We start from the raw sequence: 55,892 nt of genomic DNA, 5'->3' as shown, positions 1-55,892 counted from the left end.
CTGCTCCGACCTGCCGCGGCTCGCCGGGCGCGTCGCGGCCGGCGCCTACGCGATGCTGCTCAATGACGATGGCGACCTGCTGCGCGGCCCCGCCCTGCTCGCTCTTGCACAGCGCCACGGGCTACCGGCGGTGTCGGTCAGCGCGCTGATCCACCACCGGCTGCTGACCGAAGGCGCGCTGCGCCGCACCCACTCGACGGCACTGGATACGCCGTTCGGGCGCTTCACCGTGCACGCCTACCACGACGCGCCGGCCGATGCGCTGCATCTGGCGCTGGTCATGGGCGCGCCCGATCCGCACCAGCCCGTGCTGACGCGCGTGCAGGCCGTGGAGATGCAGCGCGACGTGCTGGCGTTCGGCACGCCGGCCCAGCCCGCCTGGAACCTGGAACGCTCGCTCGCCCGCATCGGCGCCGAAGGCTGCGGCGTGCTGGTGCTGCTGGACGAGCGCGAATCGCCGCAGCAGCGGCTGGAACGGCTGGCGGCGCCGGCTTGCGCTGCGCCGGCGCCGGCCTTTGCGCAACGCGCGCTGGGGGTGGGGGCGCAGATCCTGCGCGATGTCGGCGCGCACAAGCTGCGCCTGCTGAGCCATCCGGTGCCGTATCGCGCCGTCACCGGATTCGACCTGGAGGTTACGGAGTTTGTCGCGCCGGGCTGACCCGCGCGCCGAAGCAGTCGGCAAAGCTGCGCGTGAAGCGATCGACCTCGGCATCGGGCAGGTGGTTGATGCCACCGGCCAGGCGCCGGCCACCGCCGGTCTCAAAGCCGCGGCAGAAGTCGGCCGCGCCGGTGGCGCTGTGGGCGGGCACCCGCACGCTGACGGCAAAGCCGCCGCCGGACTTTGGCGACAGCAGCCCGATGGCGTCGCCGGGACGTCCGCGCACCAGCTCGTTGGCCAGCACGCCGATCGCCCGGCGCGCCCACGGCGCGTCGGGCAGCAGCAGCAACGCGGCGCCGGGGACTTCGTGCACGGGTGCCAGCCGGCGCGCCTGCGCCATGTCGTCCTCATAGCCGTCGCACAGCCTCGCGAAGGCCTTGCATTGCGCCGCGAAATCCAGCGGGTCGGCGAACGGCAGCATATGCCGCGCCAGCGCGGCGGGATCGAAATGCAGGTCCGCCACGCACTCGCCATAGGCGTTGTAGTTCAGGCAGGTGCCCAGCCGTTCCAGCATCGCGGTCTCGCGCGTGTCCAGCCCCACCTGTGCCGCCATCGCGCGCGCCACGCCGGCCAGGTTGTCGCCGAACGCAGCGGTGATCGCCCAGCGCCGGTGCCGCCCGTCCAGGTGCCGGTCGACCAGGATGCTGGTGCAGACCTCGGCGCCCTCGTCGATATGCGCGCGCAGGCCGGCATGCGCGGGCAGCTCGCCGGCATGGTGGTGGTCGAAGTATTCAACCAGCGCACCGGCGGCGAGCAGCCGCAACAGGCCATCGCGGTTCTGCTCGAGCGAGATGTCCAGCGCGGTCACCGTGTCGCCGGGGCTGGCGTCGATCCGCGCTAGCAGCCGGATATCGCGCTTGACGCCGGTGACCAGGGTCGCGTCGCCGGGCTGCGCCAGGCGCAGTTGCTGCAGCGCGCACAGGCCGTCGGCGTCGCCGTTGAAGGCAAAGTAGCGGGTCATGGCAATAGCTCAGGATCAGGGCATGAAGTCGCCGCCGTTGGCGTCCAGCGACGCCCCGGTGATCGCCCGGGCGTGGTCCGACACCAGGAACAGCGCCGCGCGCGCGCAGTCATCGTCGGTCGGCATGCGGCCCAGCGCAATCTGGGAAGTCACCGGAGCGATGATAGCGTCCTCGCTGACCCCCTGCCCGGCCGCGGCGTGGCGCACATAGCCCTGCACCGGCGCGCCCCACATCCAGCCCATGAAGATGCTGTTGGCACGGATGCCGTGCGGCCCCAGCTCGCGCGCCAGATACTTGACCGCCACCGCCAGCGCGCCCTTGGACGCGGCGTAGCCCGACTCGCCGGACATCGGCTTGCGTGTGGCCTGGGTGTTGATCATGACGATGGCGCCGCCGCCCTGCGGCTTCATCAGCGCCGCCACTTCCTGCGTCAGCGTCATGGTGCCGAAGACATTGGTGTCGAACACCTGGCGCCAGACCTCCAGGTCGGCGGCTTCCACCGGCTCGGGGAAATTGCCGTGCTGGAAGGCGCTGTTGACCAGCGCGTCGATACGGCCGAAGCGGCGCATGGTCTCGCCGGCCAGGTGGCGGGACTGGGCGCGGTCGGTGATGTCGGTCACCACCTTGAGCACTTCGCAGTCGGCGCCCAGTTCGTCGATGCGGGCCTGGGCTTCATCCAGCTTTGCCGCGGTGCGCGCGGCGATGGCAACGCCGCGGGCGCCTTCGCGCGCGGCCTCTACCGCGAGCTTGATGCCCAGCCCGGGGCCGATGCCGGACACGATGACGATCTTGTCTTTCAGCAGCATGGTGTGGTTCTCCTCGATGTTCCGTTTTTAGTGCCGGTTCAGCACGTGGCGCGCGCGGTAGCCGGCAAAATCTCGTTCCAGCTGCGCCTGGCTCAGGCCGAACTGCTCCGGCGTATAGGCGTGCGCCGCGCGCTGGTTGCGCGGGTTGCCCTCCATCCACGCCCACATGCCGGCGCGCGCGGCCTCGGTCAGCGGCATGCCGGCAAAGCGGTACACCGCCTGCGCCACGCCGAAGGGATCGCTTACCGTGTCCTCGAAGCGCACGTCGAGGAAGCGATCGGCCGGCAGGGTGTCGCGCACTGCCATGGCATGTTCGGTGGCGCGCCGCATCTGCTCGCTCCACTGGCCTCCCACGGTGGCAGGGTCCGGTGCCTCGGCGTACATCTTCCACAAGGTATGCGCCATGCTGGCCATCGACGGAATCGTTTGCGCCGGATCGCGATGGGTGAGCACCACCTGCGCGCCCGGGAAGACCCGGAACAGGATTTCCAGCGTATGCAGGTGCTGCGGCGTCTTCAGCACCCACCGCTGCGCCGGCGGCTCGCCGCGCTGCCGCTTCTGCCACTGCAGGAACTGCAGCATGATCTTCAGGTAGGCATAGACCTGGGTGTGGTCCTGCCGCGCCAGCCAGGCGGTATAAGACGGCACGTTGGCGTAGGAATCCATCGCGCACAGGAAGGAATGCTCCATCAGCATGAATTCCTCGTCGGCCGCCATCGCGTCGAGCGGATGGATGGCGAGGATGGCCGGGATGAACCGGATCATCTGCGCGACTTCCTCGCGCGCCAGCGCGAGGCGCCGGCCGGCGTCGCGCACGTCCTCGCCGGGCAACGGCGCCGGGTAGCGCGTTTCCCACCACGCCGCAGAGTAGAAGCGCGCGTCCGTGGCAAGCATGCGCTGCAGCAGCGTGGTGCCGGTGCGCGGCAGGCCGACGATCACCAGCGGGTCGTCGACGCGCTCTTCCAGGATTTCGGGATGGCGCCGGCAGTAGTCTTGGATCACCAGCCGGTTCACCAGTTGCGCCTGCAGCTTGCCTTGCAGCATCTGCGCGCCCTGCGGCGACAGCACGGCTTCGCGCGCAAGCGAGTCGGACAGCACCTCCAGCGCCTCGCGGTAGTCGCCCGGGCCAAAGTCAGTCAGTCCGCCGGCCTGTGCGCTGGCCTGAGCCAGCAGGCGCTCCACGTCAAGCACTGCGGTGTCGTCGGATGCGATGGTGTTCATGCGTTCTCCCTGCATTCATTCCTGAGCGATTCAAGCCTGACCACGCGCGTGCGCGGATGCACCGGCTGCGCCGCCCCCACCCAGCGCCAGCACATGGTGCCGTTGTGGTGGCCGGCGGTCTCCAGCCAGTTGGGCAGGCCCGGATCGCGCGCGCTGAGGATGACGGTGACGCCGCCGCGGGCATTGGGCCGGGCGCTGTGCTTGTTCACGCAGATGTCGTGGTAGCGGTAGTCGAGCGACTCCATCCAGTAGTTGTTGATCTGGAAGTTCCAGAACTCGCACGCCGGCAGCTGGTCAACCTCGACCACCAGCGCCTCGTCGTCCGCGAGTTGCCAGCTGGAGTGGTAGTAGAAGATATTGGGATCGCCCCCGGCCGCCTGGCACAGCGCCTGGTCCGCGGGCGGCAATGCGTTGACATGGGCGCCGTAGCCCTGGGCCCAGTCGGCGAAGATGCGCGCGGTGCCCTCGACAAAGCCCGCGGCGCGCAGCAGGCCGCCGTGCAGGCGTTCGGCATCGAGCACGGGCGGCTTGTCGCTGCCATTGAGGCGCTCGATGTGCAGTTCGGCCGGGGTCTCGGCCTTGCGGTCGAGAAAGGTCTGCCGCACCACCAGCGCATTGGTGCCCGGCTCCATGCGCACCCAGTTGCCTTCGTGCTGGCGCGCGCTGAGGACGATGTCGAAACTGCCATCCGCCGCCACTGCCAGCTTGTTGCTGTCGAGAAAGCCGGTCTGGACCATGCGCCCGTCGGTTTCGTAGCCACCCTTCTGCGTGCCGAAACTCAGGTAGGCCACGGTGCCGCGCCGGCCGCGGATGCGGTACTCGGCACTGCCGTCCAGGCGTGCGTAGCGATAGAGATTGTCCGGATTGTCCGCGCCGATCTTGGCGGTTTCGTGCGACGGCGAGAAGAAGCCGGGAAACGCCGGATCGGCGAATTCCACGTGCATCTCCAGCGCAATGCGCAGCAGGCGGCTCAGGTAGCGGAAGCCCTCGGCGCGCGTCAGCGCGTCCGAGGGTGCTTCCGGGCGCAGGATCTGCTGCCCGCTGCGCTTGAGCACTTCGCAAAACTCGGCCCAGGTCTGGCCGCTCAGCAATTGGTCTTCGGCGGAGGTCGCCATCTGCCTGCTCCCGTGGTTCGTCGGCGAAGCAACGATACCCAGTGCAGGGCGTGCGCCTCCTCGTCCGAGCGGACTAGGAAATGCAGGCAGCGGCCCGCCATTTCTTAGTCCGCCCGGACGAAGTGGCGCAAGGCCCCGGCTCGCTACCTTGTGTCCATGCCAGGCCCCCGCGAGATCCCCTGAACGGGGCCGGCAAAACCAAGAGGAGATCCCGATGTTGACCCACCTGGAGCAACTGGAGGCGGAGAGCATCCACATCATGCGGGAGGTGGTGGCGGAATGCGAAAACCCCGTCATGCTCTATTCCATCGGCAAGGACAGCGCCGTGATGCTGCACCTTGCGATGAAGGCCTTCCACCCCGCGCGGCCGCCGTTTCCGCTGCTGCATGTCGATACCACGTGGAAGTTCCGCGAGATGATCGCGTTCCGCGACCAGACCGTCGAACGGCTGGGCCTGGACCTGCGCGTGCATATCAATCCCGAAGGGCTGGCGCGCAATATCAGCCCGCACGAGCACGGCTCGGCCATCCATACCGACGTGTGGAAGACCCAGGGGCTGAAGCAGGCGCTGGACCACTACGGCTTTGACGCCGCCTTCGGCGGCGCGCGCCGCGACGAGGAGAAGTCGCGCGCCAAGGAGCGCGTGTTCTCGGTCCGCACCGCGCAGCACCGCTGGGACCCGAAGATGCAGCGCCCCGAACTCTGGCGCCAGTACAACACCCGCAAGCGCAAGGGCGAAAGCCTGCGCGTGTTCCCGCTGTCCAACTGGACCGAGCTGGACATCTGGCAATACATCTACCTGAACGACATCCCCATCGTGCCGCTCTACTACGCCAAGGAGCGCCCGGTGGTGGAGCGCGACGGCACGCTGATCATGGTCGACGACGAGCGCCTGCCGCTGCGCCCCGGAGAAACGCCGCAGCTGCGCAAGGTGCGCTTCCGCACGCTGGGCTGCTACCCGCTCACCGGCGCGATCGAGAGCGAGGCCGACACGCTCGGCGGCATCATCCAGGAAATGCTGCTGGCGACCACGTCGGAGCGCCAGGGACGGCTGATCGACAGCGACTCGGCCGGTTCGATGGAGAAGAAGAAGCAGGAGGGCTACTTCTGATGAAAACCCTGATCGACAACGCGCCGGCCATGGCGCAATCCGCCGGCACGCCGGGCGATATCGCCCACTACCTGCATGCCCAGCAAAGCAAGAGCCTGCTGCGCTTTATCACTTGCGGCAGCGTCGACGACGGCAAGAGCACGCTGATCGGCCGGCTGCTGTATGAGTCGAAGATGCTGTTCGAAGACCAGCTCGCGCAGCTCGAGGCCGACTCGAAGAAGATGGGCACGCAGGGCGACAACCTCGACTTCGCGCTGCTGGTGGACGGGCTGGCCGCGGAGCGCGAACAAGGCATCACCATCGACGTGGCCTACCGCTTCTTCGCCACCGACAAGCGCAAGTTCATCGTGGCCGACACGCCGGGGCATGAACAGTACACGCGCAACATGGTCACCGGCGCCTCCACCGCGGACCTGGCCATCCTGCTGGTGGATGCGCGTCGCGGCGTGCAGACGCAGACGCGCCGCCACAGCTACCTGGTGGCGACACTCGGCATCCGGCGCGTGGTGCTGGCCGTCAACAAGCTGGACATGGTCGACTACTCGCGCGAGGCCCATACGCGCATCGAGAACGAGTACCGCGAGTTTGCCCGCCAGATCGGCCTGACCGACATCACCTGCATTCCGATGTCGGCGCTGCGCGGCGACAACATCACCGAGCCCAGCGCCAACACGCTGTGGTACCACGGCCCGACGCTGATGCAACACCTGGAGACAGTGCCGATCGACAGCGCGCCCGTGCAGGGCGAACCGTTCCGGCTGCCGGTGCAGTGGGTCAACCGGCCCAACCTGGACTTCCGCGGCTTTGCCGGCACCGTCAGCGCCGGCGAGATCCGCCGCGGCGACCGCGTGCGCGCGCTGCCTTCGGGCCGCGAGAGCCGCGTCGCCGCCATCATCGGCGCCGGTGGCAAATGCGCGCACGCCGTGCGCGGCCAGGCGGTGACGCTGACGCTGGAGGACGAGATCGACGTGAGCCGCGGCGACGTGCTGGCGTGCGCGGAAGACCCGCCGGCGGTGGCCGACCAGTTCGAAGCCACGCTGGTGTGGATGAACGAGGACGCCATGCTGCCCGGACGCCCCTATCTGCTCAAGCTCGGCACGCGCACCGTGGGCGTGACCGTGGCGCAGCCCAAGTACAAGGTCAATGTCAACACGCTCGAGCACCTGGCTGCGCGCACGCTGGCGCTGAACGAGATCGGCGTGTGCAACCTGCACCTGGACCAGCCGGTGGCCTTCGACCCCTATGCGCGCAACCGCGAACTGGGCGGCTTCATCATCATCGACCGGCTCAGCAACAACACGGTGGGCGCCGGCATGCTGCACTTTGCGCTGCGCCGGGCCCAGAACGTGCACTGGCAGGCGATCGACGTGGGCCGCCGCGCCCATGCCGCGCTCAAGCACCAGTCGCCGCGCATCGTCTGGTTTACCGGGCTCTCCGGCGCGGGCAAGTCGACCATCGCCAACCTGGTGGAAAAGCGCCTGCATGCGCTAGGCCACCACACCTACCTGCTTGACGGCGACAACGTGCGCCACGGCCTGAACAAGGACCTGGGCTTCGCCGAAGCCGACCGCGTCGAGAACATCCGGCGCTTGGCAGAGGTGGCAAGGCTGATGCTCGATGCGGGGCTGATCGTGCTGGTGTCGTTTATCTCGCCCTTCCGCTCGGAGCGCGAGATGGCCCGGGCGCTGGCCGGCGACGGGGAGTTCGTTGAAGTCTTCATCGACACGCCGCTGGACGTGGCCGAGCAGCGCGATCCCAAGGGGCTGTACCGCAAGGCGCGGCGCGGCGAGCTGAAGAACTTTACCGGCATCGATTCGCCGTACGAGCCGCCCGAGCGGCCTGAACTGCGCATCGACACCACGGCCGATACCGCGGAGCAGGCGGCGGAGCGGATCGTGGCGTGGCTGCGGGAAAGGGCCTAGGCCGAACGGACGATGAGATGGCGGCGTGGGTCGGTACGATGGCAGCGGAGGGATTTGCGCTCCGACTGCTGACAAGCCTGCCAAGGGCCACTGCCTTTGCATAACCATTTGGGTACTCCCTCTCCCGCTTGCGGGAGAGGGTTGGGGAGAGGGCAAGCAGGCGTTGTCAGCAATCTGGGGCGGATCTCCCATATTCCCTGCCGCTTCATATCTGCTTCCATCATGCCGCCAGACCCCATGCCGGCCGCCGAACTCAGCGCCCTGCTCGCCAGGCTCTACCAGGGCCCGACCGAAGCCGTGCCCTGGTCCGCCTTCCTGGAAAGCGCGCGCCAGCGGCTTGACGCCGTCTTCGTCACGCTGGTGCTGCGCCACCCGGCCACCGACCGCCCGGGCCTGATCGTCAACGCTTCTACCTATGGACCGCACCTGCCGGGCGAGCCGTCATACAGCGAGCAGTACTACGCGCTGTGCCCCTTCCTCGACCTGCATCCCGACCACCTCTTCAGCGCTGACGAACTGTTCGGCGAAGCCGGCTGGCTCGCGCACCCGTTCTATACCCAGTACCTCGCACCGCTGGGCCTGCGCTATATCCTGGCGGCCAACCTGGTCACGCCGGACGGCGTCGAATGCGCGCTGTTCATCAGCCGCGGCCACGCGGGACAGGACTTCAGCGAAGCCGAGAAGGCGCTGCTGCACGGCCTGCTGCCGCACCTGAAGCGCGCAGTGGACCTGCATGCCGCGCTCGACGTGCTGCAATCCGAACGCGCGCTGTATGCGGAAGCCGTGGACCGGCTGCTGGTCGGCACCATCCTCCTCGACGAGCACGGCAAGGCGATCCGGACCAACGCCGTCGCCGGCCGCCTGCTGCAGGCGCGTGACGGCCTTTACCTCGCGGACAACACGCTGCACGCGCATTGCGCGATGGAGAACCGCAGGTTCCGCAAGATCCTTGAGGACGCCGCCCAGGCCCACGCGCTGGCATCGTCGCGCAGCGAAGTCACCACGCTGAGCCGGCCTGCCTCACCCACGCCGCTGAGCGTGCTGGTGCGGCCGATCCCGCTCAGCTACCGCACCGAGGACAAGACGCGCCGGCCCGCGGTGGCCGTGTTCATCCGCGACCCGGCGGGTTCGCCGCGCAACCCGCACGCCAGCCTGCGCAAGCTGTTCCACCTGACGCCGACCGAAATCGAACTGGCCTTGCTGATGGTCGACGGGCTGACGCTGGATGAGGCGGCGGCGCGCCTTGGCGTCAAGAAGAACACGGCACGCGCGCACCTGCGCGGCATCTTTGCCAAGACCGGCGCGACGCGGCAGGCGGTGCTGGTGAAGATGCTGCTGTCCAGTGTGGTGGGGATGGGGTGAGGACCGGCGTGAAGACCGGAATGAGAAGGAGTCCTCCACCTACTCCAAACAGACGAGTCCGGCCAGACGAGGCCCCCGCTGCCGTGTTGGTGCAAATTGAAACCACGCTGCGGGCGCGGTGAGCGACGGCAGCGTGCATCACAACCATCGAGGAGACAGACGTGCAAGCCCGACCACTGAAAATCCTGCAGCACACCGGCATGCTGGCAGCCGGCATGCTGGCCGTGACCCTGGCCACGGCCAAGATCGGCCCGGAAGACATCAAGCAGCTGGACAGCAATCTCACGCCGCTGGGCGCGGAGCGCGCCGCGAACAAGGACGGCACCATTCCGGCATGGAGCGGCAAGTGGCTCGGCGTGCCGGCGGGCCTCTCCTACAAGCCGGGGGAGCGCTACCCCGACCCGTATGCCGACGAGAAGCCCCTCTTTGTCATCACCGCGCAGAACATGGCGCAGTATGACAAGCACCTGACCGAAGGCCTGAAGGCGCTGTTCCGCAAATACCCGGACACCTTCAAGATGCCGGTCTACCCGACCCATCGCGATTTCCGTTACGACGACGGCACCTACAAGGCCATCCGCACCTACGCTCCGCAGATCGAAATGCTTGGCGAAGGCAACGGTATCAAGAACAGCCCGCCCACGCTGCCTTACCCGATTCCCAAGACCGGCCTGGAGCTGCTGTGGAACCTGCGCTTCTCGTCCGCCATCGAGAGCGAGCGCGCGGTCTATGACCAGGCCGTGGTCTACGCCGATGGCAAGATCGCCTGGGGCAAGGTCAAGTACGAGATCTGGTCGCCCAAGGACAGCCAGAACTTCGATGCCAGGGCGCCGCTCAATTCCCGCACCTTCTACCGGATGTACACGGAGCTGCCGCTGCGCGACCGCGGCTCGATCATCACCGGGTTCTCGCTGTACGACAGCGCGGAGCCCGATACCAACCGGACCTGGTCCTACAACCCGGGCACGCGCCGCGTGCGCCAGGCACCGGAGTTCGGCTATGACCAGCCGTTCGGCCCGGGCGGCTTCCGTACCGTGGACGATGACCACTTCTTCAACGGCTCCCCGGAGCGCTATGACTGGAAGATCGTCGGCAAGCGCGAACTCTACGTTCCCTACAACAACTATCGCATCAGTTCGCCGTCGATCAAGTACAAGGACCTGCTGACCAAGGGCCATGCCGATCCGACCCAGATGCGCTACGAGCTGCATCGCGTCTGGGTGCTGGAAGCCACGCTCAAGTCAGGGTTCCGCCACCAGTACGCCAGGCGCGTGATCTATATCGACGAGGATTCCTGGTACGGCGTGCTGGCCGACAACTACGACAGCCGCGGCCAGTTGTGGCGCACCAACATCCAGGCCAACGTGTATGCCTACGATGCGCGCCGCTTCTATCCGACGGCAGTGTTCTTCCACGACCTGAACTCCGGCGCCTACCTGGCCGACCGGCTGACCAACGAAGGCCAGCCGCCGCGGCTGAACAGCGAGCCCAGGTTCGTGGAAGCGTATTTCGCGCCGGATGCGCTGCGCGGCGCAGGCAACTGAGGCGTCGCGAATACCGCGAGGGACCTCCGGTAAGCCAGGCGACTGATCCAGGCCTCAGCGACACGGCACCCCGCAACGCGCCGGGGGCGACTGCCCTTCTTCCTCCCTTCTTCCTCCCTTCTTCCTCCCTTCTTCCTCCTGCTGCTGCGGACGCCTCGCCAGCGTCCGCAGCAAGCCCCGATTTGCACAACCCCGACAACACCGCCCCTCGTCCACCCGGACTCGTCTGTTCGGGGTATGGCAAGTCCACGCGACGGCTCTAGTGTTTCCCTTCCCAATGACTTTCATGAAGGAGGAGCCAATGGCCAAGGCCGAGAATCTTGTGACGTCGATCCAGGTGGAGATCGATGCGCCGGTATCGCTGGTGTGGGAAGTGCTGACCGACTTTGCGCGCTACGCGGAATGGAATACGTTCTGCCCGGGGCTGGAAACCACCGGCCGGCTCGGCGACATGGTGTACATGCAGGTGCGCATTCCCGGCACCGACCAGGTGATCCCGGTCAACGAGTACCTGGTGGCGTGGGAGCCGGAGCGCCTGCTCTCGTGGGAGCAGCGTCCGACCGACGAGAACAAGGATGCCGCCCGGCGCGACCAGTACCTGGAAGCCATCGGCCCGGGGCGCACACGCTACTTCACCACTGACCTGTTCCTGGGGCTCAATGCGCAGACCATCATGCGCGAGCACGGCGCCTGGGTGAAGCAGGGATTCGACCAGGTGGCACGCGACGTCAAGGCGCGCGCCGAAGCGCTCCATGGGCAACGGCAGGCTGGCCGGGGCTGACAACAGGCAGTGGCTGGTCGATCGGCCTGTGCATGCAGGCCGATCGACCGCTCACTGCGGCGGACGCTGGCTCAGCACCAGCAGCGCCGCGGCACCACGGCTGCGCACGCAGGCGTCGTCGCAGCGCTGCAGCGCCGGGTCGGCGGAGAGCATGCTGACAGCGGGCATGTGGTCCTGGCCGCCATGCGCGGCGCCAGAACTGTCGTTGACGGCCAGCGCCCAGGCCACGCCCATTGCGGCGCCGGCCCCGGCCAGGCCCACCGCCCAACGAAATCCGAACCGCTTCATCGCTGTCTCCTCCGCCTGCCATATTGGTATCCAGGCTTTTGAAGCATCGTAGTCAGCGGCGGCTTGAATCTCGTCGTCCGAGCGGACTAAGGGGTATCCCGCACCAGCGGCGGATCGAAAGTGGCGTCAGGCCGACAGGAAAGGGAGACGGACAGCGCGGCATCGGGCGCCACGCCATGCCCTTGATAGAGATGCGCCAGCGCCGCGGCACAGCCTGACAGGCCGGACGGCGCCAGGTGCATGGCGTGCGCGCTCAGCAGGCCCCACAGGTGCGCCACCAGCAGTCCGGCCAGGCTGGGCGCCGGCAGCAGCTCAGTGAAGGTTGCGCGCAGCGTCCCGACGGCCCGCAGCACGCGCGTGCGCAGCGGGCACAGCTCGCAGGCATCGCCGCACTTGTGCTGCAGCAGCGCCGCCAGCAGGCTGACATGGCGCGCCAGATCGTCGCCCTGGAGCAAGGCGGCCAGCGCCCGCTCCAGCGCGCCTGGGCCGCTGCCGCTGCGCGCCAGCGGCGCGAGCCGGGTGGCGAAGTCGGCCTCCGCGCATGACAGCAGCGCGCCCAGCAGCTCGGCGCGGGAACGGAAGTGCCCGTAGACCGCCCCGCGCGTCATGCCGATGGCGCGCGCCACATCGTCCACGGTCACGCAATGCAGGCCGCGGTGCCGGATCAGCTGCTGCGCGCTGGTCAGGATGCGCGCGCGCGTGGCGGCGGCATTTTCGCGGTTGCTGCGGGCCATCGGCGCTGCGGGCTTACAGGAAATGCACGTCGTCCGGCCCCCAGTGGGCGCGCATGCTGCGGATGCGCCCGTCTGCGCCGAACGTCATGACGTCGGTCACGTCGATGCGCGCCGCCCTCCCTTCCAGGCGGGCCTGCACGGCGAAGGTCAGCGCCGCGGCGTCGCCGTGCGAACCGCGCGGCGGCGCCACCACCTCCAGGCGCGCGCCCAGCCCGATGGCGTGCTGGTAGAAGGCCAGGATGGCCGGCTTGCCGGTGACCGGCTGCGCCCCGACCGGGTCTTCCACGGTGGCATCGTCGGCGTAGAGCGCGGCAACGCCCTGCGCGTCTGCGGCATTGAAGCGCTCGACATAGGCGAGCAGCGTGGCTTTCATCGCGGCGCTATCGGGGCACTGGGCCATGATGTCCTTCCTTGTGCTGTGCTTCAGCGCGCGGTGTAGCCGCCGTCGATCACCAGTTCGGCGCCGGTGACATAACGCCCCGCGTCGGATACCAGGTACAGGATGCCCGCCGCGATGTCGCGCGGCTGCCCGATCTTGCCCGCGGGCGTCTGCCCGCCCAGATAGTCGAACAGCGCCTCGCCCTGGCCCGAGGCCTGCGCCACGTGTTCCAGCATCGGCGTGCGGATATAGCCGGGATGGATCGAGTTGGCGCGAATCCCCTTGCCGGCGTACAGCAGCGCATCGGTCTTGGCCATCATCCGCACCGCGGCCTTGGACGCATGGTAGGGCGGCACGTCCGGCCCGCCCGCGATGCCGTACATCGACGACACATTGACAATGGCGCCGCCGCCGGCGCGCTCCATGTGCGGGATGGCGTGCTTGGTGCACAGGAAGGTGCCGGTGACGTTGACCGCCATCACCTGCTGCCATTGCTCCAGCGCCAGCTCGTGCGTCGGCGCGTTGGGCCCTTCGATGCCGGCGTTGTTGACCAGGATGCCAAGGGTGCCGAAACGCGCGGCGACCTCAGCGAACACGCGCGCCACATCGCTCTCGCTGGTGACGTCGAGTTTCCAGAATGCGGCCTCCCCGCCTTCGGCGCAGATGGCTTCGGCCGTGGCCTTGCCGTCGGCTTCCAGCACGTCGAGCACGGCGACCTTGGCGCCGGCGGCTGCCATCACACGCGCGGTTTCCGCGCCGATGCCGCGCGCGGCGCCGGTGATGGCGGCCACCTTGCCGCGCAGGTCGAACAGGCTATACGGGTATTCCATGATGTCTCCTTGATGTTGTGGTGCAGGCCCGGGCGCCGATTATGCCGCGCCGTCCCCGGCGGTATCCGCCAGGAAGCCGAGACATTCGCGGTTGAAATAGGCCGCGTGCTCAACCATCACCCAGTGGCCGCAGCGGTTGATCATGACAAAGCGCGCGTCGGCGCAGCCGCTCAGGAACCTGGCGGCGCCGGACGCGGGATTGAACTGGTCGCCGGTGCCCCAGAAGCCCAGCACCGGGCAACGGATCTCGTGCAGCCGCCCGGTCAGGTTGGGCACCTTCATGGTGGCCAGCACCTCGCGCGGCTGCGCGCGGCACACCGCCATGCGCTCGTCGACGAGTGCGTCGGTGACCAGGCTGGCGTCGTGCACCAGCCATTGCAGCAACTGCCGCATGGTGTCCGGGTTCATCTGCCCGCCGGTAAACAGCGACACCATGCGCTGGATGCCCGCCATCTGGAAATAGGTCTCGCGCTCTTCCACGCCGCCGGGGGCCATCATCACCAGCCGGCTGACATGCTCGGGGAAGTCCAGCGCGTATTGCAGCGCGATGGCGCCGCCAAGCGAATTGCCTACCAGCACGCAGCGCGGCAGTTCAAGCGCCAGCAACTGCTCGCGCAGCGCGGCGACGAAGAAGTCCAGCGTGTATTCGACATCGTCCGGCTTGGACGACAGCCCGTACCCGGGCAGGTCTACCACCACGGTACGGAAGCCCGCCGCGGCAAATGCCGGCACGTTGTGGCGGAAGTTGCTGTGCCCGCTCGCGCCCGGCCCGCTGCCGTGGATAAAGACCACCGGCTCGCCGCTGCCGGTGTCCAGGCAATGCAGGCGCAGGCCGGTGGACGTGGTGACGAAGCGCCCGACCGGGAGGTTCGGGTGCAGCGAGGCAGGCGCGGCAGTCGTGGAGGGCGTGTGCTGCGGGGTAGCGGACATGAGGGCGTCTCCGGTGGTTTGCCCAGCATATTGCGCAGCGCCGCGGCGCCGGGCATCGTTCATTCGGACTACGAGCCGGACGGCCACTTCTCCTACGATGGGCGCTCCATGCATCCAGGGAAAGCTCATGACAGGATTCGACTACACCGGCCAGACCGTGCTGGTGACCGGCGGCATGCGCGGCATCGGCCGCGCCATCAGCGAAGCCTTCCTGCGCGCCGGCGCGCAGGTGTTCGTGTGCGGACGCACCGCGCCCGCTGACGACAGCGAACTGCCGGCCGCGGACGGCCGCAGCGCCCGCTTCCTTCCCGCGGACATCCGCGACATCGAACAGGTCGATGCCATGCTTGCGCAGATCGCGCAGGCCACTTCCACCCTCGACGTGGTGGTCCACAACGCCGGCGGCTCTCCGTTCGCGCTGGTTGCGCAAGCTTCGCCGCGGCTGCTGGAATCGGTGATCCGGCTCAACCTCGTCGCCCCCCTGCAGCTCGCGCAGCGCGCCAACGCGCGCATGCAGCAGCAGCCGGGCGGCGGCACCCAGCTGTTCGTGGGCAGCGTCAGCGCGCTGCGCCCTTCGCCCGGCACGGCGGCCTACGGTGCCGCGAAGGCCGGCATCCTCAATGCAGTGCGCACGCTCGCGGTGGAATGGGCACCCAGGGTGCGCGTTGCCGCGGTCAGCCCGGGCATGGTGCTGACCGAAACCTCGCAGCAGCAGCATTACGGCGATCCCGCGGCGCTGCGCAGCATGGCGGCGACGGTGCCGCTGGGCCGGCTCGCGCACCCAGACGACATCGCCGGCGCGTGCCTGTTCCTGGCATCGCCGCAGGCGTCGTACGTGTCGGGCGCCAATCTCGTGATCGATGGCGGCGGCGAGCGCCCGGCCTTCCTCGAGGCGGCCTCGGTCAATCTCGGCTGAAGCGCTGCCCCGTAGGGAAAGCGCCTAGTCCGTTCTGCCGATTTGTGCATGGCTGCCCCTCTCTACGCTTGCGACCAGGCGAGCGCCAATCGAAGTGCCAGGCAATGAACCAACACCGACACCACGGGGAGACCACCATGCACCATCCACGACTCGGCCCACTGCAGCGCCGCAACCGGCTGCGGCCAATTGCTGCCGCGGCGGCACTGGCCGCGCTGCTCGCGCCGCCCGCCCGGGCCGGCGACACCATCGACCTTGGCCGCGACACTACGCTCGACTACAGCGTCACGGCCTCCTACGGGGCGGCGGTACGCACCGGCCGCCAGAGCAACACGCTGCTGAGCCCGGCCAATATCAACGGCGACGACGGCGACCGCAACTTCAGGCGCGGCGACATGATCGCCAACCGTGTCTCGCTGCTGGGCGAAGCGCATCTGAGGCACGATGCCTTCGGCGCGCTGGTGCGCGGCAGCGTGTTCTATGACTGGGCCTACAGCGGTACCAATGCCAACAATGCGCCGTTCACGGTCAACCACAGCGGCCCGTTCAACCAGTTCACCGGTTCCGCGCGCGACTATCACGAGCACCGCGCGCAACTGCTCGATGCCTATGTCTATGGCACGACCCCGATCGGCGGCACGCAGCTGAGCTTCAAGCTGGGCAACCAGGTGGTCGCCTGGGGCGAGAGCCTTTACTTCGCCAACATCGCCGGCGCGCAAGGCCCTGCCGATGCGACCAAGGCCTTTGTGCCGGGCGCCGAGGTCAAGGACATCCTGCTGCCGGTGCCGCAGGCGTCGCTGCAGCTGCAGGTCACGCCGGCCTTCAGCGTGATGGGCTATTACCAGTTCACCTACAAGCCGAACCAGCTGTTCGCCCCGGGCAGCTATTTCAGCACCACCGACGTGGTGGGCCCCGGTGCGGAGTTCATCATCGGGCCGGGGTTCAATATCCCGCGCGGCCCCGATATCCGCCCGTCCAACTGGGGGCAGTGGGGCGTTGGCGCGCGTTGGCGCGTGTTCGAAGGCACCGAGATCGGGCTCTACCAGCTGCGCTACCACGACAAGAACCCGAGCGTGGTCACTTCGCTCTTCCCCACGCTGCAGTACCAGCAGAAGTACTTCGGCGGCATCAACCTGACCGGTGCCAGCTTCTCCACGCAGGTGCTGGGCGCCAACGTCGCCGGTGAAGTCAGCTACAAGGACGGCGTGCCGATGCTGGTGGACGTGGCCGGCGCGCCCACCGCGACGCGCGGCAAGGCGCTGCAGGGCCAGCTCTCCGCCATCTATTCGCTGGGCCCGACCTTCCTGGCCGACTCGCAGTCGCTGCTGGGCGAAGTCGCCTACCTGCACGTCCTGGACGTCGACCCGGTAATGGGCTTCAGCAAGCTGGCGAACACCCGCAACTCGGCGGCGTTCCAGGTGGGCTGGTCGCTGACCTACAACAATGTGTTCGATGGCTGGGACCTGACGGTGCCGCTCACCTACGCGCAGCAATTCAGCGGCCAGTCGGCGGTGGCCGGCGCCTTCGGCACGCTGATGGGCTATGGCGACAAGCGCGCCAGCGTGGGGCTGACCTTCAAGTACCTGAACAACCTGGAGCTCAACCTGACCTATGCCGCGTTTATCGGCGGGGCGAACATCACCAACCGTCCGCTGGCTGACCGCGACTACGTGGCCTTTAACGCGAAATACTCGTTCTGACCTTCGTCCTGACCTTCGTCCTGACCTTCGTCCGAACCGCTCTGCCGCGGCGCGCTGCCGCCGCGGCAATGCGGCCCGACCTTCCCCTGCCATGAACGCCGACCTGCTCACCACGCTCAGCAACGAACTTCACCATGCGCTTGTCACGCGCACGCCGGTGCCGCCGCTCAGCGGCCGCGGACTGGGACTCGATGTCCGCGCTGCCTACCGCATCCAGCAAGGCTTCATTGCCCACCGGCTGGCCGCAGGCGACCGCGTCACGGGCAAGAAGATCGGCGTGACCAGCCAAGCCGTGCAGCAGATGCTGGACGTGCACCAGCCGGACTTCGGCATCCTGCTGCAGAGCATGCAATACGCCGCCGGGCAACCCATTCCCGCGGCGTCGCTGATCCAGCCGCGCGCCGAGGGCGAGATTGCCTTCTTCCTGCGGCGCGACCTGCGCGGCCCGAACGTGACCCGCGACGATGTGCTCGACGCCACCGAAGCGGTGGCGGCGTGCTTCGAGATCGTGGATTCGCGTATCCGGGACTGGCGCATCCGCATCGAGGACACCGTGGCCGACAACGCCTCGTGCGGCGTCTATGTGCTTGGCCACGAACGCGTCAGCCCGCACGCGCTGGACCTGGGCGCGTGCGCGATGACGCTCGAGAAGAACGGCGCATGCGTGGCCACGGGCCTGGGCAGCGCCGCGCTGGGGCATCCCGCCGATGCGGTGGCATGGCTGGCCAACACGCTGGGCAGCTTCGGCATCCCCCTGCTGGCCGGCGAGACCATCCTGTCGGGTTCGCTGGCGGCGCTGATTCCCGTGCAGGCCGGCGACCGGCTGTCCATGCACATCACCGGCATCGGCGGCTGCAGCGCCGTGTTCTGCTGACTTCACGACTTTCCTGACTCCCTGACCTTGCCACGCGAGACACCATGAACAAGATCCGATGTGCCCTGATCGGGCCCGGCAATATCGGCACCGACCTGCTCTACAAGCTGCGCCGCAGCGACATCCTGGAACCGGTCTGGATGGTCGGCGTGGAGCCGTCCTCAGAAGGGCTGGCGCGTGCGCGCGAGCTGGGGCTGAAGACCACCAGCGACGGCATCGACGGCCTGCTGCCGCACCTGGAAGCCGACGATATCCGCATCGCCTTCGATGCCACCTCTGCCTACGTCCATGCCGAGCACTCCGCCAGGCTGACCGCGCGCGGCGTGCGCGTGATCGACCTCACGCCCGCGGCGATCGGGCCGTTCTGCGTGCCGCCGGTCAACCTGGAGGCCCACATCGGCAGCAACGAGAGGAACGTCAACATGGTCACGTGCGGCGGGCAGGCCACCATCCCCATGGTGTATGCCGTGTCGCGCGTGCAGCCGGTGGCCTATGGCGAGATCGTGGCGACAGTGTCGTCGCGCTCGGTGGGGCCCGGCACGCGCCGCAATATCGACGAGTTCACCCGCACCACCGCGGGCGCGATCGAGGCCGTGGGCGGCGCGCGCCAGGGCAAGGCCATCATCGTGATCAACCCCGCCGAGCCGCCGCTGATCATGCGCGACACCATCCATTGCCTGACCGAGGATGCGCCCGACGTTGCCGCGATCACCGCGTCGGTGCACGACATGATCGCCGAGGTGCGCAAGTACGTGCCCGGCTACACGCTCAAGAACGGGCCGGTGTTCGACGGCAAGCGCGTCTCGATCTTCCTGGAGGTGGAGGGCCTGGGCGACTACCTGCCGAAGTATGCCGGCAACCTGGACATCATGACCGCCGCCGCTGCCCGCACCGCCGAGTGCATCGCCGCGGCCATGCGCGCCGGCAGCGGCCACCCGGCCGCCAACACCGCCAACACCAGCGCCACCGCCTGAGGAGCCCGCCATGGTCCAACGCATCACCCTGCACGACATGACCCTGCGCGACGGCATGCACCCGAAGCGCCACCAGATCTCGCTGGAACAGATGAAGGGCATCGCCCGCGGACTGGACGCCGCCGGCGTGCCGCTGATCGAAGTCACGCACGGCGACGGCCTCGGCGGCGCCTCGGTCAACTATGGCTTTCCCGCGCACAGCGACGAGGAATACCTGCGCGCGGTGCTGGGCGAACTGAAGCAGGCGCGCGTCTCCGCGCTGCTGCTGCCCGGCATCGGCACCGTCGATCACCTGCGCATGGCGCATGACATCGGCGTGCATACCATCCGCGTGGCCACGCACTGCACCGAGGCCGATGTCTCGGAACAGCATATCGGCATGGCGCGCAAGCTCGGCATGGATACCGTGGGCTTCCTGATGATGGCGCACATGGCGCCGGTGCAGACGCTGGTGGAACAGGCGCTGCTGATGGAAAGCTATGGTGCCAACTGCCTGTACATCACCGACTCCGCCGGCCACATGCTGCCGCACGATGTCACCGCGAAGCTGACCGCGGTGCGGCAGGCGCTGCGCCCGGAGACTGAACTGGGCTTCCATGGGCACCATAACCTCGCCATGGGCGTGGCCAATTCGCTCGCCGCGATCGCCTGCGGCGCCAGCCGCATCGATGCCGCCGCCGCGGGACTGGGCGCCGGTGCCGGCAATACGCCGATGGAAGTGCTGGTGGCCGTGTGCGAGCGCATGGGCATCGAGACCGGCGTGGACGTATTCCGCATCGCCGACGTGGCCGAGGACCTGGTGGTGCCGATCATGGACCAGCCTATCCGCATCGACCGCGACGCGCTGACGCTTGGCTATGCCGGCGTGTATTCGTCGTTCCTGCTGTTCGCCAAGCGCGCCGAGGCCAAGTACCGCATTCCCGCGCGCGAGATCCTGGTCGAGCTCGGCCGGCAGCGGCTGGTGGGCGGGCAGGAGGACATGATCGAGGATACGGCGATCACGCTGGCGCGCGAACGGGGCCTGCCGGTGCCGTAAGCACGGCCGCCGCCGCTTCCACCATGGCTTTCCACAGCTTTCATCACGTAAAAAAGAAAGGAGACAGGTTCCCATGCTCAGATTTCGTGCCCGTCCGCGGCTCGCCAGCCTGGCCATCGCTGCCACGGCACTGGCGGCGGCCAGCCCTGCCCATGCGCTCAGTATCCTGCTGACCAATGACGACGGCTGCGCCGCGCCGGGCATCACCGCGGTCCGCAAGGCGCTGCAGGACGCAGGACATCGTGTGATCACGGTCGGCCCGGCCACCAACCAGAGCGGATCGGGCGCTGCCTATGCCGTGCCCGATGGCCGCACCCGGCTGGTGGTCGAGCCGCTCGCCGGCAACGCCGACACGTTCTGCGTGCACCGGGTCAAGACCACCTTTGCCACGGGCAGCGCGCTCAACGCCACCAACCCGGACTACCTCGGCAGCGGCTCGCCGGTCGATGCCACCGCCGTGGGCCTGAAGATCGTCGGACCCGAAAGCGGCTTCACGCCGGACCTGGTTGTCTCCGGAGCCAATTTCGGCGAGAACCTGTCGGATTCGATCCCGCACTCCGGCACGGTGATGAACGTGCTGTTCGCCGCGCGCCGCGGCGTACCCGGCATCGCGCTGAGCGTCGGTGTGGACTTTGCCGAAGCACGCACCGGCTTTGCCAGCACGCTGGCAGCGTTCCCCAAGGCCGGGGCCTTCCTCACCCGCGTGATCGCCAGCCTGGAAGCCACGCGCCCCGCCGGCCAGCCGCTGCTGCCGGTGGCCCATCCGCTGAGCATCAACTACCCCGTCGGTGGCGGCGGCACCCCGGCCGGGGTGCGCCTGACCACCCCTGGCACCGTGGACTCCTTTACCACGGCTTACAAGCGCAATGCCGACAGCACGGTATCGATCGACGTGGGCGCGCCGGAGACCGAACAGGCAGCGCTGGCGCGCATTGCCGAGACCCCCGCGTTCCTGGCCAGGTTCATCACGATCTCGCCGCTTGAGGTCGATTTCCGCCCGACGCCGCTGGCGCGCGGCCTGTTCAACCGCTCGCGCCGCGAGCTGGCCACGCTGGCCCCTTGAGCACCGATACCATGGGCAAGCACCTTCGAACCTGGCGCCACCTCGTGCTCGCATGCGGGGCCGCAGCAGTCGCGGCATGCGGGGATGACCACGCACAGGAAGTGAGCGGCACCGCGGCAGTCGGCGCCGCGCTGGCAGGCGCCACCGTGCAGTTGCGCGACACGCAGGGCCAAATGCGGCAGCCAACGGCCGATGCCAAAGGCGCATTCCGCCTTGCCGGGGTACCAGGCGGCGCGCTGATGGTCCGCTGCGAGGGCGGTCTCGCGCACGGCGAACCGAACCGCCAGCGGCTGCATGGGCTTGTGCTGGGCGGGCGCATCGTGAACTGCTCGCCGCTGACCGAGCTGGCGCTGTGGAAGCTGCTGGGCGGGCCGCCGGGCCAGGTATTCGACAGTTTCGGCCAGGGGACCGCCAGGGACCTGTCCGCCGCCGCCATGGCCGCGGCGGAAGCCGCGGTGCTGGCAACGCTGGCCACGGGTGCGGGCGTCGATATCGACCCCGCCGCCGTACCGCGGCGCTGGCATGACACCCCGCTGGCGGCCGGCGATGCCAGCGATGCCCACGATGCCGCGCTGGAAGCGCTGCGCGAAGCGATCGCGGACCAGGCATCCATGGACTTCATGGGCGAGATGGTGGTGCACGGCGTCTGTGTGGCGGACGGGAGCTGCGGGTGAGGCAGATGCCGCGGCGCAAGGGATAGGCGACGCCGCGCATCGAACCTTCAGGCGCCTGGCCACCTGACAACAAAATGCCGCCTCCCGCAAGGGGGCGGCGTTTGCGCTTTTCCAATCGAGCCTCGGGTGCTTTTACGTCGCTTTTACGTCTACACTGGTTCGAATTTCACATCGATTGGCAGAGCTGACATGCGGCACACGCTGACGGGCCTGACCCGATGGCTGGCGGCGGCTGCGCTGGCCGGCGCGGCGCTGGCGGTGGCCGCTGCGCCGGCCCCGGCCAGCGCCGGCACCTGCAAGTGGCCCGATTGGGACGCCTTCAAGCAAGACCTGCTCAGCGCCGACGGCCGCGTGATCGACCGCCACGCAGAAAAGCAGATCACGGTCTCCGAAGGCCAGGCCTACGCCCTGTTCTTCGCGCTCGCGGCCAACGATCGCGCCACCTTCGACATGCTGCTCGCCTGGACCGAGAGCCACCTGGCACAGGGCAACCTGGGCGGCCATCTGCCGGCGTGGATCTGGGGCAAGCTGACGGCGGAGCAGACCGCGCAGGCGGCACAGGCCGGCAAGCCCGGCAGCGATGGCTGGGGCGTGATCGATGCCAAACCAGCCGCGGATGCCGACCTGTGGATCGCCTACACCCTGCTCGAAGCCGGCCGTCTCTGGCACGAGCCGCGCTTCACCACGCTCGGCACGCAGCTTGCGCGGCGCATCCTGCGCGAGGAAACGGCTGTGCTGCCCGGGCTCGGCCGCACCGTGCTGCCCGCGCCGCAGGGCTTCAGGCTGGCCGCGCAGCGCTGGCGCCTCAACCCCGGCTACGTGCCGCTGCAGGTCATGCGGCGTCTGGCCGCGTTGATGCCCGATGAACCGGCGTGGCAACAGCTGGTGGAGACCTCCGCACGGCTGATGCTGGAGACGGCGCCACGCGGGTTCTCGCCGGACTGGGTCGAGTACGAGACCGGCCGCGGCTTCCTGCCTGATGCGCCAACACGTGCCGAGAGCGCGTACAACGCGATCCGCGTCTACCTGTGGGCCGGCATGCTTGACCGCGACGAGCCCAGGCGCGCAGCGCTGTTGCGCACCTTCACGCCGCTGGCCGATTTCGTCGCGGCGCGGGGCTATCCGCCCGAGCGTGTCGATACGCAGACCGGCCAGCCAGGACCCAATGCCGGCAACGGCGGCTTCTCCGCCGCGGTCGCGCCCTACCTGGCCGCGCTTGGCCGCACCAGTCTCGCCAACGCGCAGGTATGGCGCACACGCGAACTGGCGCAGCGCGAGCCCAATGGCCAGCCGGGCTACTACACACAGGTGCTGACGCTGTTCGGGCTGGGCTACCTCGACGGCCAGTTCCGCTTCGCTCGGGACGGCGCGCTGCTTCCCGCATGGAAGGCGGGATGCCCCGCACGCTGACCCCGACGCGATCCGGATGCACAGGCACCACAGACGACAGCCGGCGAGTGCGGCGGCGGTCACGCCGCGATGCCGCGGCCCGGCTTGCAGCGGGGGCGAATCGACCTATCCTAGATAGCTCCGCGCCACCGTCCAGGAGTCACCATGCAAAAGATCAGCCCGTTCCTGTGGTTCAACGACCAGGCCGAAGAGGCCATGGAGTTCTACACCGGCATCTTCCGCCATTCGCGCCCCGGCACGGTGATGCGCTACGGCGACGCCGGGCCCGGCGCCAAGGGCTCGGTGATGAGCGTGTCGTTCGAGCTGGAAGGCCAGGAATTCATGGCGATCAACGGCGGGCCGCATTTCGCCTTCACGCCGGCGATCTCGTTCTTTATCAAGTGCGCGACGCAGGAGGAAGTGGACGATTACTGGGACAAGCTCAGCGCCGGCGGCACCATCCAGCAATGCGGCTGGCTGCAGGATCGCTTCGGCGTGTCGTGGCAGGTGGTGCCCGTGGTGCTGGGCGAGCTGCTGCAGGACCCGGACCCGGTCAGGTCCGCGCGGGTGATGCAGGCGATGATGAATATGGTCAAGCTGGATATTGACGGGCTGCAGCGCGCGTACGCAGGTTAGCGGTCTGCACGCATCCCGCGCGGGATAAAACAACGCGGCGGCGGGGATGGTCCCCGCCGCCGCGTTGTTTTTGCAGCCCTGTGGTTACAGCGTGGCCGCGGTACCCAGGATCGCAGTCGCCTGGCTCGACAGCGTGCCGCCGTTGCCATGCACGACCGCCACCTCGGCATCCTTGACCTGGCGTTCGCCGCATTCGCCGCGCAACTGGCGCACCGCCTCGATGGTGATGAACATGCCGTACATGCCAGGATGCACGCAGGACAGCCCGCCGCCGTTGGTATTCACCGGCAGGCGCCCGCCCGGCGCGATGCCGCCGCCGCTGACGAAGTGGCCGCCCTCGCCCTTGGCGCAGAAGCCCAGGTCTTCCAGGAACAGCAGCGTGTTGATGGTGAAGGCATCGTAGAGCTCGGCCACATCCACATCAGACGGCTTCAGGCCAGCCATGGCGAAGGCGCGCTCGCCGGACTCCCTGGCGGCGGTGACGGTCAGGTCGGGCATGCAGGAAATCTGGCGGTGCCACGTGGCGGTGGCGTTGCCCAGCACATACACCGGCGGCTTCGCCAGGTCCTTGGCGCGATCGGCGCGCACCATCACATAGGCGCCGGCGCCGTCGGTGACCAGGCAGCAGTCGCGCACGGACAGCGGGTCGGACACCATGCGGGCGCCCAGCACGTCGTCGATGCTGAGCGGGTCGCGCATCATCGCTTCGGGGTTCAGCTGCGCCCACTTGCGCGCGGCCACGGCGACTTCGGCCAGATGTTCGCGCGTGGTGCCGTACTGGTGCATATGGCGCGCCGCGGCGAGTGCGTACGAGGTGATCGGCGACAGCGGATTGTACGGATGCTCGTACGGCTGCGGATCGAGCACCGCGCGCACCTTCGAGATGCCGGCGCGGCCGACCGTCGAGGTGCGCTGGTTGCTGCCATAGCAGACCAGCACGGCGTCGCACTGGCCGGACTCCAGCGCCATCATCGCGGGCAGCATGTGCGAGACGAAGCTGGAACCGCCGATCATGGTGCTGTCGACAAACCTGGGCTTGATGCCGAGGTACTCGGCCACCGGCATCACCCACATGGTGGCGCCGACACTGGCGGTGGCGATGCCGTCGATGTCGCGCATCGACATGCCCGCATCCTTGACCGCGGCCTTGGCGGCCTCCACCAGGATTTCCATTTCGGTCTTGCCGTGGGCTTCGCCCAGGCCCGCCTGGCCGACACCGACGATGGCGACGCTGCCGCGCAAATTAGTCAGACTCATGCCTCAGCCCTCCACCGGATCGAACACGACGAGAGCGGCCTCGCCTTCCTGGTCCTGCGCCACGCGTGCCTTCACGCGCATACCGATGCGCACGCTGGCGGGCGCAATGCCTTCCACGCGGCTCATCATGCGCACGCCTTCATCCAGGTCGACCAGCACGACGTTGTAGTCGCCGCCGGCGTCCGGCTTGCGGCGGATCACGCTGGTGGAATAGACCGTGCCGGTGCCCTTGGGCGCGACCCAGGCAAGCGTGTCGCCGCCGCAGTGCGGGCAGATATTGCGCGGGAAAAATACATGGCGCTGGCAGTCCTGGCAATGCTGGATGCGGAACTGGCCCTCGGCGAGCATTTCCGCATAGACCTTGTCCGGACCCGCCGCCGCTTGCTGGTGGGGCATGGTGTCTCCTTCACTTTGAATGGTGCCGCCATGGCTTGCCATGGCACAGCATGAGCTTGACGCAGTCTGTGCGTCGCAGCAATTCGCTTCTGCGGAAGGGTGGATTTTTGAATGCGGAAAGGGGATGCGCAGCGTTTTCGAGCACCCGCTGTTTTCTCCCCTCTCCCGCAGGCGGGAGAGGGGACCGGCCGGTGGTCGACGAGGCGTCGTCGCCTCACTCCGGCTCGCAGGCCCTCAAATCACCAACTCAATCAAAAACGGCCCCTTGCGCCCATTGGCCATCCGGAACAAGTCGGCAAACGTCTCCATATCCTGCGCCCGGGCGCCCTCGACCCCCATGCCATTGGCCAGCTTGACCCAATCGAGATCAGGATTGCCGAGGTCCAGCATATCCATTGCCGTCTTGCCCGGATTCGCCCCCACGCCCGCCAGCTCGCTCAGCAGGATCGCGTACTTGCGGTTGGCCAGCAGCACCACGGTCACATCGAGCTGTTCGCGCGCCATGGTCCACAGCGACTGCAGCGTGTACATCGCCGAGCCGTCGGCCTGCAACGACACCACGCGCCGGCCGGGTGCGGCCACGGCCGCGCCCACGGCCAGCGGCAGGCCGTCGCCGATGGCGCCGCCGGTCAGTTGCAGCCAGTCGTGCGGCGCCGCGTGGACCGTGCCGGGATAGAACGCACGGCCGAAGCTGACGCTCTCTTCGACCACGATGGCCTGGTCGGGCAGCAGCGCGCTCAGCGTGCGCGCGACGTTCTCGGAGGTGACCGCGCCGCGCGCGGGCTCGGTGATTACGGATGCATCCGTCGCGGGCAGCGGCGCGTTGCGCGCGCCCAGTTCATCGGCCAGCCGCGCCAGCGCCTCGGCGAGATCTTCCTCGGGGCGTGCCAGCACATGCACGGCCGCCTCTTCCGGATACGGGCGCGGCGACTTGCCCGGGTAGGCGAAGAACGTCACCGGCGCCGGCGCGCCCACCAGGATCACGTTGCGGATGCCGGCCAGCTTGTCGCGCGCGACATCGCCCGAGTACGGCACGCGATCCACCGCCAGGCGTCCGCGTCCGCGCGACACGCGTGCATTGGACATCGGCGTGATCAGCCGCGCGCCGGTGGCGGCGGCGATGCGGTGCGCGTCGGCCAGCGGCGCCTCGCGCAGCGCGCTGCCCGCCAGCACGATCAGCGTGGGCTGGCCCGCGCGCAGCACGCGCGCGGCCTGCTGTACGGCGTCGGGCGAAACCCTGGGCACCGGCAGCGGCGGCAGCGGATCCGCCACCACGCCGCCCGCGTCCCAGCACACATCGGACGGCAGGATCAGGCTGGCGACGCCGCCCGGTGCCGCGCAGGCGGCCTGCACCGCCGCGGCGGCATCGGCACCGACCGACGCCGCGCGCGTGGCGGTGCGCGTCCACACCGAGACCGGGCGGGCCCAGCCCTCGGTATCCGCGGTCAGCGGCGCATCCAGCGGCCGGTGATAGGTGGCCTGGTCGCCGATGATATTGACCACCGGCGTCTGCGCGCGGCGGGCGTTGTGCAGGTTGGCAAGGCCGTTGGCCAGGCCCGGGCCGCAATGCAGCAGCGTGGCGGCGGGCTTATCCGCCATGCGCGCATAGCCATCGGCCGCGCCGGTGACCACGCCTTCGAACAGGCCCAGCACGCAGCGCATGCCGGGGATGCGGTCGAGCGCCGCGACGAAGTGCATCTCGCTGGTGCCGGGGTTGGCAAAGCAGGTATCCACGCCGTTGGCGAGCAGGGTCTTGACCAGGCTCTCGGCGCCGTTCATCGATGGGGCGTTATCCATGTCTCGGGTTGGCTAGGGTTGGCTTTGGGAATTGGGCAAAGGAACTCAGGCGCGGCGCGGCCGCGGTGCCAGCAGGTCGAAATCCAGGCAGACGTATTCGGTCGGGAATTCGATGCGGGCGTAGTAGACGATCAGCTCGCCGCGGGCGCGCGGCACGCAGGCATAGCGGCGCAGCTCGGCCACCGGCGCGCCCACGGCCAGCGCCAGCGCGCCGGCCGACTCGGCGCCGGCGGCGACGATCGACAGCCGCTGGCGCGCGGTGCTGACCGACAAGCCCGGGAAGCGGTCCAGCACCGGCACCGACGCGCCCTGGCGGAACGCTTCGGGTTCGCGCGCGAACAGGCCCGCCTCGATATAGACCTCGCCCACCGCGAAGGGCCGGCCGTCGAGCCGGTGCAGGCGCCGCAGGAAGTGGTAGTCGGTTGCGCGCGCCGCGCTGCATGGCATGCCGAGGTCGGCGGGCAGCGGCACGTTGCCGGCTGACTCGACCATGGCCTCGGTATCGAGCTGCCCGCCCACGGCCACCGCCTCGTCCCAGCTCGTCGACAGCGACACCTGGCGGCGCGCGCGGCACGGTGCCTTGACGAAAGTGCCGCGCCCGCGCGACCGCTCGACCAGCCCTTCTTCATCGAGCATCGACAAGGCATGGTGCATGGTCATGCGCGCCACGCCGTACTGCCGGCAGAGCTGGTCGAGCGAGGGAATGCGTTCGCCCTGGCGCCAGGCGCCGCTCTCGATCTGGCGGCGGAAGATGGTGGCGAGCTGCAGGTAGACCGGCTGGCGGCTGCGCGACAGCAGGTCGCTGGAGGGGGTGGCTGCCATTCGGCGTTGGAGTCGTGGGGGCGGATAGAAGTGCGAAGCCGCCCGTCACGGGCGGCATGGATCACCTGACTTTATAAAAGTCTACAAATCTAGACCACTAGGGTTAACGCGACGACATGCGCTTCTTCCGCCACGTCATCCGCTTGATAAGCGCCGATGAATCCGGCGTTTTTTGCCGTTTTTCCCTTTCCGGCACCACGCGTTTCCGTAGCCCGGAACCCCACTTCGGCGCCCTCCTCGCCCACAACCAAGCGGACAGAATGCCACCATGCCCCGACCTTTCCCCCGGGGCACCGCGTGGCTGCCGCTTGCAGCCATCTCAAGGAGTCAACCCATGTTGATGCGAGACGTGATCCCCCATGTCCTGAACCGCGGTACGGCCTTCGCTGAGCCGGGCGCGCCAGAGACGGGCACGCACAAGACCTTCCACCATGCGATCGATATCTACCTGAAGGATTCCAATGCCTTTATGAATACTTATTTCGCCCGCTACTTCGAGTGGCAGGGCATCTGCCGGGAGCGCTGGTTCCATGAATGCATTCACGACAACCTGCTGGCCGCCGGCGGCGTCTTCGTGACCAAGCGCGCGCACCAGGAGTATGTCGAGGAAACCTTCCCGTTCCAGCGCGTGGATTGCTACCTGAACACGTTCCAGGTCAGGCAATGCTCGGCGTACCTGTTGTTCCGCTTCTGCGTGGGCGGCAAGCCGGTTTCGCTGGGCTACCAGCAGATCGTCTTTGCCGACCGCCAGAAGCGCATCTCGCGCTTTCCGGCGGGCATCATCGAGCGGGTCAGGGAATATGAACTGGCGCTGCCGCAATTTGCGAGCTGAAATCGCGGGCTTCGAACTGGACCTGCGTCCGGCTGAAACCGGACGGACCTGAATTCAGTACCGCCGGCCGCGGGTCAGCCGGCGGTGCTGGTGCGCAGGCGGGTGTCGGCCATCGCGGTGAAGCGCGGCAGCCGCAGCGTGAAGGTAGTGTGCACGGCCGGCACCGACTCGCAGTCGATGCGCCCGCCGAAGGTCTCGAGCACGCGCCGGCAGAACGCCAGCCCGAGGCCCGAGCCGCTGCCATGCGCCTTGGTGGAGAAGAACGGATCGAAGATGCGCGGCATCACGTCGGCGGGGATGCCGGGGCCGGTGTCGCGAAAGCGGATCACGTGGTACTGGCCCTCGGTGGCGCCGGTGATATCGATGCGCCCGCCGCCGTGCGCGCGAAGGGCATGCAGCGCGTTCTTGAGCAGATTGAACAGCACGTAGACCAGCAGCGTGTCGGAGCCGACGAAACGCCAGCCCGCATCGATGCCGCGCACCTGCACGCAGCCGCGCTCCTCGCCCTGGAACGGAAAGCGCTCCAGCGCGGCCTGCACGCAGTCGGCAATGCCGTGCGGCGCAAAGGTGCTGCGGTCCAGACGCTCCAGCGTGACGGAGGCCAGCGCCATGTCGATCACGGTGCTGGTGCCGTCCACCTCGCGCGTGATGGCACCGACCAGGCTCGATACGCGCTCGAGCTGCCCGGGCCGCAGGCGGTCCTCGCACAGCCCGTGTTCGACCGCCAGCCGGTAGCCCTGCAGCAGCTGCGGCCACGCACGCGCCAGTTCCTGCGCCTGCATGCGGATGGTCGCCAGCGGCGTGCGCACTTCATGCGCGACGGTGGCCGCCAGCGAATACGGGTGCATCAGGTCGTAACGCACCACGCTGACCGCCAGGATGCCGAGGCTGCCTGCCACGAACACCACGCCGGGCGGATAGAACGTGATGCCGTAATTGACCGCATAGTCGACCCCCGCCAGCGAGTAGAGCAGCACCGCGACCAGGCACAGGTTGTAGCGCTTGCGCCGTTCGGCCGCGGCATTCTGGCGCTCTTCCGCCAGGATCCACGCGCTGCGCAGTGCTACCAGCAAGGTCTGCACCAGGTGCAGCGGATGCAGGGGCCCGGCCTTGGGATACTCGCCGAAGAAATAGGTGTAGTAGCCCGACACCACCTGGTCCGTGCTCAGCAGCAGCACCGCCAGCACCAGGCTCATGCCGTACGAGGCCAGCAGCAGCGGCCGCTCCTGGCGGCGCTCGGTGACTTCCGCGATGAAGTGGTAGAACGTGGTCGGCAGGAACAGGATGAACAGGTAGCCGAGGCGGGCCAGCAATTGCGCCACGTCCGGGTGCGCGGCCTGAAACAGGAACACCCAGGTGCCCTGCCAGGCAAACGTGGTCACGCACAGCAGGAAGAACGAAGCCGAGACGCGCGTCACGCCCTTGGTCACCAGCACGTAGAGGCCGTAACCAAGGAAAGTCGACGAGACGAAGGCGGGCAAGGCAGCGTACATGCAGTGGGGGAACAGGGCGAGACTGGCAAGGCGGCATGGCATGCCGGACCGATGGCCGGCGTGCCCGACCGCGACGCGACATGGTATGCCGTACGCGAGCGGCGTGTGCATCATTCGGTTGCATTCTGAGCTAACGCGCGCTTAATCCACAGCAACTGCCCTCTTCAGGGGGGTAGCGGAGCGTGCGCACAACAAAACGGCGGGGCGCCCGCTGGCGCCCCGCCGTCCTGCTGCTGTCACGAAGCGCCGCTTACCAGCGGACGTCGCGCTCCCATTCCTTCATTTCTTCCTCGGCGCGCTCCTTGGTGTAGCCATAGCGCTCCTGGATGCGGCCGGCGAGCTGGTCGCGCTTGCCATTGATCTGCGCGATGTCGTCGTCGGTAAGCTTGCCCCACTTTTCCTTGACCTTGCCCTTGGCCTGTTCCCACTTGCCTTCGATCTGGTCCCAGTTCATGATCTGCTCCTACATGCGGTGGCGGTGTGGGCCGCCGTTAGCAGCGGCCCGTCCGCGAGTGAGTCGGTCGATGATCCGCCAACGGCCGGCGGGATGGCATGCGAAGGTTTTGCCTGGCGCTTACTTGCCGTACTTGGCCTTGACGTCAGCCTGGCACTTGTCCTTGGCGTCGCCCGACAGCGCGTCGCAGCGTTCCTTGTCAGCCTTGTAGGCGGCGTCGGTGGCGTCCTTCTTGGCATCGGCGCGGGCTTCCGCCACGTCCGTGCGCGAACCGGTAGCCGCGGCCTTGTCTACCTTGGCAGCCGTCAGTGCCTTTTCATGTGCGGCCTTGGCGTCCTTCTTGCAGACGTCCTTTTCGTTGCCCTTCTTGTCGTCGCACATTTCCTTGGCGACGTCGTAGTCACGGTCAGCCTTGACCTTTTCGGCCTTCGCTGTCGCCTTCTGCGTGCCGTCGCGGCGGGCTTCCGCCTGCGCCTTGGCTACGTCGCGGTCGCGCTTGGCTTCGGCCTTGCACACGTCCTTGGCGTTGTTCTTCATGCCGTCACACTTGGCGGTGGCAGCCTTGTAGTCCGCGTCAGCCTGCTTGACCGCGGCGTCATAATCGGCCCGTGCGCCGGTCGCCGGCGTCCCTGGGGCGGTCGGAGCTGCGGGGCTTTGTGCCAGCGCAAAACCAGCCGGGGCGGCAAACATCATCGAACACACTGCTGCTGATAGCCATTTCTTCATCATGTCGAGCTCCTTTTCCGGGTGAATGCGTATGCGTACGCATAAAGGGCCGGCGGCATGCTGCTGCTGGCCTAGCCGTATGTACAGCGTAGGCTCCAGCGGATAGGGGAATCAGGCGAGGGGCTCCGAAAGGCGCGTCAGACTATTCCGACATCACGATTCGGCGAAGGCACACGGGAGGGGATGCACCGGGTTGCGGTGCGGCGGGCGGGCGAGGACGTCATGTCTGGGTCGGCAGACAGGCGTACAGCTGCGGCGCGACAGACGCTTGCAGCAGGCTCCCCTCTCCCCTGGGACCCCCTGGGACCCCCTGGGAGAGGGAGAACACCTTGCCTGGGCTAGTTCGGGCGGCTTTGGAGCACCCAAAACCGCTCTCCTCTTCGGACTCGTCAGTGTTCGTCAGGCCGAAATCGACGGCGTCAACACATTCTCATCCCCCTTCTCGCCCTCCTCGTCCGGCCAGTTGCGTCCCACCATCCATTCATACAACGTCGGCAACACGATCAGCGTCAGCAGCGTCGCGGTAATCAGCCCGCCGATGATCACGATCGCCAGCGGGCGCTGCGTCTCAGAGCCGATGGCGCGCGAGATCGCCATCGGGAACAGCCCCAGCATCGCCAGCAGCGCGGTCATCAGCACCGTGCGCAGCCGGTCCATCGAGCCGGTCAGCACCGCCTGGCGCACCGGCATGCCCTCTTCGCGCAGCTGGTTGAAGTACGTCACCATCACCACGCCGTTGAGCACCGCCTGGCCGAACAGCGCGATAAAGCCGATCGCCGCCGACACCGACAGCGGGATGCCGGTCAGGAACAGCGCGAACACCCCGCCGATCAGCGCGAAGGGGATGTTCGAGATGATCAGCGTGGCGCTCTTGAACGACTTGAACGCGTTGAACAGCAGCAGGAAGATCACCAGCACCGACAGCGGCACCACGATCGCCAGCCGCGCCATGGCGCGCTCCTGGTTCTCGAACTCGCCCGACCAGCTGATCTTGACGTCGTCGGCCTTGACGTTCTTCGCCACCAGCGCCTGCATGTCCTTGACCACGCTGCCCATGTCGCGGTCATGGATGAAGATGCCGATCGAAGTGGTGCGCTGGCCGTTCTCGCGGCTGATGTTCATCGCGCCCGACGCGGCACGGAAGCTCACCAGTTGCGACAGCGGCACCTGCGCGCCATCGGCGGTCTGCATGAAGATATTGGGCAGGTTGGGCAACGCGCGCTCGGACGGTTTCAGCCGCACCGCCACGCTGAAGTGCTTCTCGCCTTCCCACAGCTCGGTGGCGGCCTTGCCGGCGAGCGCGGTTTCCATCAGGTCCTGCACGTCGGCCACGTTGATGCCGTAGCGCGCGGCCTGGGCGCGGTCGAACTCCAGCACGTACTGCGGCAGCTCGCCGTCGCGGTCGATAAAGGCGCGCATCACGCCCTTGACCGACTGCACGTTGGCCAGGATCTGGTCAGCCACCCGCTTGTTTTGCTCCAGGCTGTCGCTCTGCACCTTGATCACGATCTGGCCCTTGATCTGCGAGATGCTCTCGAGGATGTTGTCGCGCACCGGCTGCGAGAAATTGGGCTCGATGCCGGGCAACTGGCGCAGGTTGGCGTTGATCTCGTTGATGATGCGGCGCTTGTCGTAACCGTCGCGCCATTGTTTCTCCGGCTTCAGGTCGACCAGGATTTCGACCGTGTTGATCAGCTTGGGATCGGTGCCGTCGTCGGGGCGGCCCACCTTGGAGATGGTGGTGTTGACCTCCGGGGTCTTGCGGATCACGCCACGCAGCATGCGGGCCTGGTCGCGCGCTTCGTCGATCGATACCGACGCCGGCAAATCGAAGCTGACCCACATCGAGCCCTCGTCGAGCTCGGGCAGGAATTCGCTGCCAAGGAACTTGCCCACGCCCACGGTCGCCACCAGCAAACCCAGCGCCACGCCCACCACCAGCTTCTTGTGGTCCAGCGCCCAGGCCAGCATCGGCTCGTACAGCCGCTTGCAGTGGCGCACCATGAAGTTGTCGTCGTGCGCGATGTTCTTCTTCAGCAGCAGGTGGCACAACAGCGGCACCACCGTCAGCGAGACGATCAGCGAGCCGATCAGCGCGCCGGTCACGGTATAGGCCATCGGCGCGAAGATCTTGCCCTCGTGCCGCTGCAGCGTGAAGATCGGGATGTGCGCGGCGATGATGATGACCATCGAGAACACGGTCGGGCGCCCCACCTCGGTGGTGGCCTGCAGGATTGCATGCAGCCGCGCCCGGCTGTCCTGGATCTGCAGCGCTTTCAGCTCGCCCAGCCGCTTGAAGATGTTCTCGACCACGATCACCGCGCCGTCGACGATGATACCGAAGTCCATCGCGCCCAGAGACAGCAGGTTGGCCGGGATGCCCACCCACGTCAGGCCGATAAAGGTCGACAGCAGCGCCAGCGGGATCACCAGCGCCACGATCGCCGCGGCGCGCACGTTGGCCAGGAACAGGTACAGCACCGCCATCACCAGCAGCGCGCCCTCCACCAGGTTGCCGAACACCGTATGCAGGGTCTTGTCGATCAGCGTGGAGCGGTCGTAGTACGGCACGATCTTCACGCCCTTGGGCAGGATCTGGTCATCCAGCAAATCGATCTTCTTCTTCAGCGCCTCCAGCACCAGCGACGGGTTCTCGCCCTTGCGCATCACCACGATGCCCGAGACGATATCGTCCTCGTCGTCCTGCCCCATCAGGCCTTGCGGCGGCGCGCTGCCGACCTTCACGTCGGCAATGTCCTTCACCAGGATCGGCGTACCGTTGTTCTCCGCCACCACCACGTTGGCGATATCGGCCGAGGTGCGGAAGCTGCCGAGCGAACGCAGCAGGAACTGCTGGCGCCCGTGCGCGACCGCCCCGCCGCCGGCGTTGGCGTTGGCGCGCTGCAGCGCAGTGAAGAGCTGCGACAGCGAGATCCTGGCGTCGCGCATGCGCGCGAGATTGGGGTTGACCTCGTACTGCTTGATGGTGCCGCCGATGGTGACCAGGTCGGCAATGCCCGGCACCTGGCGCAGGTTCTTCTCGACCACCCAGTCCTGCAGCGTGCGCAGCGCCTGCGGCGAATAGCCCTTGCCCGTCAGGCGGAAGCGGAAGATCTCGCCGATCGCGGTGGACAGTGGCGCCAGGTCGGGATGCACGCCGTCGGGCAGGTCCACGCTGCGCAGGCGCTCCAGGATCTGCTGGCGCGCGGTCACGTCGGTTGCGCGGTCGTTGAAGGTCACCATCATGAACGACAGGCCGAACTGCGTATGCGAGAACACGCGCACCGCGTTGGGCGTGCCCGCCAGCGCGGTTTCGATCGGGATGGTGACCTGGCGCTCCACCTCTTCGGCGGCGCGCCCCGGGTACAGCGTGATGACGTTGACCTGGATGTCAGAGACATCGGGGAAGGCCTCGATCGGCAGGCTCTTGAACGCGGCCAGGCCGCCGCCGACGAAGATAAGCAGGCCCAGCCAGACAAAGAGCTTCTGGTGCAGGGCAAAGCTGACGATGCGCGAGATCATAAGGCGGGCGTCCTCACTTCTTCTCGGCGGCACGCGCCGCGTTGACGGCGGTGGCATCGCGCAGGATGTCCTGCAGGTAGAGGTTGCCTTCGGTCACCACGGTCTCGCCATCCTTCACGCCTTCCAGCAGTTCGGTGGTGCCGGGCAGCGTGACGCCCACGCGCACCTGCCGGCGCTCGAAGCTGTTGGCGGCGGTGCGCACGAACACATAGTTGCGGTTGTCGGCCAGGAACACGGCCTTGGACGGCACCGCGATGCCCTGGAACGACGCCGCCGGCAGTTTTGCGGTGACGAACATCTCGGCCTTCAGGCGGCGGTCGGGATTGGGCACCGCCAGGCGCACCTTGATGCTGCGCGCGGTGGGATCGACATAGTCGGCGATCTTGACCACGGTGCCGGCAAACATTTCGCCGGGATAAGCGGTGGTGCTCAGCTGCACGCTGACGCCGGGCTTGAACAGGCTCAGGTCGGCCTCGCTGGCATCGACCTGGGCCCACAGCGTGGTGGGATCGGTCACCAGGAACAGCGGCGCGTTTGGCTGCTGGTCAGGGCGCAGTTCCATGCCGGGATTGATATTGCGCTCCACCACCAGGCCGTCGATCGGGCTGCGCAGCGCGAAGCGCTGGTTGACGCCGTCGCTGCCGCCTGCAGCCGCGCCGTACTGGCGCAGCGCCGCCTGCGTGCGCTGCAGGTCGGCAGCGGCGCGGGCGGCGTCGGCCTGGGCCTGCTCCAGTTCCTTCTGCGCGATGATGCCGGCGCCGTACAGCTCGCGCTGCCGTGCCAGCGCCTTGGCGGCCACCGCGCTGTCGGCGGCGGCCTTGCGCGCATCGGCCTGGGCCACGCCGAAGTCGGGCGAGGTCAGGTTCGCCAGCGGCTGGCCGGCCTTTACTGTGCTGCCGGGCTGCACCAGGATCTCGGTCACGCGCCCCGCAAATGGCGTCGAGACACGCACGGTCTTGTCCTCGTTCCACACCAGCCGGCCGGGCAGGCTCAGCATGCGTTCGCCACCGGTCCTGGCCGCTTCGCCGGCGATGCCGGGCAGCGTCTTCACGCTGGCGGGGAACTGGATGGTGTTGCCGCTGACCCTGGGATCGTCATCGGCCTTGGGCGCTTCAGGCTTGCCGCATGCGGCCAGCGCCAGCGCGCACAGGGACATGGCACAAAGGGTGGATCGGCGTGCGGACAAGGCGGCGAAGAACGGCTTGCAGGACATGCGGCGGAACATGCTTGACAGGAGGGACATGAAGAAAGCGCTGGAACTGCGGGTTCAGGGACGTGCCTGCGACACCGGGGCGGCGGCGGTGGTGGAGGTCTGCAGCGCGGCGCGGTAGGCCGACAGCGCCCTGGCGTACTCGCCCTGCGCATTGACGGCGTCGAGCCGGGTCTGGCGCAGCGCGCGGCGCGCATCGAGCAGGTCGAGCACGCCGGTGGCGCCCTTGCTGTAGGCAAACTCGGCGCTGGCGGCCACGCTCTCGGCGGCGGGCAGCACGTCGTCGCGCATCTGCCGCAGCGACTGGCGCGCGGCCTCGAGCTGGCTGCGCAGCCGGTCGATCTCGTTGCCGGCCTCGAGCAGCACGCGGTTGCGGTCGTCGAGCGCGGCGTAGTAGTCGACCTCGGCGCGGCGGGCCTCGCCACCGTTACTGTGGCGCACCGGCAGCGGGATCGACAGGAACACGCCGTAGCTGTTGCCGCTGCCGTTGGGGTTGGTGGCGGAGACGGGATAGTGCTCGGCCTGCGCGCCCACGGTCACGTCGGGGACGCGGCCGGCGCGGGCGAGGTCGCGTGCGGCGGCGGCCGCAGCCAGGCGGGCCTCGGCGGCGGTGACGTCGGGACGATGCTGCAACGTATCGGGATCGGGGGGCGGCGCTGGCGTGTCGAGCGGCGGCCAGTCGGGAACCAGGCGATTGTCGGCGAGCGTGCCCGGCACGCCCATTGCCTGCGCAAGCTGCGCCTTGTCGCGGTAGTGGTCGGTCATGGCCTGGCGCATGTCATTCTGCGCGCGCAGCGCGTCGAGCTGCAGCTTGGTCACATCGGCGCGCGCCACGTCGCCTGCCTTGAGCCGCGTCTCGCTGGCCTGGCGGGTGCGGTCGTACAGCGCCAGCGTCTCCTTAAGCACGGCCACGCGCTCCTGGCTGACCACGGCATCGTAGAACGCCTGCTCGGCCGCCGCGGTCTGCTGCGCCACCACGGCCTGCACCAGCTCGCCGGCAGCGGCGCTGGCCTTGCGCGCGGCATCCACGCGCAGGCCGCCCTTGTTGGCGGTCTCGATCAGCTGGTCCACGCGCACGGTGGAGTCCACCGTCTTGCTGCGCAGGTTGCCCGAGCCCACGCCCGCATGCGGGTTGATATTGGCCACGCCCAGGCTCAGCACAGGGTTGGGCCGCTGCGACGCGATCTGCACGTCGGCCTGGCTCGCCTCCACGCCGCGGCGCGCGGCGATGATGTCGCGGTTGCAGCGCAGCGCGTCCAGGCGCACCTGCGCCAGCGTCAGCGTGGCGCCGGCAGGCGGCGGCACGCAGGGCGAGGCGACATCGGCGGAGTCAGCGGCCGCGGGAAGCGAAGCGGCGGTACGGTCGGCGGCAAGGCCCGCCGCGGGTTGGGCCAGGACCCCCGACACAAGCAGGGCCCCCACGGCGGCACGGGCAAAGACAAAAGGCACGGTCAGTCAGGCTCGGTTCGACTACGGTCTGCGGTAAACGACCGTGTCCGCCAAACGGTGCACCTGACCAGTAAAAAATCCTCCAGTCCTGCCACCCGCCACTGCGGTCGCGCGCGGCGTGGCTGTCTTGGTGCGCCCTCGCCCGCTGTCCTGATGCGTCAGACGCTACCCGGACACGATCTCCCGCACGCATTCAAACCGAAGCGCATTACAAACGGCTTTCATATGGCTGACAAAAGCTTTCAAAGGCGGAAAACCCGATAAAACAGCGAAAAACCGGAAAACGACTACATGAAGTCAGGCGATCTCTCACCGTACGTTCAGGAATGTCCTACGCCTGCGCAGCCCTGCGCCTTTCAGGCCTTGCTGCGGTCGTCCAGCCCCAGGCTGCGCCCGATGATCTCCTTCATGATTTCGCTGCTGCCGGCATAGATGCGCGAGATGCGCGCGTCGGTGTACATGCGGCAGATGCGGTACTCCTCCATATAACCGGCACCGCCGTGCAACTGCACGCCCTCGTCCACCACGCGCCCTTGCAGCTCGGAGGTCAGCAGCTTGGCCGAGGCCGCCGTCTCCACCGTCAGCGTGCCCGCGTTGTGTTGCAGCACGCACTGGTCGACGAAGGTCTGCAACGCGTCAAGCTGCGCGCGCAACTCGGCCAGCTTGAAGCGCGAGTTCTGGAATGTGCCGATCGCGCGGCCGAAGGCTTTGCGCTCCTTGACGTAGTCCAGCGTGATATCGAACGCCACCTGCGCCGACGCGATATAGCCGCAGGCGCCGATCAGCCGCTCCTCGGCCAGATGACGCGTCAGGTAGCGGAAGCCCTGCCCCGGCTCGCCCAGGACGTTGGCCTTGGGCACCTTGACGTTATCGAAGAACAGCTCCGAAGTGTCCTGCGAATGCAGGCCCATCTTGCGCAGCTTGCGCCCACGCTCGAAGCCCGGCATGCCGCGCTCGACGATAAAGAGGCCCAGCCCGTGGCTGCGCTCGGGATCGGTACGCGCGACCACCACCACGTAATCGGCAAGCTGGCCGTTGGAGATATAGGTCTTGGCGCCGTTCAGCAGCCAGTGGTCGCCCTTGTCGTCGGCCCGCGTGCGGATGCCGGCCAGGTCCGAGCCGGTCTGCGGCTCGGTCATGGCGATGGCAAAGATCGCCTCGCCACGCGCGGCCGGCGGCAGCAAACGCAAGCGCTGCTCCTCGTTGCCGATGCGCCCGACATACGGCGCCACCAGCCGCGAGTGCAGCGTGCCGAAAAAGCCCGAGTCGCCATGGCGCGCATTCTCTTCGATCAGGATCTGCTCGTAGCGGAAGTCCTCGACGCCGGCGCCGCCGTATTGCTCGTCGGCCCACATCAGCAGGTAGCCCTGCTCGCCCGCCTTGCGGAACACCTCGCGGTCCACGCAGCCCTGCTCGCGCCAGCGCTCGCCGTGCGGCCCGACCTCGCGCTGGTAGAAGCGGCGCGCGGATGCGCGGAAGGCGTCGTGTTCGGCGTCGAAGATCAGGCGTTGCATGGCGGGGTCTCCTTGTGCTGTTGTGATCGGATCGATGCAGTGTCTGCCGCCCCGCGCCCATCAGATTCGTCGGAAACGATGATTTTTCTACAACACCCGGAATGGGCGGGGTGCGCTGCGCCGGGGGGGTGGATAGCGGCGGATGGCCTCGCTATCCGCCCTGAGCCCTGGGGACGATCAGGAACAGGCCGAGCGGGTCAGCGTGCCGGTCCCTGCCGAACCACCCGCACCGCCGCCGGCATGATCGCAGGCACCGGTGCCTCAGCCGGGCTCCGCGCCTCACGCGGCAGCCGCAGCGGCGCAATGCCTTCCGGCTCAAGCATCGCCACGCCATTGTCATAGCCGGTGGCGACCGCCTCCAGGTATCCGGGAGCAAACTTCTGTTCAGGTGCCACGGCTTGCACGGCAGGCGCAGCGGCCGGCGGCGCCTCGCCCTGGGCGCAGGCGACGCTGTTCACACATAAGCCCAGCACGCGCAGCAGCACCAGGGCGCGGCGCGTGCGGTTGAGGATGGCGGGGCGCGGCGCGGCCTGCCGGGTCTGGCATGGGGATTGGGTCGACATCGGGGTTCTCCGGGAAGCCATGGCTGGCTGGTGGAACAACGCGCTGCGGCGCCGCGCTCGGTGTCCATTTCGCAATGACCATGCCACGGCCACAGCGGGGGCTGCGGCCTGGATTGCGGCACTTTCCGGAGGTTGGGTGGTGGGATCGGGCCGACGCGAGTAACGGGTATGTCGGGCGCGGCCCAACACCCCGCCCTGCGTGGCCCTGTGCGTCAGCGCAGACAGCCGGGCAAGCTCAGGGCTTCACCGCGGATGCCAGCACCGCAGGCATCGGCACTTCGAAGCCGCTGCCATGCATATAGGCCGCCACCGTGCCGCGCAGCACGGCGCGGATCTCGTCGCGGGCCTTGGGCGTCTGCGCGCGCAGCGTGGCCGCGGCGCGCACGGTGCCTTGCGCCAGCGCATCGAACAGCTGGTCGGGCGCGGAGAAGCGCCACACCTGGTGCACTTGCCGGCAGGTGGGCGCGATGAAGCCGGCCTTCTGCAGCGCGCTGCGGCACTCTCCCGGATCGCTGAACAGGAAGAAGTTCGGGCCGGCCGGGATATCGACCTCCATCGAGCCATAGGCGCGGATCGCGGCATAGACGGCGCCAAAGCCGACCGCGCGCTCGGGCGCGTCCCAGACCGTGAAGGCGATGCGCCCGCCGGGGCGCAGCACGCGGAAGGCCTCGTTCAGCGCGGCGTCGGGATCGGACAGGTGGCACATGCCGAAGCCGTTGACCACCACGTCGAAGCTGGCGTCGTCGAACGGCAGCGCCTGCGCGTCGGCCTGCTCGTAGCGGACATCGGGGTAGAGCTTGCGGGCCAGCTCTACCTGCGCCAGCGAGAAGTCGATGCCGATCGCCTCGGCGCCACGCCGCACCGCCGCCGCGGCGATATGGCCGGAGCCGCTGGCCACGTCCAGCACGCGCTGGCCACTGGCGGTGCGGGCCTCGTCGAGCAGGGCCTCCACCGACTGTTTGGTCACGTGCGACAGGTGTTCCTGGTACTGGCTGACGACTTCCGGGTCTTCCCAGCCAGCCAGCTCAAAGGCACGAAACGAATCTGTGGTGTGATCCATGACCCCCTCCTCGGCATCGGTGTCCGGGCTGCCGGTGTGCCCGGCGACGCGGCCCGGGCACGGCAAAAGCCGCGCCGCGCGCGCCCGTCACGCGAAGTATAGACATCACGGCGAGCCCGCAGGCCCGCCGTGCTATGGCCACCGCCGAGGAGGGTCGCCAGGATGCCCTGCGCCGCCGTTTCGCGGCGTTATTTCGCCCCGCTTACCCGCCATACGGTATTGCCGACGTCATCGGCCACCAGCAGCCCGCCGCGCTTGTCGATGGCCACGCCCACCGGGCGCCCGCGGGCCTTGCCGTTCTCGTCGAGAAAGCCGGTGAGCACGTCGAACGGCGCGCCTTCGGGCCGCCCCTTGCTGAACGGGACGAAGATGACCTTGTAGCCGGCCAGCGGCCGTCGGTTCCACGAGCCGTGCAGGCCAACGAACATGCCTTCCTGGAAGCGCGCCGGCAGGCTGTTGCCGGTGGCGGCGGCGAGCCCCAGCGCCGCGGTATGCGCGCCCACCGCATAGTCCGGCACGATGGCCCTGGCCACCAGTTCCGGCGCCGGCGGCTTGACGCGATCGTCCACATGCTGGCCGTAGTAGCTGTAGGGCCAGCCGTAGAAGCCGCCGTCGCGCACCGAGGTGATGTAGTCGGGCACCAGGTCGCTGCCGATCTCGTCGCGCTCGTTGACGGCGGTCCACAGCATGCCGGTGGCCGGCTCCCACGCCATGCCGTTGGGGTTGCGCAGCCCGCTGGCATAGATGCGGTGCCCGCCGGTCCTGCGATCGACTTCCCAGATCGCCGCGCGCCCGACTTCCTTGTCCATGCCGTTTTCGGCGACGTTGCTGTTGGACCCCACCGTCACGTAGAGCTTGCTGCCGTCGCGGCTGGCGATGAGGTTCTTGGTCCAGTGGTGGTTGAGCGGGCCGCCTGGCAGGTCCACCACCTTCTGCGGCGCCGCGGTAATCTGGGTCTGGCCGGGCTGGTACGGGAAGCGCAGCACGGCGTCGGTGGCGGCGACGTAGAAATCGTTGCCCACCAGCGCCATGCCGAACGGCGAGCTGACGTCCTTCAGGAAGACCGAACGCTGGTCGGCCACGCCATCGCCGTTAATGTCGCGCAAGAGCGTGATGCGGTTGGCGCTGGGCGTGCCGGCGCCGGCGCGCTTCATCACCTTCTTCATGATCCATCCGCGGATGCCCTTGTCGTCGTCCGGCTTGGGCGGGGCGTTGCTTTCCGCCACCAGCACGTCGCCGTTGGGCAGCACGTAGACCCAGCGCGGATGGTCGAGCTTGTCGGCAAAGGCCGTCACCGACATGCCGTCGGCGGGCACCGGGCGCTGGCCCTCGGCCCAGCCGATGGCGGGTGCGATCTTGACGGTGGGGATGGAGGTCTTGTGCGGCGGCGGAAGCTGCGGCGTGGGGCCGAAGCCGGCTTCGGACGGCAGCTTGGCGGACTCGCCGCAGGCTGCCAGCGCGGCGGCTGCGACCACCGGCATGGCAAGGCGTAGCGCGCGCGGGAGAGATCGGCAGGGCGTGGAGGGGATGGGCATGGTCCGGGCTCCTCAGGCATGGCAGGGCCGCGCCGGCCGCTGCTGGCCCGGCGCGCCTGCCCTTGGACTATAGGATGCGTGCCCGCCGGGCCTCTGTAGGGCAGCGACGACGCCGTCGTGTAGGACAAACCCGCACAGCGGCGCCGCGAACGCCGCTCCGATGCCCTCGCTGCCCCGCCGCTGCTCGGATCTCAGCCGCGGTGCGGCGTATCGAGCCCCTTGATCACCGCCGGTCGCTTGACGAAAGCTTCCAGCACGCGCGTGACGTGCGGGAAGTCCTGGATGCCGACCAGCTCGCCCGCCTCATAGAAGCCCAGCAGGTTGCGCACCCACGGGAAGGTGGCGATATCGGCGATGGTGTACTCGTCGCCCATGATCCAGGCGCGGCCGTCCAGGCGCTGGTTCAGCACGTTCAGCAGGCGCCGGCTTTCGGCCACGTAGCGGTCGCGCGGGCGCTTGTCTTCGTAGTCCTTGCCGCCGAACTTGTTGAAGAAGCCGAGCTGCCCGAACATCGGCCCGATGCCGCCCATCTGGAACATCACCCACTGGATGGTCTCGTAGCGGCGCGCCGGGTCGGCCGGGATCAGCTTGCCAGACTTGTCGGCCAGATACAGCAGGATCGCGCCCGATTCGAACAGCGGCAGCGGCTTGCCGCCCGGCCCGTTGGGATCGAGGATGGCCGGGATCTTGTTGTTGGGGTTGAGCGACAGGAATTCCGGCGACATCTGGTCGTTGGCGTCGAAGCGCACCAGGTGCGGCTCGTACGGCAGCCCCGTCTCTTCCAGCATGATCGACACCTTGACGCCGTTGGGCGTCGGCAACGAGTAGAGCTGGATCCGGTCGGGATGCTGCGCCGGCCATTTGCGGGTAATCGGAAAGGCGGAAAGATCTGACACGTGGCCTCCAGTTGCGTCCATGGCGCGATGGCCGCCGCGGGGCGCGGCACACCGGCTTGCGGAAAAACCGGATGATAGCCCGGGGGCGGGAACCGTGCAGTGATCTTGCAAGCGCGCGAAATGCCGGGTGTTTCGCCGGCGTGTGGGTATGCCAGGGCCTGCCCGCTCCCCCGGCCCCTCTCCCGCAGGCGGGAGAGGGGAGCAAACCGGCCGCGTGCGAAGTCTGTTGGCAAGGCGAGCAGTGCGACAGTCCACACGCCACGCCAATGAAAAAGGCCCCGCCTCTCAAACAGAGACGGGGCCTTTTCCCGGAAACCACCAACGTTTTTCTAACCGCTTGTGTACTCCCTCTCCCGCTTGCGGGAGAGGGGCGCAAACCAGCAGCGTGACGAGGTCTGTCAGCGTGCCACCGGCAGCAGCACTGCCAACAGCGCCACAACCCTTAAACCGTCACGCCGTCAGCCACTTCCTTGAAGTCCTCGATCTGGTCGAAGTTCATGTACTTGTAGATCTTGTCGCCATTGGCGTTGAGCACGCCCATGTCGGCCATGTACTCTTCCCTGGTCGGGATGCGGCCCAGGCGCGAGCAGATCGCCGCCAGTTCGGCGGAACCCAGGTACACGTTGGTGTTCTTGCCCAGGCGGTTCGGGAAGTTACGGGTGCTGGTCGACATCACCGTGGCGCCTTCGCGCACCTGTGCCTGGTTGCCCATGCACAGCGAGCAGCCCGGCATTTCGGTGCGGGCACCGGCGGTGCCGAACACGCCGTAGTGGCCTTCCTCGGTCAGTTGCTTCTGGTCCATCTTGGTCGGCGGCGCCACCCACAGCTTGACCGGGATATCGCGCTTGCCTTCCAGCAGCTTGGAAGCCGCGCGGAAGTGGCCGATGTTGGTCATGCACGAACCGATAAACACTTCGTCGATCTTGGCGCCGGCCACCTCGGACAGCGTCTTCACGTCGTCCGGGTCGTTCGGACAGGCCACGATCGGCTCGTGCACGTCGGCCAGGTCGATCTCGATCACGGCGGCGTACTCGGCGTCGGCGTCCGGCTCCAGCAGCTTCGGATCGGCCAGCCATGCTTCCATGGCCTTGATGCGGCGCTGCAGGCTGCGCGGGTCCTGGTAGCCCTGGGCGATCATCCACTTCAGCAGCGTGATGTTGCTGTTGATGTATTCGATGATCGGGTCCTTGTTCAGGCGCACCGTGCAACCGGCAGCCGAACGTTCTGCCGAAGCGTCCGACAGTTCAAACGCTTGCTCGACCTTCAGGTCGGGCAGGCCTTCGATTTCCAGGATGCGGCCCGAGAAGATGTTCTTCTTGCCTTGCTTGGCCACGGTCAGCAGGCCTTGCTTGATCGCGTACAGCGGGATCGCGTTGACCAGGTCGCGCAGGGTCACGCCCGGCTGCATCTGGCCCTTGAAGCGGACCAGCACCGATTCCGGCATGTCCAGGGGCATCACGCCGGTAGCGGCGGCAAAGGCCACCAGGCCCGAACCTGCGGGGAAGCTGATGCCGATCGGGAAGCGGGTGTGCGAGTCGCCGCCGGTGCCGACGGTGTCGGGCAGCAGCATGCGGTTCAGCCACGAGTGGATCACGCCGTCGCCCGGGCGCAGCGAGATGCCGCCGCGGGTGCTGATGAACTCGGGCAGCGTGTGGTGGGTCTTGACGTCGACCGGCTTCGGATAGGCGGCGGTGTGGCAGAACGACTGCATCACCAGGTCAGCCGAGAAGCCGAGGCAAGCCAGGTCCTTCAGCTCGTCGCGGGTCATCGGGCCGGTGGTGTCCTGCGAGCCCACCGAGGTCATCTTCGGTTCGCAGTAGGTGCCCGGGCGGATGCCCTTGCCTTCTTCGAGGCCGCAGGCGCGGCCGACCATCTTCTGCGCCAGCGTGAAGCCCTTGCCGGTATCGGCCGGGTTCTGCGGCAGGCGGAACAGCGTCGACGGGGCCAGGCCCAGCGCTTCGCGCGCCTTGGCGGTCAGGCCGCGGCCGACGATCAGCGGAATGCGGCCGCCGGCGCGCACTTCGTCAAACAGCACGTCGGACTTGACCTTGAACTCGGCGATCACGGCGCCGTCCTTCAGGGCCTTGCCTTCGTACGGGCGCAGCTCGACCACATCGCCCATTTCCATCTTGGACACGTCCAGCTCGATCGGCAGCGCGCCGGCGTCTTCCATGGTGTTGTAGAAGATCGGGGCGATCTTGCTGCCCAGGCACACGCCGCCGAAGCGCTTGTTCGGCACGAACGGGATGTCTTCGCCGGTGAACCACAGCACCGAGTTGGTGGCGGACTTGCGGCTCGAGCCGGTACCGACCACGTCGCCCACGTAGGCGACCAGGTGGCCCTTTTCCTTCAGCGATTCGATGAACTTGACCGGGCCGCGCTTGCCGTCTTCTTCCGGCTGGAACGCCGCGCCTTCGCGCTTGTTCTTCAGCATCGCCAGCGCGTGCATCGGGATGTCCGGGCGGGTGGTGGCGTCCGGAGCGGGCGACAGGTCGTCGGTGTTGGTTTCGCCCGGCACCTTGAACACGGTGATGGTCAGGCTTTGCGGCACTTCCGGACGGCTGGTGAACCACTCGGCGTCGGCCCAGCTCTGCAGCACGGCCTTGGCATTGGCGTTGCCCTTGTCGGCCTTTTCCTTCACGTCGTGGAAGGCGTCGAACATCAGCAGGGTTTTCTTCAGCGCGTCGGCGGCAACGGTGCCGACTTCGGCGTCATCCAGCAGCTCGATCAGCGGCGAGATGTTGTAGCCGCCCAGCATGGTGCCCAGCAGCTCGGTGGCCTTGGCGCGCGGGATCAGCGCGCATGGTTCCTTGCCCAGCGCCACGGCGGCCAGGTACGAGGCCTTGACCTTGGCGGCGTCATCCACGCCGGCCGGCACGCGGTAGGTAATCAGTTCAACCAGGTTCTGCTCTTCACCTGCGGGCGGGTTCTTCAGCAGTTCGATCAGCTCGGCCGTCTGCTTGGCGGTCAGGGGCAGAGGGGGGATGCCAAGCGCGGCGCGCTCGGCCACATGTGCGCGATAGTTTTCAAGCATGGGAACCTGCTGAGTAATTAGGTTTAGAAAATCTCGTTACGTCGCGATTGTAGTCCGAAGCCGACCTGAGGTCAAATGTCTTATATCTTATATAAGAGTGAAAAAATAAAAAATCAGGCGAATCAAAAGGTTGCGCAGCGAAGAGTCTGCAGGCTCGCATGAGTCACTACCCGACTAGCGTAGTAGGGTATGCAGCGCACCAGCCTGCCCCGTGCGCATCGCGCCCTCCTCAAGCCGAACGGCAATCGCCCGCCAACGCGCGCGGGCACTCAAGTTCAGCCGGCCCCAAGCGTTAACCACCCTGCAGGCGCGCACCACGAAGCGCCCGCTGGCGTAGCCATGCCTGCTCCCTTTCCGCTCAAACGGCCAAGCTGAAAGGGTTTCCCCCTTTTTTTCGGCCCTTTGCTGGCCTGCGATTCCGGAAGAATGGCAGGCATTCCGATACAGGCTTCTCATGGCGAACACGGCTTCTCCCCCCCGGACCGGCAGCAACTCAGGCAAGCGCGGTCGGCTGCTGCTGATCGGCGGCGGCGTGCTGGTCGTGGCACTGGGTGCCGGAGGCTTCGTGCTGGGCAGCGTGCTGAGCAACCGCCAGCCGGCGGCCGCCGCCGCGCCTGCCGCACCGGTCATTCCGCCGCCCATCTTCGTGCCGCTCGACGCGTTCACCGTCAACCTCAAGAGCGAGGACGGCGACCGCTTCCTGCACACCGGCCTGTCGCTGAAGGTGGCCGATGCCGAAACCCAGGCCCGCCTGGCCCAGTACCTGCCGGAGGCCCGCAGCCGCATCCTGCTGCTGCTGTCCGCCAGGCAGCCGGCCGAGCTGGCCACCGTCGAAGGCAAGCGCAAGCTCGCCGACGATATCCGGGACACCATCAGCAAGCCGTTCGCCAACGGCCTGCCGGCCCAGCGCGTGCTGGATGTGTTGTTCACCTCTTTCGTGGTGCAGTAAGCGCAGGCCAGGGCAGCACCGGTTTTATCCATAACGCCGCACAAGGGGCAGGACACTAGATGGCCTACGACAAGTTCCTCTCGCAAGACGAGGTCGACGAGCTGCTCAAGGGCGTATCCGGCGAAGCCGATACGCCCAAGGCCAGCGAGCCTGCGCTCGAAGAAGGCGCGGTGCGGCCCTACAACCTGGCGACGCAGGAACGCATCATCCGCGGCCGCCTGCACACGCTGGAAATCATCAACGAGCGCTTTGCGCGCTCGATGCGCACCGCGCTGTTCAATTTCATCCGCCGCGGCGCGGACATCACCGTGGGCAGCATCAGGATCGAGAAGTTCGGCGACTTTGCGCGCAACCTGCCGATGCCGACCAACCTGAACCTGGTCCACCTGAAACCGCTGCGCGGCACGGCGCTGTTCGTCTACGACCCGAACCTGGTGTTCCTGGTAGTGGACAACCTGTTCGGCGGCGACGGCCGCTTCCACACCCGCGTGGAAGGCCGCGACTTCACCCAGACCGAGCAGCGCATCATCCAGCGCATGCTGGAGCTTACGCTGACCAGCTACGGCAATGCCTGGCGCACCGTGCATCCGATCGAGACCGAGTACATCCGCTCGGAGATGCACCCCAAGTTTGCCAACGTCGCCACCCACAACGAGGCCGTGGTGACCACCGCCTTCCATATCGAACTGGGCGCCGTGGGCGGGCAGCTTCATGTGTGCCTGCCGTACGCGATGATCGAGCCGCTCAAGGACCTGCTGATGAATCCGCTGCAGGACGAGAAGGAAGTCGACAAGGGCTGGGTCAACCAGCTTTCCACGCAGCTACGCGCTGCCGAAGTGGAGCTGGTGGCCGAGTTCGCCCACCTGCAGAGCACCGTGGCCGAAGTGCTGGCGATGCGCGCCGGCGATGTGCTGCCGATCGAACTGCCCGAGAAGGTCTTCGGCAAGGTGGACGGCGTGCCCGTGATGCAGTGCGGCTTCGGCACCATGAACGGCCAGTATGCGCTGCGGGTAGAACGAATGATCAATCACCAGGACAGCGATTCCCACCTGGACATTAAGGACACCGATTATGAGTGAGGGCATCCAGGACAAGCCGGTCGATCCGATGGACGACTGGGCCAGCGCGCTGGCGGAGCAGACCAGCGCCACATCCGCCGAGGTCCCCGCCGCCGCACCGGCCGCGGCGCCCGCGGCCACCCCGGCCGCCGCCACCGTCTTCCCGCCGCTGGCGAAGGAAGCCCCCAGCGGCTTCCACAACGATATCGAGATGATCCTCGATATCCCGGTGCAACTGACGGTCGAGCTGGGCCGCACCAAGGTGCCCATCAAGAACCTGCTGCAACTGGCGCAGGGCTCGGTGGTGGAACTGGACGGGCTGGCCGGCGAGCCGATGGACGTGCTGGTCAACGGCTACCTGATCGCGCAGGGCGAGGTGGTGGTGGTGAACGACAAGTTCGGCATCCGCCTGACGGACATCATCACGCCGTCCGAACGCATCCGCAAGCTGAACAAATGACGATGCTGAAGCGCCCCGCGCGCGGCGCCGCCCCGACGGTCCGTCAGCGCGCCGCATGCATGAGCCTGGCCGTGCTTGCGGCCATGCCTGCCGCTGCCCTGGCCGCTGCGGCCTCGGAAAGCACGCACGCGCCAGCGGTCAGCGGCGCGGGCAGCCTGGCGCAGGCCGGGCTCGGCCTTTTTGCCGTGATCGCGCTGATCCTCGGCATGGCGTGGCTGGCCCGGCGTGCCGGGCTGGTGCGCCAGGCCAGCGGTGGCGTGATGAAAGTCGTCGGCAGCACCATGCTCGGCGCGCGCCAGCGGCTGGTGCTGGTCGAAGTCGGCGACACCTGGCTGGTGCTGGGCGTGAGCCCCGGCGAAGTCCGTGCGCTGCACAGCATGCCGGCCGGCAGCGTCTCGGCCAACACCATGACCGCAGCGGGCGCCACCGTCGCGCCGCCATTGCCGGGCGGCGGCACCTTTGCCGAAAGGCTGCTGCGTTCGATGCAGAATCAATTCAAGCAATGACTCCCTCGCATGCCGCGCCGCGGTGCCAGGGATGGCCCGCGCGCATCGCCACGGCCGCGCGCACCTTCCCGATACTGTCCCTGCCGGCACTGATGCTCGCCATCGCCGTGCTGGCTTTGTCGCCGGTGCCCGCGTGGGCCCAGGCGATCCCGGGCGTCGTCAGCAAACCCGCGCCGGGCGGCGGCCAGATCTGGTCGTTGCCGATCCAGACACTGGTGCTGCTGACCTCGCTGTCGTTCCTGCCGGCGGCGATGCTGATGATGACCGGCTTCACCCGCATCATCATCGTGCTGGGCCTGCTGCGCAACGCGCTGGGCACCGCCACCTCGCCGCCCAACCAGGTGCTGGTGGGGCTGTCGCTGTTCCTGACCTTCTTCGTGATGTCGCCGGTGTTCGACCGCGTCTACAACGACGCCTACAAGCCGCTGTCGGAAAACAAGATCAGCCTGGAAGCCGCCGCGGCCAAGGCCGCCGAGCCGCTCAAGGCCTTCATGCTGCGCCAGACCCGCGAGAAAGACCTGGCGATGTTCGCGCAGATGGCCAAGGCGCCCGAAATGCAGGGCCCGGAAGAAGTGCCGCTCAGCATCCTGGTGCCGGCCTTCGTTACCAGCGAACTGAAGACCGCGTTCCAGATCGGCTTCACCATCTTTATCCCGTTCCTGATCATCGACCTGGTGGTGGCCAGCGTGCTGATGGCGATGGGGATGATGATGGTGCCGCCGGCCACCATCTCGCTGCCGTTCAAGCTGATGTTGTTCGTGCTGGTGGATGGCTGGCAACTGCTGCTGGGATCGCTGGCGCAGAGCTTCATGAACTGAGGCGGCCCGCCTCGCACCCGCCCCACATCCGCACACCCCCAGCCATGACCCCGGAAACCGTAATGACCATCGCCACCCAGGCGATGAAGATGACGCTGCTGCTGGCCGCCCCGCTGCTGCTGGTGGCGCTGGCCGCCGGCCTGGTGGTAAGCCTGTTCCAGGCCGCGACGCAGATCAACGAGATGACGCTGACCTTCATCCCCAAGCTGATCGCGCTGTTTGCCACCATGGTGCTGGCCGGCCCGTGGATGATCAACACCATGGTCGACTATATGCGCGAGGTGTTCCAGAGCATTCCCGCGCTGGCGCACTGACGCCGGCCGCGCGCATTACCGCTCCTGGTCGTTCCCTCCTCTCTCCGACAGCCTGCCGCCGTGATCGAAGTCACCTCAGCCCAGCTCTATGCTTGGCTCGCGGCATTCCTGTGGCCCTTTTTCCGCATCCTGGCGCTGATCGGCACCGCGCCGCTGTTCGGTGAATCCACCATTCCGCGCCGCGCCAAGATCGCGCTGTCGGCGATGATCGCGATGGTGGTCTCGCCCACCATCGCGCAGGTGCCGGTGGTGCCGGTGTACGCCTACGGCGGGCTGCTGATCATCCTCAACGAGGTCGGCATCGGCCTGGCCACCGGCTTCGTGATGCGGCTGGTCTTCGCCACCGTGCAGCAGGCCGGCGAAATCATCGGCCTGCAGATGGGCCTGTCCTTCGCCTCGTTCTTCGACCGCGCCGCCGGCGGCCAGACCATGGTGCTGTCGCGCTTTCTCAATATCATCGCGGTGCTGCTGTTCCTGGCGCTCGATGGCCACCTGCTGATGCTGGGCGCGCTGGTCGACAGCTTCAACAGCCTGCCCATCGGCGGCACGCCGCTGTCCGCCGGCGGCGCCATAGCCGTGGCCCGCGCCGGCGGCATAGTGTTCGCCTCCGGGCTGCTGCTGGCGCTGCCGATGATCGCCGCGCTGCTGACGCTGAACCTGGCGATGGGGATCCTCAACCGCGCCTCGCCGCAACTGTCGATCTTCGCGGTGGGCTTCCCGGTCACGCTGTCCGGCGGCCTGCTGGTGCTGATGCTGGTGATGCCGCAGATGGGCACCTATATGCAGCACATGATCGAGGCGGGGCTGGAGGCGATCGGCTCGGTGCTGGGGCAGTTCGGGCGCTAGCTCGCAGGAGAAATCAGCCCTTGACGCACACCACCTGCCGCAGCGTATGCACGACCTCCACCAGGTCTGACTGCGCCGCCATCACCGCATCGATGTCCTTGTACGCCATCGGGATTTCGTCGATCACGGCGGCGTCCTTGCGGCACTCGACGCCTTCGGTCGCGTGCTTCTGGTCTTCCACGGTGAAGCGGCGCTTGGCCTCGCTGCGGCTCATGGTGCGGCCGGCGCCGTGGCTGCAGGAGCAGAACGACTCCGGGTTGCCCTTGCCGCGCACGATATACGAGCGCGCGCCCATCGATCCCGGGATGATGCCCAGCTCGCCCTTGCGCGCACTGACCGCGCCCTTGCGCGTCACCAGCACGTCGCGGCCGAAGTGGTGTTCCTTCTGCACGTAGTTGTGATGGCAGTTGACCGCCTCCAGCTCGGCCTTGAACGGCTTGCGCAGCACCCGCTGCGCCGCCGCCAGCACCGCCTCCATCATCAGCTCGCGGTTGCGGCGCGCGAACGCCTGTGCCCACGACACCGCATAGACGTAGTCCTCGTAATGCTCGGAGCCCTCGGTCAGGTAGGCGAGGTCGCGGTCCGGCAGGTTGGCAAGATGCTGGCGCATGTCCTGCTGCGCCAGCGAGATAAAGGTGGTGCCGATGGCATTGCCGACGCCCCGCGAGCCGCTGTGCAGCATGAACCAGACGTTGTCGGCCTCATCCAGGCACACCTCGATAAAGTGGTTGCCGGTGCCAAGTGTGCCGAGGTGGCTGCGGTGGTTGGTGCGCGCCAGGTGCGGGTATTTGTCGGTGATGCGCCGAAAAGCCGGCGCCATCTCGGCCCAGGCCGCATCGACGTGCGTGGGCGGCGTGCCCCAGGCGCCCTGGTCGCGCCGCCCGCCTTGCGCGCTGCGGCCGTGGGGCACGGCGTGCTCGATCGCGCTGCGTAGCGGGCCCAGGTTGTCGGGCAGGTCGGAAGCGGTCAGCGAGGTCTTCACGGCCATCATGCCGCAACCGATATCCACGCCCACTGCCGCCGGAATCACCGCGCCCACGGTCGGAATCACCGAACCGATGGTGGAGCCCTTGCCCAGGTGTACATCCGGCATCACCGCCAGGTGCCGGAAGATAAACGGCATCTGCGCGGTGTTGACGAGCTGCGCGCGCGCAGCGTCCTCTACCGGGACGCCGCGGGTCCACAGCTTGACCGGCTTGCCGGCGCCGGTGTCGAGTATGTCGTAGTGCTGGTTGGCCGTCATGGTCGTCCCTGGCTGTGTGGTGGCGGATCGAACGTTAGACGGCCCCGGCCGCCGCAGGATTCCCCGCCGGCAACCTTAGCTCAGCAAGAAGCTGCCAAAGGCGCCCAGGTCGACATTGCCTCCCGACACGATGATGCCCACGCGCTTGCCTTTCACATCGAGCTTGCCCTGCAGCACCGCGGCGGCGGCCAGGCAGCCGGTGGGCTCGACCACGATCTTCATGCGCCCGGCAAAGAACTTCATGGTCTCGACCAGCTCGGCGTCCGATACGGTCACGATATCGGTCACCAGTTCGCGGATCACCGCAAAGGTGTGATTGCCAAGGTATGGCGTCTGCGCGCCGTCGGCAATGGTGCGCGGGGTATCGATGCGCACGATCTCGCCGCTGCGCAGGCTTTGCTGGCCGTCATTGCCAGCCTCCGGCTCCACGCCGTACACCGCGCAGCCGGGCGCCATCGCATTCGCCGCGACCGCGCAGCCCGACAGCAGCCCGCCGCCGCCCAGGCACACCACCAGCATGTCCAGCGGCCCCGTTTCCTCCAGCAGTTCCTTGGCCGCCGTGCCCTGCCCGGCCATCACATGCGGATGGTCGTACGGCGGGATCAGCGTCATGCCGCGCTCGGCGGCGATGCTGCGCCCCAGCGCCTCGCGGTCGTCCTTGTAGCGGTCGAACAGCACCACCTCGGCACCATAGCCGCGCGTGGCCTCGATCTTGATGGCGGGGGCATCCTGCGGCATCACGATCACCGCCTGCACCCCAAGCAAACGCGCCGACAGCGCGATCGCCTGCGCATGGTTGCCGGACGAGAACGCCAGCACGCCGCCCGCCTTCTGCTGCGGCGTGAACTGGGCGATGGCGTTGTAGGCGCCCCGGAACTTGAAGGCGCCGATGCGCTGGAAGTTCTCGCACTTGAAGAAGAGCTGCGCCCCGGTGGCGGCGTTGGCGGTCGACGAAGTCAGCACCGGGGTGCGGTGGGCGGCGTCGCGGATGCGGTTATGGGCGGCGGCTACGTCGTTGAAGGTGATCGGCAAAGTGGTCATGGCAGCATGGATGGCAGGTGACGCGGAGACGGGCCAGTTTACTCTTCCCGCGCCCGGCGTGCAGCCCCCTGCACCTGTTCCCAGTCCACCCCGAACCGAGCCAGATACTTCCGCAGCCGGTCGGCATCGTTGTATCAACCCCCTGGCGTTACGGGTGAGGTAGACCGGTTCCCCGCTGACGGCAGCCTGAAAAACGCCACCACCTCGCTCAGCTCGCGCCCCTGCTCTTCCAGCGCACGCGAGGCGATCGCCGCCTCGCTCACCAGCGACGCGTTCTGCTGCGTCACCTGGTCGATCTGCACGATGGCCTGGTTGACCTGCTCGATGCCGCGCGTCTGCTCGGTCGACGCGGTGGCGATCTCCTCGACGATGCCGGTCACGCGCGCCACCGCCTGCGTCACCTCCGCCATGGTCTGGCCGGCTTCGCTGGCCAGCGCCGCGCCGTCCTGCACCTGGCGCCCGGAAGCCTCGATCAGCTCCTTGATCTCCTTGGCTGCACTCGACGAACGCTGCGCCAGCCCCCGCACCTCGCTGGCTACCACCGCGAACCCGCGCCCCTGCTCGCCGGCGCGCGCCGCCTCCACCGCGGCGTTCAGCGCCAGGATATTGGTCTGGAAGGCAATGCCCTCGATGATGCCGGTGATATCCGCGATCTTGGACGAACTGGTACTGATGTCCTGCATCGTGCCGACCACGCGCTGCACCGTGGTGCTGCCGCGCTGCGCCACGTCGGCCGCGCTGCGCGCCAGCTCGCTGGCCTGGCGTGCGTTCTCGGTGTTCTGGCGCACAGTCTCGGTCAGCTCCTCCATGCTGGCCGCGGTTTGTTCCAGCGACGCGGCCTGCTCCTCGGTGCGGCTGCTCAGGTCGGCATTGCCGCGCGCGATGCCGCTGGTGCTGACGGCGATATTGCCGCTGCTGGCACGCACCTGCGTGACGGTGGCGGTCAGCCGCTCGTTCATGGTGCGCAGCGACGCCAGCAGGCGGCCGGTTTCGTCATGCCGGTCCACTTCGATGCTCGCCCCGAGGTCGCCGCCGGCCACGGTGTCGGCCACGTCGACGGCGCGCCGGATCGGCAGCGTGATCGCGCGCGTGATCAGGAACCCGCCGATCGCGGCAATCGCCGCCGATACCAGCGACACCAGGATCAGCAAGTTGCGCTGGCGCTCATAGTCGCTTTCCAGCTTGCGTTCCATCTCCTTTTGGCGCGCCTTGGTAAAGTCCGCATAGGCGTCGGTCGCCTTGATCAGCGCCGCCAGCAGCGGACGGCACTGCTTGTCAATACGGGACACGGCCTCCTCGACCTTGCGCTCCACGGCCAGGCCGACGATGCCCGTGGCCACCGGTCCGTACTCCGCCTCGACCTTCGCCACGTCCGCCACCAGCCTGCGAGCCTCCTCGCCGACACCGGGCTGCCGCACCATCTCATTGAGCCGCGCCAGCCGCGTCTGCACGTCATGGTGCGCACGCAGCGCCTCGGCCTTTTCTCGCTCCAGATCGCCCGGATCCGTCACCAGCACCAGGTTGCGCGCCGCGATCGCGCGGCGGTCCACGGCGCTGTGCACCTGCGCCGCCATCTCCGCACGGGCGTTGAGCCCGTTGAGATAGTCGTTGAAACCATCGGCCGCGTCGCTCAGCGCGTGCAGCGAGAACGCCGACACCACCAGCACCATGCCCGCCAGCGTCCCGAACCCGGCCAACAGCCGCGTGCGGATAGACAGCCCCCTGAAATCCATGATCCTTCCCCCTTTGCCGTCCCAACGGACGTGTGCGCAACAAGTTGTGTGAATTGCCAACTGCATGCCGAATCACGGCATGCAACACTGCGCGCCCGTTCCTGCTGGTCGGCTCGGCGTCCGCGCGCCGTCCGGGGTGCTTTGCCCCGGCGTCTTGCGCATATCCGTGCTCTATGTTGCGGTGGCTAACGGCGTGGGGGCGGTGAACTGTTCCCTACTAGAGTGGGGACATAGGTGGACAAAGCAGCCGGAACGCGGCTTTGCAAGTCGGCAGCAGGCGCGTCGCGCATGCGTCGAGTTCCGCATGTCCGCACCGGATAACGTCGATGCGCTGGTATCTGCGGCACACGGACGCTTGCCAGCGCGCTGGCGATCATACGCCTTTGCAGCAGACCACCCCGTAAAGGTCGATCAGCACCCTGAGACCAGCTAACACCCCGCCCCCACGAAGCCCACTTC

General features: G+C 67.8%; 51 protein-coding genes (1 of these 51 running past the window's edge). 23 read left to right on the top strand and 28 right to left on the bottom strand.

The annotated features are described in order from the left end of the window. Nucleotides 1-658 carry the 3' portion of a 3,4-dihydroxy-2-butanone-4-phosphate synthase gene (locus tag AB1I47_RS09825; protein WP_354683555.1) on the top strand. It extends 443 nt beyond the left edge of the window, so the window shows 658 of its 1,101 coding nt (coding positions 444-1,101); its start codon lies beyond the left edge, outside the window; the stop codon is at nt 656-658. Here AB1I47_RS09825 and AB1I47_RS09820 read toward each other — a convergent pair. Genes AB1I47_RS09820 through AB1I47_RS09805 form a run of 4 tightly spaced genes read right to left on the bottom strand, consistent with a single transcriptional unit; the run spans nt 633 to nt 4,762 of the window. Continuing rightward, nucleotides 633-1,619, bottom strand: a complete 987-nt coding sequence (locus AB1I47_RS09820) for an acetyltransferase (protein ID WP_354683554.1) — start codon at nt 1,617-1,619, stop codon at nt 633-635. The genes AB1I47_RS09825 and AB1I47_RS09820 overlap by 26 nt on opposite strands. Before the next feature lie 15 nt (nt 1,620-1,634). Further along, a complete protein-coding gene (locus tag AB1I47_RS09815; RefSeq protein WP_354683553.1) occupies nt 1,635-2,426 on the bottom strand; it encodes an SDR family oxidoreductase in 792 nt (263 codons plus the stop codon). Between the two features lie 27 nt (nt 2,427-2,453). Then, nucleotides 2,454-3,647 carry a sulfotransferase family protein gene (locus AB1I47_RS09810; RefSeq protein ID WP_354683552.1) on the bottom strand — a complete coding sequence of 398 codons (1,194 nt, stop codon included), beginning with the start codon at nt 3,645-3,647 and terminating at the stop codon, nt 2,454-2,456. Next, complete coding sequence (locus tag AB1I47_RS09805) at nt 3,644-4,762, bottom strand: DUF1214 domain-containing protein (protein ID WP_354683551.1); 1,119 nt, start codon at nt 4,760-4,762, stop codon at nt 3,644-3,646. Before AB1I47_RS09805 ends, AB1I47_RS09810 begins: the two co-directional genes overlap by 4 nt. Nucleotides 4,763-4,910: 148 nt before the next feature. Here AB1I47_RS09805 and cysD point away from each other — a divergent pair, with 148 nt between their 5' ends. The 5 genes from cysD (at nt 4,911) to AB1I47_RS09780 (ending at nt 11,482) form a co-directional block, all read left to right on the top strand. Next, nucleotides 4,911-5,873 (top strand): sulfate adenylyltransferase subunit CysD, encoded by a 963-nt coding sequence (cysD, locus tag AB1I47_RS09800; protein WP_354683550.1) that lies wholly within the window; start codon nt 4,911-4,913, stop codon nt 5,871-5,873. Then, complete coding sequence (gene cysN / locus AB1I47_RS09795; RefSeq protein ID WP_354683549.1) at nt 5,873-7,795, top strand: sulfate adenylyltransferase subunit CysN; 1,923 nt, start codon at nt 5,873-5,875, stop codon at nt 7,793-7,795. Before cysD ends, cysN begins: the two co-directional genes overlap by 1 nt. Before the next feature lie 222 nt (nt 7,796-8,017). After that, the gene (locus AB1I47_RS09790) at nt 8,018-9,157 is read left to right on the top strand and encodes a helix-turn-helix transcriptional regulator (protein WP_354683548.1); all 1,140 of its coding nucleotides are present in this window, start codon (nt 8,018-8,020) and stop codon (nt 9,155-9,157) included. 200 nt (nt 9,158-9,357) lie between these two features. Next, a complete protein-coding gene (locus tag AB1I47_RS09785; protein WP_407935815.1) occupies nt 9,358-10,701 on the top strand; it encodes a DUF1329 domain-containing protein in 1,344 nt (447 codons plus the stop codon). Nucleotides 10,702-11,002: 301 nt separating this feature from the next. Beyond that, nucleotides 11,003-11,482 carry an SRPBCC domain-containing protein gene (locus tag AB1I47_RS09780; RefSeq protein ID WP_354683546.1) on the top strand — a complete coding sequence of 160 codons (480 nt, stop codon included), beginning with the start codon at nt 11,003-11,005 and terminating at the stop codon, nt 11,480-11,482. Nucleotides 11,483-11,533: 51 nt separating this feature from the next. Here the strand turns inward: AB1I47_RS09780 and AB1I47_RS09775 are convergent, their stop codons facing one another. From AB1I47_RS09775 to AB1I47_RS09755, 5 genes are all read right to left on the bottom strand, one after another. Further along, nucleotides 11,534-11,770 (bottom strand): hypothetical protein, encoded by a 237-nt coding sequence (locus AB1I47_RS09775; RefSeq protein ID WP_354683545.1) that lies wholly within the window; start codon nt 11,768-11,770, stop codon nt 11,534-11,536. 86 nt (nt 11,771-11,856) lie between these two features. After that, entirely contained in the window at nt 11,857-12,504 is a 648-nt protein-coding gene (locus AB1I47_RS09770) for a TetR/AcrR family transcriptional regulator (RefSeq protein WP_354683544.1), read from the bottom strand. Between the two features lie 13 nt (nt 12,505-12,517). Continuing rightward, entirely contained in the window at nt 12,518-12,904 is a 387-nt protein-coding gene (locus tag AB1I47_RS09765; RefSeq protein ID WP_354683543.1) for a nuclear transport factor 2 family protein, read from the bottom strand. Nucleotides 12,905-12,927: 23 nt separating this feature from the next. Beyond that, the gene (locus AB1I47_RS09760; RefSeq protein WP_354683542.1) at nt 12,928-13,713 is read right to left on the bottom strand and encodes an SDR family NAD(P)-dependent oxidoreductase; all 786 of its coding nucleotides are present in this window, start codon (nt 13,711-13,713) and stop codon (nt 12,928-12,930) included. 39 nt (nt 13,714-13,752) lie between these two features. Further along, complete coding sequence (locus AB1I47_RS09755; RefSeq protein WP_354683541.1) at nt 13,753-14,643, bottom strand: alpha/beta fold hydrolase; 891 nt, start codon at nt 14,641-14,643, stop codon at nt 13,753-13,755. A 127-nt stretch (nt 14,644-14,770) separates the two neighbouring features. Between AB1I47_RS09755 and AB1I47_RS09750 the strand changes: the two genes are divergently transcribed. The 9 genes from AB1I47_RS09750 to AB1I47_RS09710 all read left to right on the top strand — a co-directional run bounded on the left by AB1I47_RS09750 (nt 14,771) and on the right by AB1I47_RS09710 (nt 23,905). Further along, nucleotides 14,771-15,559 (top strand): SDR family oxidoreductase, encoded by a 789-nt coding sequence (locus AB1I47_RS09750; RefSeq protein ID WP_354683540.1) that lies wholly within the window; start codon nt 14,771-14,773, stop codon nt 15,557-15,559. 137 nt (nt 15,560-15,696) lie between these two features. Then, nucleotides 15,697-17,259 (top strand): DUF1302 domain-containing protein, encoded by a 1,563-nt coding sequence (locus AB1I47_RS09745; RefSeq protein WP_354683539.1) that lies wholly within the window; start codon nt 15,697-15,699, stop codon nt 17,257-17,259. A gap of 91 nt (nt 17,260-17,350) precedes the next feature. After that, entirely contained in the window at nt 17,351-18,133 is a 783-nt protein-coding gene (dmpE, locus tag AB1I47_RS09740) for a 2-oxopent-4-enoate hydratase (protein WP_354683538.1), read from the top strand. 44 nt (nt 18,134-18,177) lie between these two features. Then, on the top strand, nt 18,178-19,107 hold the full coding sequence (locus tag AB1I47_RS09735) for an acetaldehyde dehydrogenase (acetylating) (RefSeq protein ID WP_354683537.1): 930 nt from the start codon (nt 18,178-18,180) through the stop codon (nt 19,105-19,107). A 10-nt stretch (nt 19,108-19,117) separates the two neighbouring features. Next, nucleotides 19,118-20,143, top strand: coding sequence for a 4-hydroxy-2-oxovalerate aldolase (gene dmpG / locus AB1I47_RS09730; protein ID WP_354683536.1), 1,026 nt, complete (start codon nt 19,118-19,120; stop codon nt 20,141-20,143). A 73-nt stretch (nt 20,144-20,216) separates the two neighbouring features. Further along, nucleotides 20,217-21,206 carry a 5'/3'-nucleotidase SurE gene (gene surE / locus AB1I47_RS09725; RefSeq protein ID WP_354683535.1) on the top strand — a complete coding sequence of 330 codons (990 nt, stop codon included), beginning with the start codon at nt 20,217-20,219 and terminating at the stop codon, nt 21,204-21,206. 11 nt (nt 21,207-21,217) lie between these two features. Continuing rightward, nucleotides 21,218-21,880, top strand: coding sequence for a hypothetical protein (locus tag AB1I47_RS09720; RefSeq protein ID WP_354683534.1), 663 nt, complete (start codon nt 21,218-21,220; stop codon nt 21,878-21,880). Between the two features lie 189 nt (nt 21,881-22,069). Beyond that, nucleotides 22,070-23,290: a cellulose synthase complex periplasmic endoglucanase BcsZ gene (bcsZ, locus tag AB1I47_RS09715; protein WP_354683533.1), complete on the top strand. Its 1,221-nt coding sequence runs from the start codon at nt 22,070-22,072 to the stop codon at nt 23,288-23,290. A gap of 144 nt (nt 23,291-23,434) precedes the next feature. Beyond that, nucleotides 23,435-23,905: a VOC family protein gene (locus tag AB1I47_RS09710; RefSeq protein ID WP_354683532.1), complete on the top strand. Its 471-nt coding sequence runs from the start codon at nt 23,435-23,437 to the stop codon at nt 23,903-23,905. Between the two features lie 84 nt (nt 23,906-23,989). Here AB1I47_RS09710 and AB1I47_RS09705 read toward each other — a convergent pair whose 3' ends face one another. The 4 genes from AB1I47_RS09705 to AB1I47_RS09690 all read right to left on the bottom strand — a co-directional run bounded on the left by AB1I47_RS09705 (nt 23,990) and on the right by AB1I47_RS09690 (nt 28,177). Further along, nucleotides 23,990-25,162, bottom strand: coding sequence for a thiolase (locus AB1I47_RS09705; protein ID WP_354683531.1), 1,173 nt, complete (start codon nt 25,160-25,162; stop codon nt 23,990-23,992). 3 nt (nt 25,163-25,165) lie between these two features. Further along, on the bottom strand, nt 25,166-25,558 hold the full coding sequence (locus tag AB1I47_RS09700) for a Zn-ribbon domain-containing OB-fold protein (RefSeq protein ID WP_354683530.1): 393 nt from the start codon (nt 25,556-25,558) through the stop codon (nt 25,166-25,168). Nucleotides 25,559-25,792: 234 nt separating this feature from the next. Further along, nucleotides 25,793-27,337 (bottom strand): acetolactate synthase large subunit, encoded by a 1,545-nt coding sequence (locus AB1I47_RS09695; RefSeq protein WP_354683600.1) that lies wholly within the window; start codon nt 27,335-27,337, stop codon nt 25,793-25,795. 63 nt (nt 27,338-27,400) lie between these two features. Further along, complete coding sequence (locus AB1I47_RS09690; RefSeq protein ID WP_354683529.1) at nt 27,401-28,177, bottom strand: GntR family transcriptional regulator; 777 nt, start codon at nt 28,175-28,177, stop codon at nt 27,401-27,403. Nucleotides 28,178-28,511: 334 nt separating this feature from the next. On the opposite strand from AB1I47_RS09690, the gene AB1I47_RS09685 reads away from it, so the two are divergent. Further along, entirely contained in the window at nt 28,512-29,009 is a 498-nt protein-coding gene (locus AB1I47_RS09685) for an acyl-CoA thioesterase (RefSeq protein WP_354683528.1), read from the top strand. A gap of 74 nt (nt 29,010-29,083) precedes the next feature. Here AB1I47_RS09685 and AB1I47_RS09680 read toward each other — a convergent pair whose 3' ends face one another. The 12 genes from AB1I47_RS09680 to acnB form a co-directional block, all read right to left on the bottom strand. Next, nucleotides 29,084-30,502 carry a sensor histidine kinase gene (locus tag AB1I47_RS09680; RefSeq protein ID WP_354683527.1) on the bottom strand — a complete coding sequence of 473 codons (1,419 nt, stop codon included), beginning with the start codon at nt 30,500-30,502 and terminating at the stop codon, nt 29,084-29,086. Nucleotides 30,503-30,752: 250 nt separating this feature from the next. After that, a complete protein-coding gene (locus tag AB1I47_RS09675; RefSeq protein ID WP_115665425.1) occupies nt 30,753-30,956 on the bottom strand; it encodes a CsbD family protein in 204 nt (67 codons plus the stop codon). 120 nt (nt 30,957-31,076) lie between these two features. Continuing rightward, entirely contained in the window at nt 31,077-31,685 is a 609-nt protein-coding gene (locus AB1I47_RS09670; protein WP_354683526.1) for a hypothetical protein, read from the bottom strand. A gap of 396 nt (nt 31,686-32,081) precedes the next feature. Then, on the bottom strand, nt 32,082-35,204 hold the full coding sequence (locus AB1I47_RS09665) for an efflux RND transporter permease subunit (protein ID WP_354683525.1): 3,123 nt from the start codon (nt 35,202-35,204) through the stop codon (nt 32,082-32,084). 13 nt (nt 35,205-35,217) lie between these two features. Next, on the bottom strand, nt 35,218-36,447 hold the full coding sequence (locus AB1I47_RS09660) for an efflux RND transporter periplasmic adaptor subunit (protein WP_407935813.1): 1,230 nt from the start codon (nt 36,445-36,447) through the stop codon (nt 35,218-35,220). Nucleotides 36,448-36,471: 24 nt separating this feature from the next. After that, nucleotides 36,472-37,827 carry a TolC family protein gene (locus AB1I47_RS09655; protein WP_407935814.1) on the bottom strand — a complete coding sequence of 452 codons (1,356 nt, stop codon included), beginning with the start codon at nt 37,825-37,827 and terminating at the stop codon, nt 36,472-36,474. Nucleotides 37,828-38,219: 392 nt separating this feature from the next. Beyond that, nucleotides 38,220-39,377, bottom strand: a complete 1,158-nt coding sequence (locus AB1I47_RS09650) for an acyl-CoA dehydrogenase family protein (RefSeq protein ID WP_354683523.1) — start codon at nt 39,375-39,377, stop codon at nt 38,220-38,222. A gap of 197 nt (nt 39,378-39,574) precedes the next feature. Beyond that, entirely contained in the window at nt 39,575-39,940 is a 366-nt protein-coding gene (locus AB1I47_RS09645; RefSeq protein WP_354683522.1) for a hypothetical protein, read from the bottom strand. 235 nt (nt 39,941-40,175) lie between these two features. After that, nucleotides 40,176-41,000 (bottom strand): class I SAM-dependent methyltransferase, encoded by an 825-nt coding sequence (locus tag AB1I47_RS09640; RefSeq protein WP_354683521.1) that lies wholly within the window; start codon nt 40,998-41,000, stop codon nt 40,176-40,178. 188 nt (nt 41,001-41,188) lie between these two features. Beyond that, a complete protein-coding gene (locus AB1I47_RS09635; RefSeq protein ID WP_354683520.1) occupies nt 41,189-42,535 on the bottom strand; it encodes a PQQ-dependent sugar dehydrogenase in 1,347 nt (448 codons plus the stop codon). Nucleotides 42,536-42,726: 191 nt separating this feature from the next. Continuing rightward, entirely contained in the window at nt 42,727-43,431 is a 705-nt protein-coding gene (locus tag AB1I47_RS09630; protein WP_354683519.1) for a glutathione S-transferase N-terminal domain-containing protein, read from the bottom strand. A gap of 442 nt (nt 43,432-43,873) precedes the next feature. Continuing rightward, complete coding sequence (gene acnB / locus AB1I47_RS09625; RefSeq protein ID WP_354683518.1) at nt 43,874-46,465, bottom strand: bifunctional aconitate hydratase 2/2-methylisocitrate dehydratase; 2,592 nt, start codon at nt 46,463-46,465, stop codon at nt 43,874-43,876. 454 nt (nt 46,466-46,919) lie between these two features. On the opposite strand from acnB, the gene fliL reads away from it, so the two are divergent. From fliL to fliR, 7 genes are all read left to right on the top strand, one after another. Next, a complete protein-coding gene (gene fliL / locus AB1I47_RS09620; RefSeq protein ID WP_354683517.1) occupies nt 46,920-47,414 on the top strand; it encodes a flagellar basal body-associated protein FliL in 495 nt (164 codons plus the stop codon). A 59-nt stretch (nt 47,415-47,473) separates the two neighbouring features. Continuing rightward, on the top strand, nt 47,474-48,493 hold the full coding sequence (gene fliM / locus AB1I47_RS09615; RefSeq protein WP_354683516.1) for a flagellar motor switch protein FliM: 1,020 nt from the start codon (nt 47,474-47,476) through the stop codon (nt 48,491-48,493). Next, nucleotides 48,486-48,932: a flagellar motor switch protein FliN gene (gene fliN / locus AB1I47_RS09610; protein WP_354683515.1), complete on the top strand. Its 447-nt coding sequence runs from the start codon at nt 48,486-48,488 to the stop codon at nt 48,930-48,932. Before fliM ends, fliN begins: the two co-directional genes overlap by 8 nt. 2 nt (nt 48,933-48,934) lie before the next feature. Further along, nucleotides 48,935-49,438, top strand: coding sequence for a flagellar biosynthetic protein FliO (gene fliO / locus AB1I47_RS09605; protein ID WP_354683598.1), 504 nt, complete (start codon nt 48,935-48,937; stop codon nt 49,436-49,438). Nucleotides 49,439-49,530: 92 nt separating this feature from the next. Further along, entirely contained in the window at nt 49,531-50,256 is a 726-nt protein-coding gene (gene fliP / locus AB1I47_RS09600; protein WP_354683597.1) for a flagellar type III secretion system pore protein FliP, read from the top strand. A 44-nt stretch (nt 50,257-50,300) separates the two neighbouring features. Then, the gene (gene fliQ / locus AB1I47_RS09595) at nt 50,301-50,570 is read left to right on the top strand and encodes a flagellar biosynthesis protein FliQ (RefSeq protein WP_029047088.1); all 270 of its coding nucleotides are present in this window, start codon (nt 50,301-50,303) and stop codon (nt 50,568-50,570) included. Nucleotides 50,571-50,630: 60 nt separating this feature from the next. Then, entirely contained in the window at nt 50,631-51,416 is a 786-nt protein-coding gene (fliR, locus tag AB1I47_RS09590; protein ID WP_354683514.1) for a flagellar biosynthetic protein FliR, read from the top strand. Nucleotides 51,417-51,429: 13 nt separating this feature from the next. On the opposite strand, the gene AB1I47_RS09585 is transcribed toward fliR, so the two are convergent. From AB1I47_RS09585 to AB1I47_RS09575, 3 genes are all read right to left on the bottom strand, one after another. Beyond that, nucleotides 51,430-52,659 carry an RtcB family protein gene (locus AB1I47_RS09585; RefSeq protein WP_354683513.1) on the bottom strand — a complete coding sequence of 410 codons (1,230 nt, stop codon included), beginning with the start codon at nt 52,657-52,659 and terminating at the stop codon, nt 51,430-51,432. A gap of 75 nt (nt 52,660-52,734) precedes the next feature. Beyond that, nucleotides 52,735-53,700: a threo-3-hydroxy-L-aspartate ammonia-lyase gene (locus tag AB1I47_RS09580; protein WP_354683512.1), complete on the bottom strand. Its 966-nt coding sequence runs from the start codon at nt 53,698-53,700 to the stop codon at nt 52,735-52,737. A 134-nt stretch (nt 53,701-53,834) separates the two neighbouring features. After that, on the bottom strand, nt 53,835-55,433 hold the full coding sequence (locus tag AB1I47_RS09575; protein WP_354683511.1) for a methyl-accepting chemotaxis protein: 1,599 nt from the start codon (nt 55,431-55,433) through the stop codon (nt 53,835-53,837). Nucleotides 55,434-55,892 lie beyond the last annotated feature (459 nt).

It is taken from the genome of Cupriavidus necator, assembly GCF_040578825.1.
Taxonomy (GTDB): domain Bacteria; phylum Pseudomonadota; class Gammaproteobacteria; order Burkholderiales; family Burkholderiaceae; genus Cupriavidus; species Cupriavidus necator_E.
This window is presented reverse-complemented; position numbering and strand designations above follow the sequence as displayed.

Excerpts from the sequence above, each read along its gene's own strand:
- AB1I47_RS09820 (WP_354683554.1), bottom strand. The coding sequence starts at position 1,619 with ATGACCCGCTACTTTGCCTTCAACGGCGACGCCGACGGCCTGTGCGCG.
- AB1I47_RS09815 (WP_354683553.1), bottom strand. The coding sequence starts at position 2,426 with ATGCTGCTGAAAGACAAGATCGTCATCGTGTCCGGCATCGGCCCCGGG.
- AB1I47_RS09810 (WP_354683552.1), bottom strand. The coding sequence starts at position 3,647 with ATGAACACCATCGCATCCGACGACACCGCAGTGCTTGACGTGGAGCGC.
- AB1I47_RS09805 (WP_354683551.1), bottom strand. The coding sequence starts at position 4,762 with ATGGCGACCTCCGCCGAAGACCAATTGCTGAGCGGCCAGACCTGGGCC.
- cysN (WP_354683549.1), top strand. The coding sequence starts at position 5,873 with ATGAAAACCCTGATCGACAACGCGCCGGCCATGGCGCAATCCGCCGGC.
- AB1I47_RS09790 (WP_354683548.1), top strand. The coding sequence starts at position 8,018 with ATGCCGCCAGACCCCATGCCGGCCGCCGAACTCAGCGCCCTGCTCGCC.
- AB1I47_RS09785 (WP_407935815.1), top strand. The coding sequence starts at position 9,358 with ATGCTGGCAGCCGGCATGCTGGCCGTGACCCTGGCCACGGCCAAGATC.
- AB1I47_RS09780 (WP_354683546.1), top strand. The coding sequence starts at position 11,003 with ATGGCCAAGGCCGAGAATCTTGTGACGTCGATCCAGGTGGAGATCGAT.
- AB1I47_RS09775 (WP_354683545.1), bottom strand. The coding sequence starts at position 11,770 with ATGAAGCGGTTCGGATTTCGTTGGGCGGTGGGCCTGGCCGGGGCCGGC.
- AB1I47_RS09770 (WP_354683544.1), bottom strand. The coding sequence starts at position 12,504 with ATGGCCCGCAGCAACCGCGAAAATGCCGCCGCCACGCGCGCGCGCATC.
- AB1I47_RS09765 (WP_354683543.1), bottom strand. The coding sequence starts at position 12,904 with ATGGCCCAGTGCCCCGATAGCGCCGCGATGAAAGCCACGCTGCTCGCC.
- AB1I47_RS09760 (WP_354683542.1), bottom strand. The coding sequence starts at position 13,713 with ATGGAATACCCGTATAGCCTGTTCGACCTGCGCGGCAAGGTGGCCGCC.
- AB1I47_RS09755 (WP_354683541.1), bottom strand. The coding sequence starts at position 14,643 with ATGTCCGCTACCCCGCAGCACACGCCCTCCACGACTGCCGCGCCTGCC.
- AB1I47_RS09750 (WP_354683540.1), top strand. The coding sequence starts at position 14,771 with ATGACAGGATTCGACTACACCGGCCAGACCGTGCTGGTGACCGGCGGC.
- AB1I47_RS09745 (WP_354683539.1), top strand. The coding sequence starts at position 15,697 with ATGCACCATCCACGACTCGGCCCACTGCAGCGCCGCAACCGGCTGCGG.
- dmpE (WP_354683538.1), top strand. The coding sequence starts at position 17,351 with ATGAACGCCGACCTGCTCACCACGCTCAGCAACGAACTTCACCATGCG.
- AB1I47_RS09735 (WP_354683537.1), top strand. The coding sequence starts at position 18,178 with ATGAACAAGATCCGATGTGCCCTGATCGGGCCCGGCAATATCGGCACC.
- dmpG (WP_354683536.1), top strand. The coding sequence starts at position 19,118 with ATGGTCCAACGCATCACCCTGCACGACATGACCCTGCGCGACGGCATG.
- surE (WP_354683535.1), top strand. The coding sequence starts at position 20,217 with ATGCTCAGATTTCGTGCCCGTCCGCGGCTCGCCAGCCTGGCCATCGCT.
- AB1I47_RS09720 (WP_354683534.1), top strand. The coding sequence starts at position 21,218 with ATGGGCAAGCACCTTCGAACCTGGCGCCACCTCGTGCTCGCATGCGGG.
- bcsZ (WP_354683533.1), top strand. The coding sequence starts at position 22,070 with ATGCGGCACACGCTGACGGGCCTGACCCGATGGCTGGCGGCGGCTGCG.
- AB1I47_RS09710 (WP_354683532.1), top strand. The coding sequence starts at position 23,435 with ATGCAAAAGATCAGCCCGTTCCTGTGGTTCAACGACCAGGCCGAAGAG.
- AB1I47_RS09705 (WP_354683531.1), bottom strand. The coding sequence starts at position 25,162 with ATGAGTCTGACTAATTTGCGCGGCAGCGTCGCCATCGTCGGTGTCGGC.
- AB1I47_RS09700 (WP_354683530.1), bottom strand. The coding sequence starts at position 25,558 with ATGCCCCACCAGCAAGCGGCGGCGGGTCCGGACAAGGTCTATGCGGAA.
- AB1I47_RS09695 (WP_354683600.1), bottom strand. The coding sequence starts at position 27,337 with ATGAACGGCGCCGAGAGCCTGGTCAAGACCCTGCTCGCCAACGGCGTG.
- AB1I47_RS09690 (WP_354683529.1), bottom strand. The coding sequence starts at position 28,177 with ATGGCAGCCACCCCCTCCAGCGACCTGCTGTCGCGCAGCCGCCAGCCG.
- AB1I47_RS09685 (WP_354683528.1), top strand. The coding sequence starts at position 28,512 with ATGTTGATGCGAGACGTGATCCCCCATGTCCTGAACCGCGGTACGGCC.
- AB1I47_RS09680 (WP_354683527.1), bottom strand. The coding sequence starts at position 30,502 with ATGTACGCTGCCTTGCCCGCCTTCGTCTCGTCGACTTTCCTTGGTTAC.
- AB1I47_RS09675 (WP_115665425.1), bottom strand. The coding sequence starts at position 30,956 with ATGAACTGGGACCAGATCGAAGGCAAGTGGGAACAGGCCAAGGGCAAG.
- AB1I47_RS09670 (WP_354683526.1), bottom strand. The coding sequence starts at position 31,685 with ATGATGAAGAAATGGCTATCAGCAGCAGTGTGTTCGATGATGTTTGCC.
- AB1I47_RS09665 (WP_354683525.1), bottom strand. The coding sequence starts at position 35,204 with ATGATCTCGCGCATCGTCAGCTTTGCCCTGCACCAGAAGCTCTTTGTC.
- AB1I47_RS09660 (WP_407935813.1), bottom strand. The coding sequence starts at position 36,447 with ATGTCCCTCCTGTCAAGCATGTTCCGCCGCATGTCCTGCAAGCCGTTC.
- AB1I47_RS09650 (WP_354683523.1), bottom strand. The coding sequence starts at position 39,377 with ATGCAACGCCTGATCTTCGACGCCGAACACGACGCCTTCCGCGCATCC.
- AB1I47_RS09645 (WP_354683522.1), bottom strand. The coding sequence starts at position 39,940 with ATGTCGACCCAATCCCCATGCCAGACCCGGCAGGCCGCGCCGCGCCCC.
- AB1I47_RS09640 (WP_354683521.1), bottom strand. The coding sequence starts at position 41,000 with ATGGATCACACCACAGATTCGTTTCGTGCCTTTGAGCTGGCTGGCTGG.
- AB1I47_RS09635 (WP_354683520.1), bottom strand. The coding sequence starts at position 42,535 with ATGCCCATCCCCTCCACGCCCTGCCGATCTCTCCCGCGCGCGCTACGC.
- acnB (WP_354683518.1), bottom strand. The coding sequence starts at position 46,465 with ATGCTTGAAAACTATCGCGCACATGTGGCCGAGCGCGCCGCGCTTGGC.
- fliL (WP_354683517.1), top strand. The coding sequence starts at position 46,920 with ATGGCGAACACGGCTTCTCCCCCCCGGACCGGCAGCAACTCAGGCAAG.
- fliM (WP_354683516.1), top strand. The coding sequence starts at position 47,474 with ATGGCCTACGACAAGTTCCTCTCGCAAGACGAGGTCGACGAGCTGCTC.
- fliN (WP_354683515.1), top strand. The coding sequence starts at position 48,486 with ATGAGTGAGGGCATCCAGGACAAGCCGGTCGATCCGATGGACGACTGG.
- fliO (WP_354683598.1), top strand. The coding sequence starts at position 48,935 with ATGCTGAAGCGCCCCGCGCGCGGCGCCGCCCCGACGGTCCGTCAGCGC.
- fliP (WP_354683597.1), top strand. The coding sequence starts at position 49,531 with ATGCTCGCCATCGCCGTGCTGGCTTTGTCGCCGGTGCCCGCGTGGGCC.
- fliQ (WP_029047088.1), top strand. The coding sequence starts at position 50,301 with ATGACCCCGGAAACCGTAATGACCATCGCCACCCAGGCGATGAAGATG.
- AB1I47_RS09585 (WP_354683513.1), bottom strand. The coding sequence starts at position 52,659 with ATGACGGCCAACCAGCACTACGACATACTCGACACCGGCGCCGGCAAG.
- AB1I47_RS09580 (WP_354683512.1), bottom strand. The coding sequence starts at position 53,700 with ATGACCACTTTGCCGATCACCTTCAACGACGTAGCCGCCGCCCATAAC.
- AB1I47_RS09575 (WP_354683511.1), bottom strand. The coding sequence starts at position 55,433 with ATGGATTTCAGGGGGCTGTCTATCCGCACGCGGCTGTTGGCCGGGTTC.